Consider the following 56332-nt stretch of genomic DNA (forward strand, 5'->3'; position numbering starts at 1 on the left):
CGCGGCGGCTCGAACCGGTGCCCGAGATGTTCGCGGCGACGGAGCTTTGCCCGTCGCGCAAGCGCCTGCTGGTCGGCGAAGTCGACGACGAGAACGCATACGCGATGGGCGGCGTGGCCGGCCACGCGGGGCTTTTTGCTCCCGTGCATGATGTCGATCAAATGGCCAAGGCGCTCATCGATTGTTACGCGGGCCGTTCCGATTACGTGCCGCAGAAAATCGTGCGCGAGTTCTGGACCCGCGACACGACCGTCGAAGGATCGACGTGGGCGCTCGGATGGGACACGCCGTCGCCGCGCGGCTCCAGCTCGGGCAACCATTTTTCACCCAACGCGATCGGGCACCTCGGCTTCACCGGCACGTCGCTCTGGATCGAGCCCGAGCGCGAGATCGCCGTGACGATCCTGACCAACCGCGTGCATCCGCGGCGCGAGAACCAGGCGATTCGCGAGTTTCGTCCGAAGATTCACGACCTCATCATGGAAACGGTGAATGCCAGCCAGTAGTTCATCGGCCGAACGACTCGCGCGCGTGCCCGCGACCGTCAAGCACGTCCATCTCATAGGCGTCGGCGGCACCGCAATGGCCGCGCTCGCCGGCATGCTCACAGAAAGTGGATTTCGCGTAACCGGTTCGGATAATCAGCTCTACGAGCCGACCGCGTCGCTGCTGAAATCGTCGCGGGTCGAAGTGATCACGGGCTTTCGTCCCGCGAACCTCGATACCAACCCCGACCTCGTAGTCGTCGGCAACGTCATCCCGCGCAGCAATGAGGAAGCTGTCGCACTGCTCGCGACGGCGATCCCGTACCTCTCGATGCCCGAGGCGCTGTGGCATTTCTTCCTGCGCCACAAGCGCGTGCTGATGGTCGCGGGAACGCACGGCAAGACGACGACCACGTCGATGATCGCGCGCATCCTCGAAATTGCGGGCCGCGATCCGTCGATGATGGTCGGCGGGCTCGCGAAGGATTTCGGCTCGAACTATCGCATGGGCGCGGGCGGCGACTTCGTTATCGAAGGCGACGAGTACGACACCGCGTTTTTCGACAAAGGCCCGAAGTTCCTGCACTACCATCCGTTCGGCGCCATCGTCACGGCGGTCGAATTCGATCACGCCGACATCTATCGCGATCTCGATCACGTGAAATCGAGCTTCCGCGCGCTCGCCGATCAAATGGATTCCTCGCGTGTGCTCGTCGTATGCGCCGATTCGCCGCACGCGCTCGACTCGACCAAGGACACGCGCGCAAAGCGAATCACCTACGGACTCAGTTCCGGTGAGTATCGCGCAACGAACATCCGCAGCGGCGAAGGCGGTGCGCACTTCGATATCGAACGCGAAAGCCAGCGTATTGCGCGGAACGTCCCCCTACCGATCGGCGGCAAGATGAACGTTGCCAACGCGCTCGGCGCGTTCGCGCTTCTGATGGCCAGCGGACTCGAGCCGGTTGAAATCGCCAAAGGCCTCGCGGCGTTCGGCGGCGTTGTGCGCAGGCAGGAAGTGATCGGCGAGGCGGCGGGCATCACGGTGATCGACGACTTTGCGCATCATCCGACGGCGATCGGTGCAACTCTCGACGCGATCGCCGACCGCTTCGGCACCCGCAGAATCATCGCCGCATTCGAACCGCGCTCCAATTCCGCCCGCCGCAACGTTTTTCAAAGCGGCTTCGCAGGCGCATTCGATCGCGCCGCGAGAGTCTACCTGGGCCCCGTCTATTTCAAGGAAAACGATCCGATCCCGTTGAGCGACCGCCTCGACACAAAGGTGCTCGCCTCCGAAATCACAAAACGCGGCCCCATAACTGAGGCGTGCACTTCAAACGAAGAAATCCTCGAACACCTGCTCCGCGACGCCAAAAAAGGCGACATCGCAATCTTCATGTCCAACGGCCCCTTCGACCGGCTGAAAGATCGCTTCCTCGAAGTGCTGAAGCTCCGCATCAACTGATTCGCAGTCTGGAAATAGCCTCTCCCGGGACTGACGCCTTTGGCGGCACTCCCGGTTTGCGGCTTCCGCCTGCGGCGTCAGCCGCGGGACAGGCTACCGAGAGTCTTTCGCGGCTAGCGCGGAATGACGGGCAGCACGAGGTGCGATGGATGCTGTCCGTTGTGCAGGATCGTCTGCTTTGCCGTTTTCAGCTCGCGATCGGTGCCGGGGTCGTTGCCCGTGTTCGCGTTGCGATCGAAGCGCGGGAAGTTGCTCGACGACACCTCGATACGCAGGCGATGCCCGGCTTTGAAGACGTGACTCGTTGCCCACATGTCGATTGAGTACTCATACGCGCGGCCCGGCGTGATCGGCGTCGGCGCCGTACTCGATTCGCGAAAGCGCGCACGCACGATGCCCTCCGCGATATTGTGCGCGTAGCCGTCAGGCCGCACATCGACGAGCTTGCTCGTGAAGTCGGTGTCCGGCGCCGACGACGCCGCATGCAGCTTCATCGCGATCGGTCCCGTTACCTCGAGATCGCGCGGCAGCGGCTCGCTCGTGTAAACGAGCACGTCGCGTCGCTTTTCAAGTTCCGCTTGATCATAAACGCCCGGTGCGAGGCCGAGCGCGGTGCCGCCGCGCGTCGGCACAGGATCGTTCGGATCGTAAACGAACTCGTCAGCCGGCTCTTCGCCCGCCGCCGCGAATGACAGCGCGCCGTCGCCGCCGAGCGTGTTCGCCTGGCCGCGGCTGTGCAGGAAGACCTTGGTATAAACGGTGCGCGCCAGCGGCCATTCGCGCTCGTCGCGCCATCGATTCTCGCCCATCACGAAGAGCCTGACCGGAGGCTCGTCGAGCAACTCGCGCTCGGTGCCATCGAGCCAATGCCGCAGCCATCGCTCCTGCATCGCGAGCAGCTCGACCTTCGCGTCGTCCCCGAAATCGATATCGCCGGTGCCGCGCGAGGTCGGCACCGAGTAGGGCAGCAGATGCGCCCACGGGCCCATCACGAGGCGCTGGCCGCGGCGCGCATTTTCATTCTGCGCGTGGTCGCGCATGCGCGTGTACATCGTGAGCGTGTCGTACTGGAACGCATCGTACCACGATCCGGTGTGCATCATCGGCACGGTGATATTGCGCGCGAGCGGGCGCATGTCGGTCTCGGCCCAGTAGCTGCCTTCCTTGGAGTTTGCGATGAAGTCGGCGAGATACGGCGCGCCCGCCTTGAACCGCTCGCCCCAATCACTCAGCGGCAGATGCTTGTAGGCTTCGATGCTGAACTGGGAGAGCGGCATCGCGGGATTCTTGAGATAACTGTCGAGGCGTGCGCGCTCGGCGTCGAGAATTCCTTTGCGCTCGAGAACGTTGCGCGCCATGAAGTTCGTGTACGCGAGAATCCATCCGAGCTCGAACACGCCGTGCCGATAGATACAGTTTTCGAAGTAGGTAACCGGCCCCGACACGGGACACATCGCAACGAGATGAGGCGGCGCGAGCGTCGCGGCGAAATACTGCACAAGCCCGAGATACGATTGGCCGACGGTTGCGACGCGGCCATTTGAGAACGGCAGCGCGGCGGCCCATTCGATCGCATTGTAGCCATCGCGGGCTTCATCGACGAACGGCCGGAACTCGCCCTCCGACGCGAAGCGTCCGCGCGTATCCTGCACAACCATCGCGTAGCCGCGCGGCGGAAAGAAATCCTTCTCGTTGAGCGCCATCGCTTGGCTCTTGTCGTAGGGCGTGCGCACCACGAGCACCGGAAATTTCCCGGGCGCATCGGGCCGGTAGATATCGGTGCTGAGCGCGACGCCATCGCGCGCCCGCATCGAAATGTTTTTCTCGACGATGACTTTGTATCTGGGCTGACTTTCCGCGTTGGACATAAAGAATGCTCCCAAATGCCGCGTCAGTTGAGTTCTACTTCAGAATAACCTCTCCCGCCTTGCGGTTATTCATCGATCAGCGCTCCTTCGTTCTTCCCTATTAGCGCGATCGCGGCGAAATACCAGCCTCGCCGGCGCGTTTGTAGATAACCCTCGCTCTCGGATAGCTTGAGCGATCGGGTACAAACGTTTAGCCGCACAGGTGACTTTTCCCCAACGGAGAGAAGTCGTTTGGCGGGATCTCAAGCGGGGAGAGACCGCGATGGATAAAAATCTCGCGCTCGATATCTACAAGAAAGTCATCCTGAGCCGCAGGCTCGAGGAGCGGATCGCCGAGCTTATCAAGGCCGGCCAGGTCGGCGGCTTCATGCATCCCGGCGTCGGCCAGGAGGCGCTCCAGTGCGCTGCGATCGCGGCGCTGCGCAAGGACGACTACATGCTCTATGCGCATCGCGGCGTTGCCTACTGGGTAGCGCGCGGTATCCCGCTGGAGAAAGTTCTCTGCGACCTCGCGTGCAAGGAGGGCGGCACCAATCGCGGCAAGGGCGGCGTGATGCGCGTCGTTTATCCGCAGCTCGGCGTGCTCGGCGAAAGCGGCACGCTCGGCGGATGCTTTCCGATCGCGACCGGTGCGGGGCTATCGATCAAGGTCAAAGGCGAGGACAAAGTTGTTCTGTGCTTCTTTGGCGACGGCACCAGCAATCGCGGCACCTTCCACGAGAGCGCCAACTTCTGCGCCGTGCGTAAACTGCCGGTCATCTTCCTGTGCGAGAATAACGGCTGGGCGGTCTCGATGCCGACCGAGCGCTCGACCGCGGTGAAAGATATCGCCGAGCGCGCCAAGGGCTATGCGATGCCGGGCAAGGTGATCGACGGCAACGATGTTGACCAGGTTTACGACGCCGTGAGCGAGGCGATCGCGCGCGCCCGCAAGGGCGAAGGGCCGTCGCTCATCGAGGCGAAGACCTATCGGCTGTGGGGACATTGGATCGGTGATCCCGAATCGTATCGCTCGCGCGAGGAAGTCGAAAAACATTGGCGCCGCGATCCGATTTCCATGCTCGAGCATAAGCTGATGGAGCAAAAGATCCTGACCGAGGCGCTAAAGCAGCAGGCCGAGGCCGACGCGAAGACGCAGATCGATCGCGCCGTCGAGTTCATGCAGAAGCAGCCCTTCCCCAAGCCCGAGACCGCCCTCGAAGACCTTTACGCCTAGGCACGGAGCGCGACGATGCGAACAATCACATACGCACAGGGAATCAAGGAAGCGATCGAAGAGGAGATGCGCCGCGACCAGACGGTGATCCTCTACGGCGAGGACGTTGCGAACTTCGGCGGTATCTTCCGCATCACGGCGGGCCTCAAGGAGCAGTTCGGCGACGAGCGCGTGTTCGACACTCCTATCTCGGAGAACGCGTTCGTCGGCGCCGGGGTGGGCGCTGCGCTCACGGGCCTCAGGCCAATCGTCGAGCTGCAGTTCGCTGACTTCCTGTTTACCGCCGGCGACGAGATCGTGCTCAAAGCCGGGATGTGGCGCTATGGGCACGGCGGCGCGTACAAGGTGCCGCTGGTAGTGCGATGCCCGTCGGGCGCGGCAGGAGTCGGTCCCGAGCACGGCCAGTGCCCCGAGGCATTCTTCATGCACGCGCCTGGTCTCAGGATCGTCACGCCCTCGACACCGGCCGACGCGAAGGGTCTGCTGAAGGCCGCGATTCGCGATGACAATCCCGTGCTTTACTTCGAACACAAGCTGCTCTACGCGACCAAGGGCGAGATTCCCGACGATCCCGATTACATCGTGCCGCTCGGCAAGGCTGCGATTCGGCGCGAAGGCGATGCGCTCACGCTCGTTGCGTACTCTGCGATGGTGCCGAAAGCGCTTGCGGCGGCGGAGCGCCTGGCCAGGGAAGGGCACGAGGTCGAAGTGATCGATCCGCGCTCGCTTAATCCGTTCGATCGTCCCGCGATAATCGAGTCGGTGAAAAAGACCGGCAAGATCGTTGTCGCCGAGGAGACTTACAAGACGCTTGGCGTCGGCGCGGAGATCGGTGCGATGCTGCTCGAGGAGGCGCTTGAATATCTCGATCGGCCGCTGAAGCGGGTGGCGATGCCCGATGTTCCGGTGCCGACCTCGACCGTGCTCGAGAAGTTCGTGATTCCCAGCGAGGAGAAAATTTATGCCGCCTGCCGCGAACTCCTGAGCTGAGCCGCGCGGGCGAAATCAGTTATGCCGTTTGTTATCCAGATGCCGAAGCTCGGTCACACGATGACCGAAGGGACCGTTCTCAAGTGGCACAAGCGGGAGGGCGAGACGATAAGTCTCGGGGAATCGATCCTCCAGGTCGAAACCGACAAGGCAGAAGTCGAAGTAGAATCGCCGACTGCGGGCGTACTCGCGCGGCGAATCGCCGACGAGGGCGAGGTCGTCCAGGTTGGGGAGCCGCTCGGCGAGATCGCGCAGGAAGGCGAGCATCTGATGGCGTCCGCGCCGCGCGCCGCCAAGGCGGCGCCGCCGACGCAGCCGCCGGCTGCAGCCGCGGCGCCGATGGCGCCGCGTCCGGGCGCGCCCGCGTTGGGCCGGCGCGTGCTCGCGTCGCCGCGCGCCAAGCGGCTCGCCGCTGAGCGCGGCGTCGACCTTGCCTCCGTCGGGGGCTCAGGCCCCGACGGCATGATCACAGAGGACGACGTGCGCGCCGCCGCCGCAGGCGGCGCCGCGCACCAGGGCGGCGCCGCGGCGCCCTCGCCGCCGCAGGCTGCCGCCGCGCAGGCACATGCGGCCCCGGCGGGTCCGCTTGCGCCCGCGCGGCGCGAGAAGCTCACGCGAGTGCAGTTCGTCGGCGCGCGCAATCTCACCCGCAGTTGGAGCGAAGTCCCGCACTTCGTGCAGATGGTCCGCGTCGATATGAGCCGCGCGCTCGATGCACGCCGCTCCCTCGCCGCGGGGGGCACGAAGGTCAGCGTCACGGACATTATCCTGATGGCGACCGTGCTCGCGCTCAAAGAGAATCCCCGCGTCAACGCGAGTTACAGCGAGGGCGAGATGCTGATCTACGATCGCATCAACCTGGGAGTCGCCGTCGATGCGCCCGACGGTCTGCTAGTGCCCGTCATCCACGATGCACAGACGCTCGACCTTGGCGGGCTGAGCTCGCGCAGCGCCGCGATCGCCGAGCGCGCGCGCAAGCGCCAGCTAGCCCCCGCCGATCTCGAGATGGCGACCTTCACCGTCTCGAACCTCGGCGCCTACGGCGTCGAGAACGGCACGCCCGTGATCTTCGCGCCGCAGGCGGCGCTGATGTTCGTCGGCGCGATTCGCGACGAGGTGTTGGCGATCGACGGCCGCGCCGAGGTACGACCTGCGATGCAGATCGCGATCGCCTACGACCATCGCGGAATCGACGGCGCGACCGCCTCGCGCTTCACGACCAAAGTTAAAGCGCTGCTTGAAGCTCCCGATTTTCTCGGCGTGTCGACTGCTTTGAATCAAGCAGCGGCGGGACGCCATCGTGATGTCCTCGTCGAGGCGATTGGCGATTCGATGCGCACGTCGATCAGCTACCTCGGGCATCGATGGTCGCTGGACGGCGAGGATGCGACCGGCCCCGATCCGGTGTCATCATTTCTCGGCGCGCTGGGATCGTGCCTGCTGATGTCGTTGCGAGTCGCGGCGCGCGTGCGCAAAATCCAGCTCGGCCGCGCGTCGGTTCATGCCACGGCCAACGAAAAGGGCCACGTCAAGGAAATTCAAGTTGAACTTAAAGTTGAAACCGGCGCCGATGACGAGCGGCTGCACAAGCTGGTCGAAGTCGCCGAGCGCGGATGCCATATCCGCCAGCTTATTCGCGACGAGGTTTCCGTCGCGATGACCGTTGCGCGAATCTAATCGAGAGACTTGCCGAAGGAGCGTATGGGCCAGATCAATTTGTATCAGTATCCAATCTCGCCGTTCACCGAGAAGGTGCGGCGCGTGCTCACTTTCAAGAAGCTCAAGTGGAATCCGATCGACTGCCACTTCGAAGACAAGACCAACCTGCTCGCAGTGACCAAGGGTGCATGGACACGCGTGCCGGTGCTCGAATGGGACGGCGAGGTGGTTTACAACTCGGTCGATATCATCAAGTGGCTCGAGCGCAAGGTGCCGGCGCCGGCGGTGATCCCGCCCGGGATGCTCGGCCTCTGCGAGATCATCGACAACTGGGCCGATAACACTTTGTTCACGCCGATTCTCTTCCTGACGATTCCCGATCTGCTTGACGGCGTGCCCGATGAGAAGCTCAAGGCCAATCGCGAGAAGCTGATCGGGATGACGACGGCGAAGATGCGTGAGAGCGCGGGGACGCATCGCGAGACGCTCGCGGGCTATTGCCGCATGATCGACGCGCAGATGACGGGCAAGGATTTCGTACTCGGCGGCGGCTTCACGCTGGCCGATGCCTCGCTGTTTCATCCGTTCTATTTCCTGTCGCTGATTCCCAACAACTTCGCGCTCACCGACGGCTACAAGAATCTGCGCCGGTGGTACGAGCGCGTTCGCGATCTCGCCTGAGCAGGGAGCATCTTCAATGGCGCGCAAACTTTCCGTGAGCGTTAACTGGCAGGGCAAGTTCGACTTCAAGGCGCTGATCGAGCGCGCGAAGATCGCCGACGAAGCCGGAATCCATTCGATCTGGATCGCTGAGGCGTGGGGCCGCGATGCCTTCACGCTGCTGACGCTGCTCGCCGAACATACGCGGCAGGTGCAGCTCGCGACTTCGATCGTGAATATCTATTCGCGCACGCCCGCTGCGCTGGCGCAGCATTTCGGCACGCTCGACGAGCTGAGCGACGGCCGCATGATCATCGGCCTCGGCACCAGCGGGCCACAGGTCGTCGAGCATTTCCATGGCGTGCAATTCAATCCGCCGCTCACCCGCCTCAAGGAATACGTCGAGATCATCAACATGCTGATGGCGGGGACGCCGCTCAATTACCAGGGCAAGCTGTTCAAGCTGGCGCGCGGCTTCACGCTGCGCTTCGAGCCGGTGCGCAAGCATATTCCCATCTGGATCGCATCGCTCAACAAGCTGAGCGTTGAGTTCACCGCGCGCCAGGCCGACGGATGGCTGCCGGTGATGATCCCGCTTTCGGGTCTCAAGGGCGCGATCGATGCGTTTCGCGCCGTTGCCGTCGCCGCGGGACGCGAGCCGCGCTCTGTTGCCGTCAAATCGCCGAGCACTGTTACTGTCACCGAGAATGTCGATCGCGCTCGCGCCGGGCATGCGGGTACCGTCGCGTTCTATGCGGCGCGGATGGGCACCTTTTACGCCGAGCAGCTCACGCGTTTCGGCTTCGGCGACGATGTCGCGAAAATCAAGGAGGCTTGGAGCGCGGGTGGCGCAAAGGCCGGTACCGATGCGGTCGCGCCGAAGCTGATGAACGAGCTCGGCTATATCGGCGGCGTCCAAGGCGCGGTCGAACGCCTCAAGGCGCAGGATGAGGCGGGCGTCGATCTGCATCCGGTGGAAATCGATGCCTCGAGCGCGAGCGCATTCGCAAAGACCGTCGAGAAACTACTCTGAGCGCGGCGCTTTGACGCCGAGACGAAAACCCACTATGCGAAAGGAATCGGACGCGCGCCGTATGTGGGCGGCGACGCTCCACATACCAACCCCGTAAAAGGGGAGCGACCCTCAAGGAGGACCGAAACAATGAAGGCAGCAGTATTCGAGGCGACCAAGAAGCCGCTCGTGGTGAAGAATGTGCCTGATCCGCAGTGCGCGCCCGACGGCGCGATCATCTCGACCAAAGCGAATGGCGTGTGCCGGTCGGACTGGCATGCATGGTCGGGCGACTGGACCTGGATGGGCCTCGCGGCGCAGCCCGGCTCGATCCTGGGGCACGAGTTCACTGGCGTCGTCGAGGAAGTCGGCAAGGACATCAAGAATTTCAAGAAAGGTGATCGCGTCGTCGTACCGTTCAGCCAGGGCGACGGCACTTGCGAATACTGCCGCAACGGCCAGTCCAACGTATGCCTCACGCCGCTGCTGCCGGGCTTCTCGTATCACGGCGGCTTCGGCAGCCAGGTGGCGGTGCCGTTTGCCGATCTGAATCTCGTGGCGCTTCCGAACAGCATCGACTTCGTCGAGGCGGCCTCGATGGGATGCCGCTTCATGACCTCGTGGCACGGCATCGTCGATCGCGCGCAGGTGAAACCGGGTGAGTGGGTTGCGGTTTACGGATGCGGCGGAATCGGGCTGGCCGCGATCAATATCGCCTCGGCGATGGGCGCCAACGTAATCGGAATCGATCTCGATTCGGCCAAGCTCGAGCTCGCCAAGGGCATGGGCGCGCATCATGTGATCAACGCCAAGAGCACGGAACCGACGGCCGCAGTGCTGGATATCACCAAGGGCGGCGCGCACGTGGCGGTTGATGCGCTCGGAATCGCGACCACCTGCCGCAACGCGATCATGAGCCTGCGCAAGCAGGGACGTCATTTGCAGATCGGTCTCACCACCTCGGCCGAGAAGGGCGAGATTTCGTTCCCCGTCGATCGGATGGTGACGATGGAGTTGCAGGTGATCGCGACGCTTGGCATGCAGGCGTCGCATTATCCGCAGATGCTGGCGATGGTGGAGTCGAAGCGATGCTCGCCGAAGTCGATGGTGACCGGCACGATCGGCCTCGACGGCATCTCGAAGATCTTCGAGGAAATGAACACCTACCAGAATGTCGGCACCACGGTAATCAATAACTACAATTGATCGAATTCGCAGGCGCAAAAGAATGGGGTCCCAATCGCGGGACCCCATTTTTGTTTTTGAGATTTGATGCGGTTATTTTCTGGAAACAGAGCGAGCGTGCTTTACGGTCGGCTGATCGGTATTGGTCGATCGTAAGAGCTGATCCGCCAATTCCTTCCGATTGATTTGCACCATCGGAGTATTCCGCTAACGCAAGTTCGATCGCGCGCGCCAGCCATCCATGGAGGGTATTGAGTGACCGGTTGTCAGCGAGAAAACTCGCCAACCGTTGGTAGATTTCTGCCGCAGTCGTCAAGCCGCTCGACCCTTCAATTCCGGTCGTTTACGTTCAGTTGTTACTCTTGCACGCCGTGGAAAACAGCTACAGTTGATCGAGCTGAACGGTTTGAGAAACTGGCTCGGGACATTCTTCCTCTGGAGACTGCTGATGAAACGGATCTTACTTGCTCTTCTGGCGATCGCTGCCTGCATTGCCATTCCTGTTCTTGCCCAGGATGCGCCGTCGGGCGGGGCGCCGATTATCGTGAAGGTTGTAGGATTTCCGGATCGGCGCGGGCGATGTGCGTGCGCGCTGTATAACAAGGTCCAGGGCTTTCCCCGCGATCGCGAGTCGGTCTATCGCAACGCGCAGGCACAGATCGGCAGCGATAACACGGCGACTTGCGAGTTCAAAAACATTCCGACCGGCACGTATGCGATCGCGCTTTTCCATGACGCGAAGATGACCGGCAAGATGGCGAAGAACCTCATCGGTATCCCGCAAGAAGGGTACGGATTCTCCAACGACTGCAAGCCGCACGCGCTGAGCGCACCGACCTTCCAGGAATGCGCGTTTCAGCACGACGCATCGCGGCCAACCAACCTGACTCTTACGCTGCAGCACTATTAGATCGCTATCTGGCGGCGGTATTTCGCCGTCAGGTAGTCTACGAGACTGTGAAGAAATTCTCTCGCGGAAATCTGATCTCCGGAATAACCTCGCCCGCAAAGCCGGAGAGGTCGCGACTTCTCCCGCTTTGCGGGCGAGGTTATATTGCGCTGCTGTTTTGCATCCTTGTGGTTTCGATTCCGCGGCGCGCTGTTGCCCAGTCGCCGGCGGCTAACCCTTCAGCATCAGCGAATGCGCTCGAGATCGAAGTTGTCGGGCTGCGTAATGACAATGGGCAGGTCGGATGCTCTTTGTTCAACGATGCGGAGGCGTTTCCGCGCAATGGCGACAAGGTGCTGCAGCATATCTGGGCTCCGATTCATGGCGGTAAGGCGCTGTGCAGCTTCACCGGTCTTGCGCCCGGCAAATACGCCGCGGTCGTCTATCACGATGAAAACAAGAACGGGAAGTTCGATCAGAACATGCTCGGCATGCCGAAAGAAGGTTACGGTTTCACGCGCGATGCGGCCGCGCTTTTCAGCCCGCCCTCATTTGACGCGGCCAGCGTCGAATATACCGGCGTTCCGCTCTATACCGTCGTAAACATCCGCTACTAGCGCGCTGGTGAAGTGCGGTGGGCATGCTTCCAACGACAATGTGAGGAACTCAGGAGACGCTTGGCGCGCAACTTCCCTTCCCGTGCGGGAAGGGGAACCATAAGGCGCGGTGCCTCGGTCGGGTGATACCTCGCGATTTCATTAGGCTTCGCGGGGGCGTACGAGGCTCAGGAAGAAGAGGGCGCCGGCGGCGCTGATGATAACGGGGCCGGTTTGTCTGTTCATCACTGACGCGATGTAAGTCCCGGCTAGCGTCGATAGCACCGCGACCGCGGCTGAGATCGAGAACATCGCGCGCAGATTGCTCGCCAGCCGGCGCGCGGTTGCGGCCGGGATGATCATCAGCGAGCCCATCAGCAGCACGCCGAGATAGCGCAGGCCGAGCGCGACAGTCAGCGCGAACGTCAGCAGGTACATCAGGTTCAGGCGCGACACGTCGATTCCGCACGTGAGCGCAATCTCGGGGGACACGAGTGTGACAACCAGTTCGTGACGCTTCATCGCGATGAAAACGACGATCGCGATCGCGGCTGCCAGTCCTGCCACAACTTCGATACTGCTGATTTTTCCCGCGCCGCCAAACAGCGCGTCGATCAGGGCTTCACCGGGCGTGATCATCGTGCCGACCGCGAGTGCGACGGAAAACACCACGCCGACGATCGTTTCGGTCGAGATGCCGGTGTGACGTTCCACTGCCCAAATCAGAATCGTGCCGGCCGCGAGCGTTGCGATCGCGCCGACCAGGGGATTCGCGCGCAGCAGGATCGCGAGCCCGATTCCCGGCAACGCGACGTGCGAGAGCGCGTCAGCCGCCAGCGTCATCTTGCGCATCACCGCGAAGCATCCGACCAGGCCCGCCGCCGCGGCCATCGCCAGCGACAGTGCGAGCGAGCCGACGTCAAGCGAGGTGGTCATGGACATGAAATCCCACCTCGGTGCCATAGATCTGGTTGAGCGTGGCGGGAGTCAGCACTTCGCGCGGCGCGCCGATACATCTAAGGCCATGCGCGAGGCAGATAACGTTGGTGGCGTGGCGAAACACGACGCTCAGGTCGTGCGAGATGACCATCAGTGTAACGCCTTTGGACTCGCGCAAACCATGCAGCATCTCGGCCAGCTGCTCCTGCCCGGGCGCGTCGACGCCAGCCGCCGGCTCATCGAGCATCAGCACATCGGGATCGCCGACCAGCGCGAACGCGACCAGCAGGCGCTGGAACTGCCCGCCTGACATCGCGCCGATCGGGCGAGTGATCACGTCGCGCGCGATACCAACTCGCTCGAGCGCGCGATCGATCGCGTCCTTGCCGACCTTGGCGACCGCCGCTTTGGCGCGCAGGAAGTCGCGTCCGGTGAGCGGCAGGTCGCGCTCGATATCAAGCTTTTGCGGGACGTAGCCGATCCGCACGCCGGGCGCCCATCGCACGACGCCGTCATATTTCTGCGCGCCGATCAGCGCGCGGAACAGCACGCTCTTGCCCGCGCCGTTGGGACCGATGACGGCGAGCGAGGTGCCGCTCTCGACAGAAAATGTGAGCGCGCTAAAAACCTCGAGCGTACCGAAGCTGACGCCCAGGTTTTCGACTTCGAGTACCTTATCGACGCGCTTTGATCTGTTGATGGTTTCGCTTGCGGGCATCTGGATTGGAGTTACTGGGCAAGCGATTCGGAGAGCGCCTTCTGCTTCTCGCGCATGATGCTGACGAGGCGATCGTAACCGCCCTGGTTGAGCACGCGATTGAACTGGTTGCGATAGTTGGCGATCACGCTGATCGAGTCTACTGTGATGTCGTAGATTTTCCACTGCCCGTCGTCGAGCGAGAGCAGATAGTTGACCTGTACCGGGTCGTTGCGGCTCTGCAGGGTCACCAGGCTGAAGACCTCGGCATCGTCAGGGCCGTCCATCCGTTGCCGGGTGAACTGCACCAGCGAGGTCTTGATATTCTGCTGAATTTTTTCGACCGAGTACTGTTCCATCCGATCGAGGTAAACGTCCTCGATAAACGAGGTGAAGAGCGGAACGAATTCCTGGCGCTGGTCGGGCGTGAACTCGCGCCAATGGTAGCCGATTGCCGAGCGCGCCATGCCTACGAAATCGAAACGGTTCTCGGCGATCGATCGCAGGCGCTGCTCGCGAGCGCCGGGTGCGATGCCCTGGTCCTCAAAAACGGCGATTGCCTGATCGATCACCGCTTTAACTGTCGCGGTCGGATCCTGGACCGGCGGGTCCGCGAATGCGCGAATCGAAACGACCATCGAGAGCATTAGAATCGTGAGGGCCGCCGCGAAGCTCGTTACTCGTCGTTGCATCATCACCAGGTGAGGCATTCGCCCACTCGATCTTATCGATCATCCATTAGAAGCGCGGAGCGGGCAACTTAGCGGGTCGTGCCGCGCGATCTGGCGACGCTTGACCGCGGGCCGTTGGCAGTTCACCTTTTAGGCCTGAAAAACTTGGGCGCTGAAGGTTGAGCTGATGCGGATAGAGAGAAGCATCCTGGCGGTTTCGATGTTGGTCCTGTTTGTAGGCTTCACAGGGTGCGGCTCGCACCAACCACCACCCCCGCCAGACACCGGAATTGCGGCGGCGCTGCCGTTCGCTCCTCCGCCCCAGGGGGGCTTCGGCGGTATCGCATGTGGCGCGCCGCCCCAGGCGAATATGAAGCTCGTGCGCACTGCGGGAGATTTGACCTTTTACACGCGTCCGAGCGATCCAATGCGGATCGCAGCCGGGCAGCTCACGGGCGAGACGTACCGCTTCTACAAGAATCAGTTCGAAGGCGCGCTGCTGCAAACCAGCGACTCCAACAGCAGCGCCGCACTGCTGGTGCATATGCGCAACTTGATCGGGCCGGGTACCCTCGTGAGCCCGATCGGTCCCAAGTATACGTGGGCCGATGCCAACCTGGCGGTCGAGTACGATCGCGATCCAGGAGCCGCGGGCTCCGACGTACTCGTTGCATGCCGCAAGGTTCAGGCCCAGCAGCAGGCGGCGATGGCAGGGGCGCCTCAACACTAGCTGAACTCGGTAAATTTTCCCTACAAGGGGGCCGTAATGGCCATTATTTCACGGCTATTTTCGGCGGCACGTCGTTTGCGCTTTGCCATGGGCATCGCGAAGAGGCGCAAACGATATGAAATATCAATCGACATTGAAAAGTTCCGCGAAGATTGGTCGTCCGAGCCGTCTTATCGGTATCGCCCGGAAATCACTTGCAGGACTCACGATCGCGGCGCTGCCGATGGCGTTGATGATCAGCGGATGCTCGCAGGGCACGTCAGCATCGGCTCAGCCGGCTCAGCCTGTGGCGGCGGCGCAATCGATTCCATCGCCGGAGAAAGTTGATCTGCGCGGGGTTGAGTTCCAGCCCGACGGCAGGCTCAGCGCGAAGTCAAAGCCGGTGCTGGATGCGGCGGCGCAACTTCTGAAGACGCAGCCGGATGCGACGAGGGTCTATATCGACGCGTATTGCGATCCGAGCGGAGGGGCCAAGCTGAACAAGATGTTGGCTGACGAGCGCGCGAACGCCGTCAAGGCCTACCTCGTGAAGCACGGAGTTTCGAGCGATCGTCTGGTCGCGCGCGGTCGCGGCGCAACCGACTTCGTCGCCAGCAACTCGACGCGCGAAGGCCGCAAAGAGAACCGCCGCATCGAGCTCGTGATCGTTCGCAGCTAGGTCGAGTCCTTTCCAAATTTCAGACTGCGAACGGCGCCGGCCGATCCGGCGCCGTTTGCGATCTGAAGTCCCCAATGTAGCGAGAATGTTTCCAGCTTGATCTGCGAGGTCGTAAACTGCAACTTTGCTGGCGGTCCAACTCGGGCCCGCTTGAGAGGAGAGTATGCGTACACGATCGCTTTTGCAGATAGCTGCGCTGTTTCTGGTGAGCGCGATGCTGGTGACCTCGTTCGCGCGTGTGAGCTTCGCGCAGAATCCGCAGATGAAGGACGACATCGAGCAGCTCGTGATCGATCTGAAGGTCGGCATGGATCGCTCGTCGATGACGCCGCAGCAAAAAGCGCAGATGCGCGACGACGTGCGAGAGCTGCGCGAGGCGCATCAGAATCACGAGATGTTCAAGGAGATGCGCGCCGCGCGCAGTATCCGCGCGATGCTCGACACGTTTCAGCCGGGCGATCGCGACCGTATCAAAGCGGATATGCAGCAGATCAAAGAGGTGCGCGAAGATCGTCCCGGCGGCGGCATGATGTAGGCCGCGCCGGTCGTTCAGCCGCGGCGCGCGGCGAGGTATGCGTCGGCAATTGCAATCAAGCGTTCGCGGCCGAAGCTCGGTTCGTGGCCGCCGTGCACGATCGTAACTGGCAACGCGCGCAAACGCTTCATCGTGCTGACGTAGTCGATGACGCTGCTGTCGGGCAGGTTGTCGAGCAGCGCGCCATCGTAGATTGCGTCGCCTGAAAAGAGAATCCCCGGCGCCTTCTCCCATAGCCCGATACTGCCCGGCGAATGACCGGGCAGATGCATCACTTCGAAGGCGCGATCGCCGAGATCGATCGTATCGCCCTCGTCGAGCAGCCTCGTCGGCGTCGTCGAAGCGATCTTGTAATCGTCGGGATTCCAGCCCGCCTTGGGAATCGCATCGATCAGAAGATCGCCGCGTTCTGAATCGCGCGCGGAGAAGTAATCGCGAAACGAGGCGGGGAAGCTGCTCATGCGCAGCGGATGAAACTCGCGATACGGATTCATTCGCGGCGCTTCGATGCGATGCATCAGGCGCGTATCGAACTCATGCAGGCCGCCGACGTGGTCATAGTGAATGTGAGTCGCCGCCGCGATCGCGGGTTTGTCGAGCAGATCGGCGAGCGCATCGCGCAGTGACGAAATCCCCGCACCTGTATCGACAATCAGATCGCGATCGCGGCCGCGCACGTGCCAGATATTGCAGCGCAAAAACGAGTCGACGTGCGGCTCCCACAGCCAGGTAACGCAGTGGGACATCGCACGCCGCTCGAACCATCGTCCGGCGATCTTAAGATTCGCCGCCGTTGCTAGATGCGCTCCAGGATCGTCGAGATACCCATGCCGCCGCCGATGCACATCGTGACGAGCGCCGTGGTCTTGTTGCGCCGCTCCAGCTCGTCGAGGACGGTGCCGACCAGCATCGCGCCGGTCGCGCCGAGCGGGTGACCGAGCGCGATCGCGCCGCCGTTGACGTTCACCTTGTCGTGCGGAATCTCGAGGTCTTTCATCACCTTGAGCGGCACGGCGGCGAACGCCTCGTTGATTTCGAACAGGTCGATGTCGTTGACGGTCATGCCCGCCTTCTTGAGGCATCGGCGGGTTGCGGGCACCGGCGCGGTGAGCATGATCACGGGCTCGTCGCCGAAAGTCGCAGTCGAGATGATCCTCGCGCGCGGCTTCCATCCGCGGCTCTTGGCGTACTCGGGCGAGGCGATCAGAACTGATGCGGCGCCATCGACGATCCCGCTGGAATTGCCCGCGGTGTGCACGTGATTGATCGATTCGACCTGCGGATAGCGCTGCCTGGCCTTTTCGTCAAAAGTCAGCGGGCCGTCCTTCATGCGGTACGCGCCCATGCCGAGGAATGAGGGCTCGAGCTTGCCGAGTCCTTCGAGCGTGGTTTCGGCGCGCGGGTATTCCTCGTGATCGAGCACGAGCTTGCCGTCGAGATCCTTCACCGGCACGAGGCTCTTCTTGAAGTAGCCGTTCTTGACCGCGTTGGCGCAGCGCTTTTGCGATTCCAGCGCGAAGCGATCGCAGTCCTCGCGCGAGAAGCCCTCGAGGGTCGCGATCAAATCGGCCGACACGCCCTGGGGCACGAGAGGATGCAGGTCGCGCAGATGACGATTGTGGCCGTCGAGGCCGGATTTGTCCGAGCCGAGCGGCACGCGCGACATGCTCTCGACGCCGCCGCCGATCACGAGTTCCTGCTGACCCGACAGCACGCCCATCGCGGCGAAGTTCACGGACTGGAGACCCGAGCCGCAGAAGCGGTTGAGCGAAACGCCGGTGGCCTCGGTTGGCCATCCCGCCGCCAGCACCGACATGCGCGCGATACATCCGCCCTGATCTTCGATCTCGCTTACCGTACCGACGACGACGTCTTCGACATCGCGCGGCTCGAGTCCGTGGCGATCGACGAGCGCGTTGAGGGTCTGCGCGAAGAGTTCCTGGGGATGAATATTGTAAAGCGCGCCAGCATCCTTCTTACCGCGGCCGCGCGGCGTGCGAACGCAATCGATAATCCATGCTTCACTCATGAGCGTCTCCTGTGGTCGATCAGGCGTTCCAAAATCGCCGCCCGAGGATCGTATTGCACTGATTCGTAGCAGATGCGCTGCCACGATGCACAGTTGCGCCGAAGTCGAGATCGCCCTGCACCAGCGAGATGTTGAGACACGACTACCGCTGTGTCTAGGCTGACGTAAATTGCAAGGGGGTGAGGTGAGCATGGCCGGCGAGGCAATCAGCAAACCCGAGATTGCGGATCAGCTCGCATCCGTTCCCCTGTTCAAGTCATTGAGCGATGCCGATCGATTAGCCGTGGCGAACGCGGCCGCGGTAGTCGATTGCGCGCCGGGTGACGTGATTACGCGCGAGGGCAGCATCGCCGCTGAGTTCTTCGTGATGCTGTCAGGCGAAGCGACGGTTGCCGTGGCAGCCGACGACGTCGATGTGCCCACTGAAGTCGGCGTGGTGCGCCCGGGAGAGACGCTAGGCGAGCTTGGCGCGCTACTGGATACGCCTCGCACCGCAACCGTGATCGCGGCGCGGCCCAGCACGCTATTGCGATTCGATCGCGCATCGCTCGAGTCGCTGTTTGCCAGCACTCCGAGTTTCTCGATGGCGCTGAGCCGCGAGCTCGCTCAGCGTCTCAAGCAGGCGCTCACGATCAAGAACGAACTCCAGCTCGATCATCTTCCAGACAAGGTGTTGCTCGACGCGCCCGACGTGACCCGGCTGCGCGAGTACATGGTCACGTATTACACGACGGCCTTGAAGCATGTTCTCAAGCAGCATCGCTTGCTCATCGATAGGCGCTTTCCGGTGTACGAAACTGCCTTCACCCTGTCGCCCGACGAGCAGGCCCGATGGTTCAAGCTGTTCGACACCGACGACGCGCGGACGCCGTTCACCTATCACACGACCGTAGGCACGATGGCGCTGATGCGCGTGGTCGCCGACGTCGGCGTCAACTTCAAGAACCTGATGCATCTCAAATCGGAGATGGGAATTGCGCCCGAGCATCCGATGCGCGCAGGCCGCCAGTACCGGCTCGCCTCGCAGATCGAGGACATCATTGCGCTACGCGACGATCGCGTCGCGCTCGTGTGCGCCTCGCGGGTTTACGACGAATCGGGCCATCGCGTGCGCAACTATCGCGACTACTTCGTGATCCTCAACCTCGAGCCTGAATATGTCGAAGCGCTGCGTCAGGCGAAGAACTTCGGCCGTCTTGAGGCGGGCGAATTCCACGGCATCGCGGCGCGCGAACCGGAGCTCACGACCGGCGGCGGTTTTGAATTCGTCTTGATCGATGTTCCCGAAGGGATGGGCTTCAGCTACGGCAAAGTCTCGGGCGATCTCAATCTCGTACACACGACGAATCTCGCGGCGAAGATCTTCGGGCATCCACGCCCGTTCATCCAGGGCCTATGCACCGCGAACTATGCGCTGCGGCATCTGACGAGCGCCTACGGAGCGCTGAGCGCGATGCAGATCACATTCGCGAAGCGCGTCTTCGTCGGCCAGCAGATCGAGCTTCGCTATGTGCCGGGAAAGTTCGAATTCTGCGATGCAAAGGGCGAGCTGCTCGCGTTCGGCAACTTCGAGTCATAGCCGAGCGTCGCGAATTAACTCTCTGATGCGCGCTAGTACTATCAATTGTGATGACATCGTTTGATATTTCTAATTGCTCCTTAAGCTTCCCTCGTGCTACATAACTGACTTAAGCGCGGCAAAAATGCAGACCGCAGCCGCCCGCAAGGAGTTAAGTTGGCCTTGCCCAAGGGGGATTGCACGCTCCCATGGCGCAGTCGGGAACAGTCACTCTTCTCTTTACTGACCTCGTCAACTCGACTGTCCATTTGCAGGAGGTTGGCGACGAGGCCGGCCAGCGCCTTTTCAACGCGCATCACAAGCTGATCACTGACGCGATCACCGAGAACGGCGGCGAAGAGCTCGAATGGCTCGGCGACGGCGCGCTCGCCGCGTTTTCGTCATCGGCCGACGCGGTACGCTGCGCGATCAAGATCCAGCAAACCGCGCGGCGGCCGATCGAGGGAGTCCGCCTCGATATCCGCATCGGCATCCACGTCGGCGAGGTCTTACGCCGCGGCGAAGGATATTTCGGAACGCCGATCGTCGTCGCGCGCCGCCTCTGCGATCGTGCTTCGGAGGGGCAGATCCTCTGTAGCTGGTTCGTCGTTCAGCTCCTGTCCGGGCGCCAGGCGTTTAACTTCAATGACCTTGGCAACTTCAATCTCAAAGGCATCACCACTCCGACGCATGTCGCCGAGGTCGTTTATGAACGCGACGATCCGTCGGCGCTGATTACGCGCACACCGTTTGTCGGCCGCACCGAACATCTGCGCCGTCTTTCCAGGAAGCTCGACGCGGCCTGCGAGGGACAGGGATCGGTCGCGCTGCTCACCGGCGAAGCTGGAATCGGCAAGACGCGCATCTTGGACGAGCTCGCCGAACTCGCGCGCCATCGCGGCGCGAAAATCCTGCGCGGCACGTGCCTCGATGGCGACTGGCAGCGCCCCTGCGCTCCCTTCGCCGAGGCGATCATGGAATATGCGCGCGAGGCCTCCGCCGACGAGGTGCAGGCGACGCTGAAGATGCATGCACCGATCCTCGCGCGCATCGTGCCGTCGCTGCGCGATGTGATACCGAACCTCTCCGAGCCGCCGCAGCTCGATCGTGAAGAGGAACGCTTCCGCCTGCTCGACGCGGTCGCGCAGTCGTTGATCGCGATCGCGTCGCGAGCGCCGCTGCTCCTGATTCTTGACGATCTGCACTGGGCGGATCGCGGCACCGTTGCGATGCTGGCGCACGTTTCTCATTTCGTGCCCGAGAATCCAATTCTCATGGTGGGCGCGTATCGCGAGTCCGACGTTGACGCCAAGCACGCGCTGACCGGTGCGGTTGCATCGATCAGGCGGCTGCGCAATTTCGAGAGTATCGCACTCAAAGGCCTCGACGCATCGAGCGTCGATGAGTTGCTGACGATGATCGGCAGCCAGGCCGCGCCGCCGGCGCTGGTCGAGAGCATCAGCAAGGAAACGGGCGGCAATCCGTTTTTCATTCGCGAGGTGCTGCTGCATCTGCTCGAGGCCGGCAAGATTCTGCACGAAGGCCAAGGCTGGGCGTCGCAAGTGAGTATCGAAGAGCTTGGCGTTCCCGAGGGCGTGCGCGAGCTCGTCGGTCAGCGGTTGCTCAGAATCTCCGACGATGCGCGCCACATGCTGTCGGTGGGCTCGGCCTTCCATCGCGAATTCTCTTTCGAAGTTGCCGCTGCTGTCGCGGGTCTCGACGAAGGGGCGGCGCTGGCGGCCTCCGACGAGGCGATCGACGCGCGCCTGGTGCGGCCCGGCGGCGACGGCGATTCGCTCGAATTCAGCCACGCGATCATCCGGCATACTCTGTATGCCGAGCTGAATCCCGCGCGCCGCGTCCGCGTCCATCGTCAGATTGCCGAGCAGATGGAACGCAAGTGGGGCGAGCGCGCGAGCGAGCATGCGGCCGAGCTCGCTTACCAGTTCTGGCGCGGCGCCACAGCGACCGGTGGTGAGCGCGGCGCCGACTATGCGATCGCGGCAGCATCGAATGCCGAAGCCGCCTACGACTACGATGAAGCGGCCGCTCTGTTGCGCATCGCGCTCGAGATGCTCGCGGCCGATGATCAGCGTCGCCCACGCCTGGTCGGCCGGCGCGCGCTCGCCGTGACCTGGACCATCAATCATGAGGAGGCGATGAGTCTGGCCCTCGCGGCGCGCGAGCAGATCGCCCGCACGGAAACTCCATGCGCTGCGATTGAGTACTGCGAGCAGGTGGCGCGCACGATGCTCGACGCTGGAAACACACACGGCGCGTGGGCGCTCGCCCGCGAAGGGCTGCGTTCAATCGGCAATCGCCGCGATATCATTTGGGCAAGCCTCACCGAAATTGATATCAGGCGGCAGGAAGCTGAAGATCCTCAGAACCCTGGAATCCGCATCGATTCGGCCGAAAATCGCGAACTGTACGAGGTGCTCAAGACGCTGCCGCGCGAGCATCTCGCCAGCCGCAACTTCGATCCGCCGTACGATTCGCGCGCGGAGATCGCGCGTGATCCCGCCCCGTCCGCGTCGGTCATGCTGATGCTCGCCGGGGACTATCGTGGCAGCGTCACTTTGCAGCAACGCGACGCCGTCGAGTGCGAGCAGCGCGGTGCAATCGCCAAAGCGGTGCGCGCGTGGGCTGATACCGCGCGCTGTCATATTGCGCTCGGCGATCTCACCGAAGGGCGCGCTGCGCTCGATCGCGCATACAAGCTATCGGCCAGGATGAGCACGGCGCTCGGGCTCTTGAGCCTCGTCGCGGCGCAAGGCGAGATGCATTACGCGACTGACGAGGGCTGGATGCAGCTCATGACGAATAATGCAGCGGCGGCGTTCATGAGTGGACCCAGCGCCGAGAGCAAGTGGGCCTCGGCGATGATCAATTCGTACGTGTCATATCTGCTCGCGCAAATTAATCAGCCCGATCTCTCGATGCAGCGCGTCAATGCCGTGCTGCCGGCGCTCGAGCACGGCGCGCCGTGGGCCAGGACATATTGCTCGACCGCATGTATTACGGCGGCGACGCTGTGGATGCTGGGCCGGGCCGATCACGCGGAGCTGGTCGAGCGCAATATTCGATCGAAGGTTCTCGCCCAGGATTTCCGCTCGCCGATGAGCGATGCGCGGCTGTCGCTGGCGCGCCTCTGCGTGCTGCAGGGCCGCTTCCATGAGGCGGTCGAGTGGTTCGATAAGGCGCGTATTGTGCTGGATGAGCAGGGGGCGCGCCCACTGCGTGCAATCGCGGATTTCGATCAGGCGCTGATGTACTATCGCCGCGGCGATTCGGGCGACGACGACAAAGCCGCCATCTTCCTGCAAAAGGCAGCCCACCAATTCAAGCAAATCGGTATGGCAGGTTGGCTCCGAAAGGCAGAGCAGCTTCAATCCGCTTGAGTCCCGGCCAGCGCCTGAAATCAGTTTAAGGTCATTCGGCCCTCCCTGACCTGCAAGGCTGAGAAGTCTGGATTGATAGTGTGCCTCTCACTGCAGCGATACATGATCGCGTCGGACAACGGCAATGGGGGGGCCTGAACCTGATTTTAACGGAATTTATACTAAGTCAGCGAATAGACAGTATACTTATTGTCCAGTCCTATCGATTCTGGGCGGAGCCCACCACAAGCCGGCGACTATCGCTAAAGTCACGGTTCCGTAAAGTATGGTGAATGCCCACGGCGGAACATCATAGAACGTCAGACGGTGCGCCCAATAGCCGATAAAGGCGCCGGGATAGTGAACTTGCCCTGCCTTCTCGCGCAGGTTGCCCTCGAGCACAGTAAGAGGACAATCGATTCCCGCCAGGGATTCAATGAAGACAAAACCAATCGCGACCAGATGCACAATGCGGAAGGTTAGGCCGCGCACCCAGGCCCAGCCGCGCACGACTCCCAACAGTATTGCGACGCATCCACCGCCGACGAACGCCACGTAGGCGAAATGGAAAACTGCAACCGCGTCCGCGAGGACCGCCCAACGGACCATGATTGACTATATCACTCGATTCGGGAAAAAACGCCGGCAAGAGGACCCGCCTTCGTTAATATTGTTGTTGCTCGCGTGGCGTGTTGTTAACTCAGTTCAATGCGGAGGGAGCAAACGCCTCGATGTCGATCATATCAATGGCAAAGTCTTATGGTTTGCGGGGTGCCCGAGTTGAGCGTTGAGAGCGACAAGCCGACTCGCGTGATCGGCAACCTCTACATTGAGGCACGAAAGGCCGCAGCGCCGAACCAGGATTCACAGCTTCAAGCTATGTTCAGCGAGAGTGGTTGACGGAGAGTTGACAGCATCCGATCTGCCAACTGAATAATCGCTCAGGTCCCAATACGATTAGTCACACGAGGTACTCCTCGCCAGCCCTCATTGCTCGATCTTGTCCGAAGGGCCCCTTTTTCAGTCGATTCTCAGTCGGGGAAACGGGAACGAAATTACGCAAGAGCGCTCACACTCCCCGGCCACTCATTAAAACTGGCACATGATAAAAATCAGAACGCCCGAGCGATCGGGCGTTCCGCGTCTCAGAAACTAACTTGATTTCCCTGGTGACCCCAGCGGGAGTCGAACCCGCGTTACCGACGTGAGAGGCCGGTGTCCTAACCACTAGACGATGGGGCCATCGTCGATGCGCCGCGTATCGCGCGGACGCGTGTGCGTTGCCTGCGTGGGCTTGCCCGGACCGTGAATCGTAACCCGTACTACATCGCCGCTCAAGCCTGTCTCGAGGGCTCCGGATAGAGGATGAGCTGCGTGCATCGGAAGAGCGCGATCGTCTTGCCGCTCTCTTTGGCGATCACGCGCGCATCCCAGACCTGCGTTGTGCGGCCGCCGTGCGCGAGCGTCGCCTCGCATTCGATATGTCCTTCGCGCGCCGTGCCGATGAGGTTCGCCTTGAGCTCGATCGTGGTGTAGCCGCGTGCGCCCTCGGGTAGATTGTCCATCGTGCCCGAGCCGCACAGGCTGTCGGCGAGCGTCACCACCGTCGCTGCATGCAGGAAGCCATTGGGCGAGAGCAACTCGCGCCGCACCTTCACCTGCGCGATCAATCGACCCGGCTCGACGCTGGTGATCTCGATACCGAGGTCACCAACCCAGGTCCCTTTGCGAGCCTCGTTGTACTCACGCGCGTTCATCGGATTTCTAGAATATCAGATTATTCGAGGACGGAGCGTACCCTGTGGCCCGCGCCGAACGGCCGACAGACCTGCGGCGCGTTATGAATTGGTCCATGTGGCCTGCGTATATGGTTTGCCTTCCTCATAGAGTGCGAGCCGCTCTTTGTAACTAGAAGCCGATCCGCGTCCGGCGAGAATCCTGAGCGCTTCCTTCTCCCATTTGATCGCCTCGTCGTACTTGCCTTGGCGCGCGTAGGCGGCGGCGAGAGTGTCGATGATCGGAGCACTCGCCCATGATGTGATCTCGCATGCCTGGGTCGCATATTTGACCGCTGCGACGCCATTCAAGAGTTGCGGGTCGGGCGAAGTGGCCATAATCCATGCCGAGCCGTTCAGGACGCCCACGTCGTTACCATCGGCCGCAAGCGCCTTCGACAGATTGCTCGAAGCCGATTCGGTTTCGCCCGCAAAGCTGTAGATCGTGGCAAGTTGCAGATAAGCCGGCGCATAGTTCGGATCGATTGCGACGGCGCGATCGAAGTCTTCGATCGCAAGATCGTCATGGCCCTGGAGCAAATGAATCCTTGCGCGCACCTCATAGTTGTAAGCGACGGGATTCACGGCAATCGCCTCGTTCATGTCCTTGAGCGCGAGGTCGTACTGCTTGCGGCACATTTCGACCGAGACCTGATCATACAATGCCATGGTGGCGTTCGGGCTCGCTTCCAGTTTCCGACTGATCGCGTCCTCCAGTGGTGCGCATGCGGATGCTCGCAGCGGCCCGTACTTTGGATCATCGAGCGAGCAGCCCGCGGGCAGAATCGCGAGCAGAAGCAGAATTGCCGCGCCCCCCTTTGTAAGTGAGTGGTGCACACCGTCCCCCTGCTCGGGAACATACAAAATGATTACAAGAAATGTCAAATAGTTTGCGGGGAGCTTTGCGGCCGCAAGACGGCGCTTGTGTGTACAAAGCTAGTCAGGGAGTTGAGGAGAGGAAGAAAGATGATTGGCTGAGGAGGAAGGACTCGAACCTTCAATCGCCTGATCCAGAGTCAGGTGGCTTGCCAATTAGCCGACTCCTCAGCGCCGCTGCCAATATAGCCAAGTCCGGCCAGCCACGCCAATAAGCCTCGGATATCGATGTCTACCCGGCTGCGGGCGAGAATCTGTTAGGATTGCGTGCGGCGCGGCTTCGCCCAACTTAGATTGCAGAGGAACTGCCTGGATGATTCGAGCCATGTATCGATGGAACATCACGCCCGGAAAGGAAACTCGCTTCGTCGAGCTTTGGGAGGACGGCACTCGACAGATCAAAGCAACCTGCCCCGGCGATATGGGCGCAATCCTCATCCGCAGCACGACTAATCGCCAGCACTACGTTGCAATCGCGATCTGGGAGAGCCGCGAGGCGATGGACGAAGCTCACCGCACGATCGAGGCGCTCAAGCTGCGCGGTCCGATCCCCGAGCTGGTCGACGTCTTCGAAGAAGTGAGCGAGATCGGGCTCACCCGCCCGAGTTAATTTGGCAGGCGGTTTGCGATCTGGCTCGCGAGCTCAGCCGCGGAGCGCGCGAGGTTCCGATCGTTGCGATTCGTCAGCGTTATCATGAAGTACTGACTGCCCTTCAGCACATAAACCTGCACGAAGCCCGCGACCGAGACGAATTCGAAAGCCGCGTCGCCGACGCCGCTCAGCGGTTTCGTATAGCTGATACGCTGATGATCGAAATCGAACTTGGAGCGGCCGCCTTCGATTAGCTGCAGGGCGACGCCATCACCCCCGACCGACCGCGAGTTGTAGTAGCAGGTTTTCGTCCAATGATCGTCGCGCGGAGCCATCACGGGCGATCCCATCACCGCGGCCGCGTCGCTTGCCGTGAGGAACGCACATGGACCCGGGCTCGCGCTCGGCGCGGGCGCGGGAGTCGATTCGCCCAGCGGGCCGATCTCCATGCTGATGCGGCGCAGGTTCTTCAGCGCGAACACCAGCACGTTGCCGGCGTTCACCGGCGGCCTCGTGCCGCCATACTCATTCGGAGTCGTGGGCTGCGCGCCGCGCAGGATCGCACTGACGAAAACCTCGCCGCGCGTGATTCCGCAAAGCTGCATCTGTCCGTTCTTGTTGCAGGTGGCATCAGGCAGAAACTGAAATGACAGCGTCTGCTGACCTGATGAATTGACCCGCTGCGTGAACGCAGTGCCGTATGCCGTCGCTTGATCCTCGGACGGAAAAACCGCGTATCGAATCTCGGCACTCGCGGGCAGACCCACGCCGTACACGAGGCTCGCGATCCCGATCGCCCCGGCGCGGCTGTCGTTCGCGTCAGGCTGAAGCTGACTGAGTTGCGGCGGGCCGTAGCCTCGTAGCTTCATCGCGGGCGGATACGTCGCGAGCGCTTTCAGCAAATTCTGCGGCTGATTGTCGGCGCGCGCGACGGGCACACAGATCAGCAAGAGCGAAACGACAGCCGCGATCGCGAGTGCAATACGCTGCTTCACGTTGCCGTGCCGAAACGCGACGGGGGCACATCAACTCCCGCCTGCTCGCAGGTGTTGGCGATGTCCGACACGGTCGCGCGATGCATGTCGCGGGTCCACTTGAGATCGTCGAACTCGGTCCCGCGATGCATCGTGCAGCGGTCATCCCACATCACGAGATCGTGCAGACGCCATCGATGCGTGTACACGAACTCCCGCTGCGTCGCGTGCGCTATCAGTTTGTCAACAAATGTCATCGCCTCGGCGTCGTCCATGCCAAAGATGCGCCCGATGTGCGAGGCGATATAGAGCGACTTGCGGCCGTTCTCCGGGATCGTCCGCACCATCATCTGCGGCACCGGCGGCAGCTCTTTCATTTCAGTTTCGCCGAGTGAGTATCCCGTGCGGCGTCGCGAGTAGGCGAGCGCGTGCTCCGCGACGAGGCCTTCCAGACGCGCCTTCATCTCGGCGGGGAGCGCATCGTAGGCGGCGCGCAGGTCGGCAAACTCGGTATGCCCGCCGATCGGCGCGATCGAGCGTCCATAGAGAATCGATGCGCGCGCCGGCAGATATTTGAACGAGCTGTCGGTGTGCCACAGCCGGTTGCCGAGGTTCAGCAGACGGACGCGGCTCGTCTCGCCCCAGATTTCGTTGCGCGAGTTGAGGTTGGAGACATCGACCATATCGGGACGCAGCCGCAGCTTCGCATCAGGCCGGTAGGCTCCAATAGTCGGTTCAATCGGCCCGATGTGCCTGGCGAATTCGAGGTGCTGCTCTTCGGTGAGCTCCTGGCCCGGAAAAATCAGCACCGCGTAATCCCACAACGCCTGTTTGATCGCGCTGACCGTCTCCGCGTCGAGCGGCTGTGCGAGATCGACGCCAATTTCGGCGGCGAAGCTCGGCGTGATCGGATAGATCGAGATCGCCACGGCTCAGGCCTCGGTCATCTTCATCAGCTCGGCGGCTGACGTCAGCCGTTCCGCGTCGAGCGCGGCGCTTGCGAGCTTCTGCGCGCCGGAATCGCCGAGCACCGGAGCGGCCAGCGCGATGAACTTGCGCGCGAGGTTCTCGCGTTGCGCGGCGAGGTTCTCAGCGGGCACGCCCGAGTCGGACTCGGCCTCGAAGACTCGTCCCTCGGATTTCACGATCACTGTCGCGCGCGTCTGCGAGCGATTCTGAACAGGAGTGACCCTGACTTTCGTTCGCAGCGCGACGACCGCGGGCGATGTGAGATTGGCGTCGCTGAAGGTCGCGAGGTCGGCGGTATTCTCGCCGAGCAGCGCCATCGCGGTCGTGGCACGCACGCTGAACTTGCCCTCGAGCCCGGTCTTGGGCTCTGTGATGGTGCATACGCCAAACAGGCCGGGCGCCACGCGCACTTCGACATCGTCAATCTTATTTGGTTTCACATGATGCTCGTCGCGAATCTGACGCGCCGCATTGATCGGCGCGTGCGTCAGGTAGCACGAGGCGTGGTACTTGAAGAGATTGTCGCGAATCAGGAACTGCCCGGCGTAGCGATCGAAGATTTCCTTCTTGGGCTCGGCACCGGAGTGGGTCGCCGCGAAGCCCTGCTCGGTTTCCAGGATGGCACGATTGGATGAATAACCGCCGCGCGCCGCAATCGCGCTGAAGAGCCCATTCGATGCGGCGCGGCCCGCGTGCAGCGGCTTCGCCATCGTGCCGAATCCCGACTTGAGCCCGGCAGCCTGGGTGCCGGCGAGACCGAACGCCCGCAGCCATTCGTCTTCATCGAGTCCGAGCAGATGCGCGCAGGCCGCGGCGGCGCCAAACGTGCCGATCGTGCCGGTCGAATGAAAACCGATCGAATAATGCTTGCCGCCGAGCAACACGCCGAGCCGGCATTCGGCTTCGATTCCCGCGACGATCGCCTCGAGAATCGCGCGGCCGTCGGCGCCCGTCGTTTCCGCGAGCGCGAGCACGGCCGGAATCACCGGCACTGAAGGATGCCCGCTCATCGCCATGTGGGTGTCGTCGAAATCGAGCGCATGCCCAGCCGCGCCGTTGAGCAGAGCAGCGGTCATCCGCGAGGCGCGCTGCTTGTGTCCGATGAGCGAGGCTTCGCTCGATCCCTCGCTCGCCGCGACTTCGCTCAGGAGAATGTTGCTGAGCGGCTCGCGCGATCCGGCGATCGCGCATCCGAGAAAATCAAGCAGGCATTGCCGCGCAACCTCGCGCGCATCCTCGGGCACGTCGGACCACTTGATACCGCGCACCGCGCGCACCAGCGCGAGCGTTGCCGAGAACGTTTGCGATCCTTGTGTCGGGCTCATTGTCGATACTCCAGGATCCATACATATCGCAGCCCGCGGTATTCCGTCATCCCGAGAGTTTGTGAAGAAATGTCTGGGGCTGCTCACTTCGCTCACCATGACGCAGGAAGATTTCGCTTGAGCGAAGGTTGCCGAAGTCGCGGGAACCTCGGAGGCCCCAAAGGGGCGGGTGTCAGACATCGCGCGAAGCGCCTCCTTATTTGCGCCGCAATCTCCAGCGGTGCCGGGGAAGACAACTCACCACGAAGGGCACAAAGGCAGCAAGATTTCTTTTCTCTCAACAGTTTTGCTAGTTGCTTGCGATATGGCAGCACCCGACTTTGCCGAATTCAAGCTCGTCACCAAAGGCCATCAGTTCGAGGATTTCACTGAGGGCCAGGTTTTCGAGCATCACTGGGGACGCACTCTCAACGCGGGCGACAACTCGCTCTTCGCCACCGCGACGCTTGCGCACTGCCCGCTTTACTTCAACGCCGAGTATGCGAAAGCGCACGGCCATCCAGATGTCGTCGTGAACCCGCTTCTGATCGCGTGCACCGCGGTCGGTCTTTCTGTTGAGGATTTGAGCGAAGGCGGCGGCCCGTTCCTTGGCATCAACGGTCTCAAGTTTCATCAGCCGATGTATCCCGGCGACACGCTCAGCGCGCGCAGCACCGTCGTGTCCAAGCGCGAGTCGCAAAGCCGCGGCAACTTCGGCATCGTGACCTGGCGCACCGAGGGCCGCAATCAACGCGGCGAACTCGTCATCAGCTACGAGCGCACCAATCTCGTCGCCAAGCGCAGAGGAGCAGACAAGTGAGCTACATGAATGATGAGCGCCGGATGATTCAGCAATCCGCGCGCGACTTTGCGATGAACGAGGTGCTGCCGCTCGCCAACAAGCTCGACCCCGAGCAGGGCGACATCCCGATGGACCTGCGCGACAAACTCGCCGCGCTCGGCTACTTCGGCGTCGTCATCCCGGAGCAATACGGCGGCCTCGGCCTCGGCGCGTTCGAGTATGCGCTGATCACAGAGGAGCTGGCGCGCGCGTGGATGAGCGTCGCGAGCATCATCGCGCGCGGCAACGGCCTCGGCGGTGGATTCTCAGAAGCGCAGCGTCGCGAGTACCTGCCAAAGATGGCGCGCGGCGAGTTCCTTGGCGCGGCGGCGCTCTCCGAGCCCGACGCGGGATCCGATCTCGCCAACGTCACGTGCAAGGCAACGCGCGATGGCGACGGATGGATGCTCAACGGCACCAAGACCTGGTGCACCTTCGCCGACGGCGCCGATTTCATCTCGGTGCTGGCGCGTACCAAACAGCCATCGGATCCGAAGCGGCGTCATGAAGGTATCAGCCAGTTCCTTGTTCTCAAGGAGCGCGGCAAGTTTCCGCCGGGCCTCAGCGGCGCGCCGATTCGCAAGATCGGCTACTTCGGATGGAAGACGTGGGAGCTGCATTTCGACAACCTGAAGCTGCCCGCGGATGCACTCCTTGGCCGCGAGCGCGAAGGCGGCGGCGAAGGGAAGGCATTTGGCGCGACGCTCAGCGGACTTGAGGTCGCGCGCGTGCATACCGCGGCGCGCGCGATTGGGCTTGCGCGCGGCGGCCTCGAAGATTCGATCGGATACGCGCAGAAGCGCGTCGCTTTCGGTCATCCGATCGGCGACTTCCAGGCGATCCGCTTCAAGATCGCCGAGATGGCGACCGAGATCGAGGCCGCGCGCCAGCTCATGTACTTCGTTGCCGATGAAGTCGATAGCCGCCGCCGATGCGACAAGGAAGCCTCGATGTGCAAGCTGTTCGCATCCGAGATGGCCGAGCGCGTCACGAGCCAGGCGCTCCAGATCCATGGCGGCTACGGCTATACGAAGGACTTCCCGCTCGAGCGTTACTGGCGCGACGCGCGGCTCACGAAAATTTTCGAAGGCACGTCGGAAATCCAGATGCGGATTATCTCGGACAAGCTCCTGCCGAGGGCGAGATCATGAGTGAACCGGTTTCGAAACTGACTGGCCGCGGCAACTACTTCGAGGATTTCACGGTTGGCGCGAAGATGCGCCATGCGCGCGGCACTACCATCGGCGAAATCGAAAACCAGATGCTGACGAAGCTCGTGCTCAACACCGCCGACGGCCATTACAACGAGCATCGGATGGAATCGACCAACTTCCGCCATCGCCTCGTATTCGGACTGATCACGGGATCGGTATGTATCGGGCTGGCGACGCAGGACACGGGCGAGAACGCGCTCGCTGAGCTCGGCCTCGACGGAATCAAGTTCACCTCGCCGGTTTTCCACGGCGACACGCTCTACGCCTACAGCGAGGTGCTCGAGAAGCGCGACGCCGATCGCGAGGACGCCGGGATCGTGCGCTTCAAGCATTGGGGCACCAAGCAGGACGGCACCGTCGTGTTCGAGGGCGAGCGCACCGTGCTCATCAAACGGCGTAGCCATTGGGCGAATCGATGATGCCTGCGCGCACCGGTCCGCTCTCCGACGTTCGCGTCATCGACCTGACGCAGGCGCTCGCGGGGCCGTTCTGCACGATGCTGCTCGCGGACCTCGGCGCGGACGTAATCAAAATCGAGCCGCCGGGGGGAGATCTCAGCCGCGGCATGGGGCCGTATCCGCAGGATCGCGACGGATGCGACTACGGCGGCTACTTCGCGAGCGTCAATCGCAACAAGCGCGGCATCGTGCTCGATATCAAGACCGACGCGGGACGCGAGGCGATCTTCAAGCTGGTTGAGACTGCGGATGCGGTGGTCGAGAATGCGCGCGCGGGCGTGATGGATCGCGCGGGTATCGGCTACGAGCGCCTGCGCGAGAAAAATCCGCGCCTCGTGTACGCCGCAATTCGCGGCTTCGGCGATCCGCGCACCGGCCGCAGTCCTTATGCGGAATGGCCGGCGTTCGACATCGTCGCGCAGAGCATGGGCGGCCTCGTGAGTATCACGGGGCCGGCGGACAGCGCGGGATTTCGCGCCGGGCCGGGCGTCGGCGATATCTATCCGGGGACGCTGATGGCGCTCGGTGTCGTCTCCGCGGTTCATGCGGCGCGGCGAACGGGGCAGGGGCAGTTCCTCGATGTGGCGATGTACGACGCGATCCTCACGATGTGCGAGGCGATCGTTTATACCTACTCGCGCGCGGGCGTCGTGCGCGGTCCGCAGGGCAACGGCACTCCGGTGCTGTGCCCGTTTGATATTTTCACGACCAGCGACGGTGCAGTCGCGATCGCGGCGCCAGGTGAGAATCACTGGGCGATCCTGTGCGAGGCGATGGGGCATCCCGAGCTTATCGCCGACGACCGCACGCGGACCAACGCGCGCCGCGTCGCCAACGCCGATCTCGTGCGCGGCACCGTCTCGGCCTGGACCAACGCGCACACGACGCGCGAGGTCGTGGCCGCGATTGGTGGCAAAGTCCCGGTCGGACCGGTGAACACCGCCAAGGACATCTTCGACGATCCGCATGTGAAGGCCCGCGGGATGCTCGTCGAGATGGATCAGCCGGGCGCAAATCCGCCGCTGATCGTGGCGGGCACTCCGATCAAATTCACGACAACTCACGCCGGTATCTACGCGCGGCCGCCGCTGCTCGGTGAGCATACGCAGCAAGTCCTCGCCGAGGTCGGCCTCGGCCTCAAGGAGAAATCATGACCCTTCGACTCAGACGCTCAGAACTTTCGACGCCCGCCTCGAGCCCCAAGATGATGGAAAAGGCGATGGCGAGTGCGGCCGATATGGTGTTCCTCGATCTCGAAGACGCAGTGGCGCCCGCGCAGAAAGAAGCCGCGCGCAAGAATGCGATCGCGGCGCTGCGCGAAATGGATTGGGGCAAGAAGCTGCGCGCGGTGCGCGTCAACGGCGCCGATACGCATTGGGCGTACGACGACGTGATCCAGGTCGTCGAGGGCGCGGGCGAGTTTCTCGATATCATTATTATTCCCAAGCCCAAGGCGCCTCGCGACGTATGGTTCTTTGACACCTTGTTAACTGAGATCGAGACCAAGATGGGCCTGAAAAAGAAAATCGGGCTCGAGGCGCTGATCGAAGAGAGCGCCGCGCTCGCACGCGTCGAGGAGATCGCGGCATGCTGCCCGCGACTCGAAGCGCTGATCCTCGGCTTCGGCGATCTGTCGGCGAGCCAGGGGATGCGGTTCGGCGTCGCGACCGATCCCGCGAATCGCTACCCCGGCGACATGTGGCATTATGCCCGCGGCCGCATGATCACGGCATGCCGCGCCAACGGCCTCGACGCGATCGACGGTCCATTCGGCAATTTCCGCGATCCCGACGGCTACCGCCGCGATGCGACGTGGGCGGCGACGCTCGGCGCGGTCGGCAAATGGGCCATTCATCCGAGCCAGATCGATATCGCCAATGACGTCTTCGCGCCGACGCAAAATGAGATCGACAACGCCCGCAAAATGTCCGAGGCCTACGAGACCGCGACACGCGAAGGCGCAGGCGCAGCAGGTGCCGGCGGCATGCTGGTCGACGCCGTCGCGGTCCGCATCTTCCAGAACGTCCTCGAACGCGCCCGGCTGACCGGCCGCGCGTAACAGGCAGTCGAGGTACGTTTGACCTAACCTCATTTTGCCATTATTAACGTGGATACGATCGATTAGGCGAAACGGGGAGCGTCACTATCGATGATTCGACGTATCTGTTTGCTTAGTGTGGCTATCGCGCTGTTGGGCGTGGCTATGATCGGCACTGCGCACGCGGCTGGCGCGCCTGAGCTCGATCCGGGTAGCGCGGCGAGCGGCCTGGTGCTGCTGGTCGGTGGCGCGTTGCTCCTTATCGAACGGCATCGCGGCAAGTAGTTTTTCGCGCGGGCGCCTTTGAACTTTGCGGCGCGCGGCCACTTTCACTCGCGATTCCGCCTCCGCTGAAGCTCGAGCTTCGGGCCTCACCGCCTGGACCATCTTCTGGTCCGGCCTGCTGATTTTACTCTTCATCGAACGCGCTTTCCTCATGCCCGAGGGAGTATGGGGCGAGGCGCACTGGCACGTGTATCCGTGGCTGTGGCTGATCCTGGGAATCGGGCGGGCGGTGCCACAGGTGATCGCCGCGACGCTTATTATCTCGGCGCTTTTGAGCTGGCGAAACTTCACCCAAACTCTGCGGGGCTTTGCGGCACGGTCGCCGGCGTTATCGAGCGATTCGATAACGCGGCTCGTGATTCATCTGGGATGCGTCGTCGCCTTGCTCGGCTGGACGGCGATCGGACTCGGCCTCAGACCAACACCGCTCTTCCTCGTCTGGATCTGGACGCGGCTTGCACTAGAGATCGCTGTAACTGCGACATGGGTTGTGGCGGCGCTGCCGCCCTCATTTCTTCTCGATTGGTATCGCGGCGCGCAGGCATCATTCGCGATCGGCGCTGGCGCCGGGATCGGCGCCAAGGTCGTCAACCACTTCCGCGCGACGCCGATCGAGGCGTGCCGCGCCGCGACTTTCAAAATGGTCGCGACGATCCTGCATCTTCTCGGCCAATCCGTCGTTCTCGATTTTCCGCATGCTGAGATCGGTACGCGCAGCTTCAGCGTCGAGCTCGCGCCGGTGTGCTCGGGTCTCGATGGTATCGCGATCACGTCGCTGCTGGTCGGGATCTACTTGTGGCGCTATCGCAGCGAGCTGCGCTTTCCGCTGTCGTTGATTTTACTGCCCGCCGCGATGCTCCTCGCATGGATTCTCAACTCGGTGCGGATCGTTCTGTTGATCCTTATCGGCGGATGGAGCCCGACGATCGCGCTCAACGGTTTTCATTCCGTGGCGGGATGGCTTTCGCTGAGCCTCGTGGGCTGTGCGACTATCGTCGCGAGTTTCCGCATCCCGGCCTTCAGACCTGTGGCTTCCGCAGCCAACGTCAGCGCGCGAAGCGCCGCATCCTTTTACCTCGTCCCGCTGATCGCCGTTATCGCGACTGCGATGCTGACGAAGGCGATCCATCCTGGATTCGATCTGCTCTATCCCGCGCGCGTCGGCGTCGCAGCGGCGGCGCTGTGGTACTATCGCCGCGATCTCACGGCAATCTGGTATTGGCCATCGATGATGGCGATCGCGGTTGGCGTCGTCGTGTTCTGCGCCTGGATCGTGATCGTTCCGTCACGCGATGCCGCGTTCGATTCGGCCTTCGCCGCGGGACTTGGTTCGCTGTCGATAACCGGGCGCGTCATCTGGATGGCCTTCCGCGTCATCGGCGCGACGATCACGGTGCCGATCGCGGAGGAACTCGCATTTCGCGGCTACCTGATGCGCAAGCTGGTCGCCGACGATTTCGACTCCGTGCCGATCGGTAACTTCACGTGGCTTTCATTTCTCGCGTCGTCGATTCTTTTCGGCGCGATGCACAGTCAGTGGATCGCGGGTACGCTCGCAGGGATGGCGTTTGCGGGCGCCGCGTACTGCCGCGGAAAATTGTCCGATGCGATCGCCGCCCACGCCGTCACCAACGCAATGCTGAGCGCATACGCGATCGCCACGCATTGCTGGTCATTCTGGACTTGATCGATGCGGGTGTTTCATCACCCCGAAACCCTTAATATTGTGGACGGCTGATTTACGCTCGACGGAGAGCTGCGATGTTCGAAGACGAAACTATCGATGTCGATTGCCCGAAGTGCGGGCACAAAAATACGGTCGCGGTCCGCGACTTCGAGCGGGGCGCGGAGTCGCATTTTGTATGCGAGGGCTGCAAAGCTCCCGTCAAAGTCGAGGGCGAGCATTTTCACGAGCGCCTCGACGCGCTGCGCAAAGAGATCGAGGAACTCGAGCGCGAGGCCGAGCGTGGCGGTCGCCCTGCGCGCCGCCCGCGCAAGGACGACTTCCAAATCTGAATCCGACCTTACCGGAGCATCCCAATGCGCTTTGCCAACCGAATCACCGAAATGCTCGGCGTCGAGTACCCGATTATCCAGGCGCCGATGGGATGGATCGCGCGGGCGCAACTCGCGTCGGCCGTGTCGAACGCGGGCGGAATGGGAATTATCGAAACGTCGTCGGGCGAGCTCGATGAAATTCGCGGCGAGATCCGCAAGATGCGCGAGCTCACCGACAAGCCATTCGGTGTGAATATCGCGCAGGCTTTCGTGCGCGATCCCGCAATCGTCAAGTTCGTCATCGATCAGAACGTCAAATTCGTCACGACTTCGGCGGGTGATCCAGCGCGCTATTGCCGCGATCTGAAAGCCGCGGGACTCACCGTCTTCCACGTCGTGCCGACGCTCAAGGCGGCTCTCAAAGCAGTCGAGGCTGGAGTCGACGGCCTCGTGGTCGAAGGCGGGGAGGGCGGCGGCTTCAAGAATCCGCAACCGGTCGCGACGATGATCCTGCTCCCGCTGGTGCGCGAAAAGGTCGAGGTGCCGATTATCGCGGCGGGCGGAATCACTGACGGGCGTTCGATGGCGGCCGCATTCGCGCTCGGCGCCGAGGGCGTGCAGATGGGCACGCGCATGGTCTCGTCGGCGGAATCTCCGGTGCACGAGAACTGGAAGCGCGCGATCGTCGATGCGGCCGAGACCGACACCGTTTTTCTCAACCAGTTCTCCAAGCCCGCGCTTCGCGCTCTGCGCACCGAGCGCACGACGCGCCTCGAGCGCGATCCCGGCCCGAATATCATGGGCCAGTTCGGTAACGCCAAGGCGCTCTACTTCGGCGGCGACATGGAAGCCGCGGTCGCGTTGTCCGGCCAGGTCTGCGGCCGTATCGATTCAGTCAAGCCCGTCGCACAGATCATCCGCGAAACGATCGACGAATTCTGCACGACGGTAAGAAGCCTGTCACACTCGTACCAACACTAGCCCATCTGCTCATGCGGGGTGCGCCGCACTTCCGATCGCAGGTCGTTTGTCACAGAACGCGAACCCCCACTAAGCCTCTGCATAACAATCCGTGCCCGTTCATCCACAGCTTGTGCTATCGTTGATTCATGCAATTTCTCACGACGAAACAGGCTCAAGACTGGTGCATCGCGTGCAATATCGAGCTCGACGCTTTCATGGTTCCCAAACGCGAAGCGGCCAAAGGTCACAGTGTTCGAGTCACTTTGCCTCACGACTATACTCGGCTTTTGTGGGTGGCCCGCCTTATCGAAGGTTCACTGAAGCCACGCGACCGCTGTCTCTTTTGGGTGACCAAGACTGAGGTTTGGCCGAGCTCCGAAAACTGGCACTTGTACTATCGTATTCGTCAATCGTATGGCGACTATCGGTCAATGGAAGACGCTCCCGGTCACATGTTCTTGAACTACGAAGATTTCGACTTGATTACTTTCGTTGAAATCGGAATTGTAGCCGGCTGGGACATCCATCTACTCCCACTTAATGGCTATGGTCGGATATTTGTTTGTCATGACGGATGGGTGCAGTTCACCCTGGAGTCGCCGCAAGCTTTAGCGGAGATCACAAGCGAGTTTCTGAAAATCGGAAGCTCAATTGTGACGTGACTCGCAGATTCCCGATGCCGTTAATTCTGATTATCGTAAAAACGGCGCTTGGCCAGACGATCGCTTGTTGCCTGAGGGCACCATGATCGAACTGTCCAACGATCATATACAGACAGTTCGAGCGCCGACGCTCTAAAGGACACCTCTCTTTGGATAAGAGGTATGCGGAACGTTGGTGATTCAGCGAAGAATCGCGGCGCGCATGGTAGCGCCCGAATGATGACAGGGTGTTGCGTTGGTGCTCTCGACGCTGCTTGGCGGATGCGGGCGGACGGTGGCGTGCGCCGATGGGTGTGTGAGCCGCGAGTCTGTTGCTCGGGCTATCAGCGAAGAACGCCGATGCGATTCCGGCACACTCACGGGAATTCTCTGGATCGCTCACTGCACGGGAAGCCGGCACCTTCGCGCGACGTGCAAGCCGCCCGGCACGGAGGATCGTCCTGAATGCCAGGTGTGGGCGAGCATTCAAGCCCGTAATTGGCAGGAGCCTGGAACTTTCTAGCGCTCCTGCAAAGCCCGCACATTCCATTGCGACAGGGCGGCGCTGCGTCACGATGAGAGGCCTCTCGACCTCCTATCAGTATTGACAGGTAGTTAACGCCGCCAGATTTTGTCGCGATACTCTCGGATGGCGCGATCGGATGAGAACTTGCCAGAGCGCGCGATGTTGAGGATCGACATCTGGAGCCATTTGCGCTCGTCTCTGAATGCTTCCGACACTGCGGCCTGGCATTTCGCGTAGTCGTCGAAGTCGGCCAGCACCAGGAATGGATCCGAGTTGAGCAGCGAGTCGAGCAGCGGCTTGAAGATCTGCCGGTCGCCCTTCGAGAACACGCCCGACTCGATCATGCCGAGAATCTCGTGCAGCTCGGGGCTCTTCTCGTAATAGTCGCGCGGATGGTAACCGGCGGCGACGATCGCTTTGACCTGCTGCGCGGTGAGGCCGAAGAGGAAAAAGTTGTCCTCGCCGACTTCATTGCGGATCTCGATATTGGCGCCGTCGAGCGTGCCGATCGTGAGCGCGCCGTTGAGCGCGAACTTCATGTTGCCGGTGCCCGACGCTTCCTTGCCCGCGGTCGAGATCTGCTCCGACAGGTCGGCGGCGGGATAGATATGCTCGCCAATCTTGACGTTGAAATCCGGGATGAACGCGACCTTGAGCCGCCCGCGCACCTCGGGATCGTGATTAACGACCTCGGCCACCGAATTGATCAACTTGATGATCAATTTCGCCATCGCGTAGCCCGGCGCGGCCTTGCCGCCGAACACGAAGGTGCGCGGCGTCATCTCGATACCGGGGTTCTGCTTGATCCGCTTGTAGAGCGCGATGATGTGCAGGACGTTCAGATGCTGGCGCTTGTATTCGTGGATGCGCTTGACCTGCACGTCGAACATTGACTCGGGGTTTACATTGACGCCGCTCGTGCGCTCGATCATTTCCGCAAGCCGGCGCTTGTTCGCATACTTGATGAGCCGCGCCGCGTCCTGGACTTCGGGATCGTCGGCGAACGCCTCGAAGCGCCTGAGCTGGTGCTCGAGGTTCGACAACCATCCGTCGCCGATCTTGTCCGTGATCAGATCGGCCAGCGCGTCGTTGCTCACCGCGATCCATCGCCGCGGCGTCACGCCGTTGGTGACGTTGGTGAATTTCTCGGGCCACAGGTCGGCGAAGTCGCGCAGCACGTCCTGCTTCAGCAGCTCCGAATGCAGCTCCGCGACGCCGTTGATCTTGTGGCTGCCGACGGCGGCCAGATGCGCCATCCGCACGAACTTGTCGCCGCTCTCGTCGATGATCGAAAGCCGCGTCAGCCGCGAGGCGTCGTCGGGAAAGCGCTCGCGCACCTGGTCGAGGAAGCGGCGGTTTATCTCGTAGATGATCTGAAGATGGCGCGGGAGCAGCTTGGCGAAAATCGGCAGCGGCCACTTCTCGAGCGCCTCGGGCAGGAGCGTGTGATTGGTGTACGCGAAGGTGTGGCGGGTGATTTCCCACGCCTCGTTCCATCCGAACTGATGCTCGTCGAGCAAAAGCCGCATCAGTTCGGCGACGCCGATCGACGGATGCGTATCGTTGAGCTGCACGGCCCAGTACTTGTGAAACTCCGAGATCGCGCGGTGACGCAGGCGATGCAGCCGCAGCATGTCCTGCAGTGAGCACGAGACGAAGAAGTACTGCTGCTCGAGGCGCAGGATCTTGCCGCCGACCTGCTCGTCATTGGGATAGAGGACCTTGGTGATGTTCTCGGACTGCACCATGTCCTCGACGGCGCCGTAATAGTTGCCCACATTGAAAGCCTGGAAATTGAACTCCTCGTGCGCTTCCGCCTTCCACAGCCGCAGCAGATTCACCCACGGCACGTGGAAGCCCAGGGTCGGTGTGTCGTAGGCGACGCCGCGCACGATTCGCTCTGGAATCCATTTCGTGCGCTCGCGCCCCGACTCGTCGGTGTAAGTCTCGACGCGGCCGCCGAACTGCACCTGGTGCACGTTCTCCGGCCGCGCGATCTCCCACGGATTGCCGAGTCTGAGCCACTCGTCGCTCATCTCGACCTGCCATCCGTCGCGGATAAGCTGGCGGAAGATCCCGAATTCATAGCGGATGCCGTAGCCGATCGCCGGCATCTGCAGCGTCGCCATCGATTCCATGTAACACGCGGCGAGGCGCCCGAGGCCGCCGTTGCCGAGGCCTGGCTCCTGCTCCTGCCAGACGAGGTCGTTGAGATCCTGCCCAAGCTCGGTTACGGCCTGCTCGACGACGCGATGGATGCCGAGCTCGACGAGGTTGTTCTGCAAATGCGGTCCGACGAGGAACTCGGCTGAGAGATAGGCTACAACGCGATCGTGATCGTCGGAGCGGATGTTGGTGCCGCGATACCAATGCGCCACAATCAGCCCGCGCACGGTTAGTGCAACCGCGGTGTACCAATCGCGCCGCGTCGCATAGCGCGGCTGACGCGCGAGCGCGAGCTGGAGGTTGTCGAGTATACGCTGTTTGATCGATTCGACTGTGATGTTGTCTTCGGGCATGTGTTTTCTTCACGCGAGCTCGGCTGCGAAACCCAATCGTCGAACATTAGAGCCGCCCGATGTTCCCGACAAATTAGATTTCCGTTACCGGAGCACGAACGCTGCGCCAATCGCGCGCGAGGCTCGGGCGGCCACGACCCCGTGTTGCTCCTCAGACGGTAGGATGGGCTAAAATGCCAGCGGATTTCCAACGTGGAGGATGCGGCCTGAAGCTCAGCGGCAAACGCGTGCTGGTCACCGGCGCGGGCGGGTTCATCGGATCGCACCTGGTCGAGATGCTGGTGGCCGAGGGCGCCCGGGTGCGCGCGCTCGTCAACTACAACTCGTTCAACTTCCGCGGCTGGCTCGAACGCAGTCCGGCCGCCGCGCAGGCCGAGATCGTAAGCGGCGACATTCGCGATTCGCGGCTATGCGCGCAATTCACCGTGGACCAGGAAATAATCTTTCATCTCGCGGCGCTGATCGCGATTCCATATTCGTACCAGGCGCCCGAGAGCTACGTGGATACCAATATCAAGGGCACCCTCAACATCTGCGAAGCTGCGCGCGCCGCGCGAGTTCGACGCCTCGTTCATCTATCCAGCAGCGAGGTGTATGGAACCGCGAGTTATGTGCCGATCGATGAGCAACATCCGATCCAGCCGCAGTCGCCTTACGCCGCTTCCAAGGTCGGCGCCGACGCGATCGTGCGCAGCTTCCACGCCTCGTATGGATTGCCGGCCGTGATCGCGCGTCCGTTCAACACCTATGGCCCAAGGCAGAGCGCACGTGCGATCGTGCCGACGATCATTTCGCAGCTCGCATCGAAGAATCACGAAGTAAGGCTCGGCGAGATTCATTCGTCGCGCGATTTCACATTCGTATCGGATACGTGCCGCGCATTGATCGATCTTGCGAGCCTGGACGTCGAAGGCCAAGTATTTAACATCGGCTCCAATAGCGAAATAACTATTGAGGCGTTGTTCACGACGATCGCCGAGATCATGGGCGTTGAGGCCCGGATCGTAACCGATCGCGAGCGGATCCGGCCGGCGGCGAGCGAAGTGATGCGCCTTAAATGCGACAGTCGCAAGATCGCGTCGGCATGCGCGTTCGAGCCGCAAGTGCTTCTGGCCGAAGGCCTTCGCGCGACTATCGAATGGTTCCGGCAGGCCGACAATTTAAGCTTCTACAAGAGCGCCAGTTATAATGTCTAGGCGCGCGGTTGTACTCGCGGGCGGGCAGGGCACGCGCCTGAGGCCATATACCATAACGCTGCCGAAACCGTTGATGCCGCTCGGCGATCACCCGATTTTGGAAATAATAATTCGCCAGCTCGCGCGTTTTGGTTTCGAGCGCGTGACTCTCGCCGTGAATCATCAGGCTGACATTATCAAGGCATTTTTCGGTGACGGCTCGAAATGGAATATCGCGATTGACTATTCGCTCGAACCGGAGCCGCTCAGCACGATTGCGCCGCTCACGCTGATCGACGATTTGCCGGCGAATTTCCTGCTGATGAATGGCGATGTTCTCACCGATCTGAATATCGGCCAGCTTTTTGACGATCACGTGAGAGACGGGCGGCTATTCACTATTGCCGCGACGCATCGCAGGCATGTCACGGATTTCGGCGTACTGACTACTAACTCGAACGGCATTCTCAGCGGATTCGCCGAGAAGCCAGCAACGGACTACCTCGTTAGCATGGGCGTCTATGCTGCCAGCCGCGATATTCTCGACAGAGTACCCAGGGGCAGGAAGTTCGGTTTCGACGATCTGATGCTCGAATTGTTGCGCCGCGGAGAGCAGGTGCGGGTCTATAAATACGACGGCTGCTGGCTCGATATCGGGCGGCCCGATGATTATTCGCAGGCGATCGAGGAATTCGAGCGCGGCAAGGATCGGTTCCTTGGGTAAGCCCCGGTCCATATTAGTCACTGGCGCTTCCGGGTTCATCGGCAGACACCTGGTGCGAGAGTTGGATAGCCGCGGCCATGATGTTCGTGCGCATAGCAGCGCCGACGGTGACATCGCTGGCTGCGCGCTCGACTACGAAGGGGTCGATCACGTTTTTCACCTCGCGGGTCTGTCATTCGTTCCGGATAGCTGGAATCGAGCCCGCGACTATTATCGCGTCAACCTGCTGGGAACGATTAACGTTCTCGAGTTCTGCCGCCGCAGCGGCGCGTCGTTGACTATGATCAGTACTTACGTTTACGGCCAGCCTGAGCACCTGCCGATCGATGAAGAACATCCGGTGCGCGCCTTCAATCCGTATAGCCACACGAAAATATTGGCCGAGGAGGCGACGCGCTATTACGCGCAGCAGTTCGGTATCCGTGCGGCGATCATCCGTTCGTTCAATAGCTATGGCTTCGGTCAGTCGCCACAGTTCCTGATTCCCAAACTTCTCGCGCAGGCCCTGGATCGATCGCGCCATGAAATCATAGTCGCCGATACCCGGCCCCGGCGCGACTATTTGTACATTTCGGACCTGGTCGAGATGCTGATCCTGAGCATGGAACGGCGGGCGTCAGGAACCTACAACGCCGGTTCGGGCCGCTCCGCGAGTATCGCCGAGATTTTGAGCGTGCTTTGGTCGTTGGGTCTCGAGCCGAAGCCGCTTCGGTCCGAGAACAAGCCGCGCACGGAGGAAGTGCTCGACGTTATTGCCGATATTGGCAAAGCGAAACGCGAGCTCGGATGGATGCCCTGCGTCGGCCTTCGCGACGGATTGGCCGCGATGCTCGAATGCATGCGGGGGAAAAGCTGATGCCTCAAGCGCGTTTGCGCGGGTGGCGTTGCAAGTCCGTGCACTGAGTATGCGCAGGCAGGTCTTCAATAATCTGTTTTTCAGCTACGCGAACTATGCCACCACCATAGTCGCGCCGCTGGTGCTGGTGCCGCTGTTCGTTCGCCTGCTCGGACACACTCTGTATGGAGAGTGGCTGGTTATTCTCAGTCTCACTTCATACTTCTCAATGGCTAATCTGGGTTTGTCGCGGACGCTGGCTAATGAGTATGCGATGGCCAACGCGCGAGCCGATCTGAATGAAATCGATACACTGACATCGACCAGCTTCTTCGGCTATGGCGCGGTGACGGCGCTGTTGCTCGGGATTTTCCTGATCAAACTGCCGGCAATTTCAACTCATTTCCTTGCTTATGCGGACCGCGCGACGATCGTTGCGCTGGTGATCGTTGCCGTCTGCAGCGCGGTTGCACTGCCTTTCGACGTATACGCGATGCTGCTGCGCGGCGTGAAAAGGGTTGACCAGGAGCAGGCGATCGGCGCGTTTTCGACCGTGGGGCGCGTGGCGGCGATGACGGCCGCACTGGCGGCCGGCTTGCGGATTCTGGCCGTCGCCGTAATCCAGGGCGGTATCCGCGTGATTGGTGCGATTGCCTCGTGCGTTTACGCCATTCGAATCAGTCCTGAAGCACGGCCGCGGATTAGGAAATTTTCCTTAAGCATGATGCGGCGGCTGATCGTTCCGAGCGCGGGGTTCTTTGCGATTCAGATCGCACAGACTATTAATGTCGGGCTCGACAACCTGGTTATCGCCGCATTCCGTCCCGCGGCCGAAGTCACGCAGTACGCGGTCGCGATGAAGCTCGTATTCATCAATTCGGGAATTTTTTCGGTAATTCTCGACACGTTGGCGCCCTATGTGACGGCGGACTTCACGTTACAACGTAGCGACAGGTTGCAAACCGGATACATACTTTTTCTCAAGTTCGCATTTTTGTTTGGCGTTACCACCACGATGGGCTTATGGTTCCTCGGCCCGGGCCTGATGCAGTTCTGGGCCGGGCCGGGTATTTTCCCCGGCAAGGCGACTTTCGCACTACAGACCTCGTTGCTCTTGATGGGGATTATCGCGAATCCCGCCTATATCGTTCTAACCTCGACGATGCGGCACTATGGATTGACGGTTGTCGCAGCGGTGGAATGCACCTTGAATCTCACACTATCGATCTGGCTGGTCCAGCGATGGGGAATCGCCGGCGTGATCGCAGGTAGCGTGTTTGCTCACGTGCTTACAAATGCGTGGTATATGCAGTATGGAGCGCTGCAGGTCCTGCGGATCGAATTTTCGCGAGTGGTATATGAAATCGGACCGATCGCGCTGTTGTCCCTGATTGTACTCGGCATCGCGTTTGCCTTTGCAGAGCTTGGTACAACGCCGCTCTCCGGGATCCGCGCACTCATCTCGACGATTATAGCCGTTCCAGCTTTTGCTATCGGCTGGGCGCTGGTCTCGTTTGATTCGGATGAGCGTAAGGAAGCCTGGTCGGTCGTTATCCGCTTTATTCACAATCGCGGCCAGGCGCGAGCTGATTTCGCCGGTTGATTCTGAAATTCACAATGGCCAGCGACGCGATCACGGAGGGAATTCGCTCAGCGCAAGGGCGCGGAAAGACGCCGGCCAAGTATGTGTACGTGGTCGTGATCTCTCTGTGGTTAGCCGCAATCGCGGCCGCGTTCACGATGGATTATCCGATCGCCTCGTGGGTTTACAAAACCGGATTGTATAGTGCGGTTCGATGGTCGCGTGCAGCGCAAATGGTCAAAGCGGCTGGCACATATTATTTGAGTATTGGAGCCGGACTGATTCTATTATTCTGGCGCGGATATGGACTTAGATCCGCGGTGCTTGTTTGGCTGTCGGGAGCGATATCAGGCCTGTACTACGCGGTGGCGAAGTGGGTAGTCGGCAGAAGCCGGCCGATCTACGACAATGGTTTCTTCAACACCCGTCCGTTCGGGTTCGACCTCTTCCATGGCGGCTTGCGCGGGCTGGTGTTTTCGCATGCGAATCTTTCGTTCCCCTCGGGACATGCTTGCGTGGCCTTCGCGTCTGCATCTGCGCTCGCGATGCTGATTCCTCGCTGGCGCGTCGCATTATATGCGGTCGCAATCGCGGTCGGTGTTCAGCGCATCCTCGAGGGATCGCACTATCCAAGCGACACGATTGCAGGCGCGGGCTTGGGTGTACTAGCCGCACTCACGGCCGAGTCGCTCATTGCAAGATTCGAATCGTGCCCTCAGTCGCTCAAGTTGAAGCCGAAGTCGCGATAGCGGGCCGGTATCGGTTGGCCGGCAGGCTGGCGGAAGTCGACCGTAGCTCGCGTTATCGCGAGATTGACCGGAGTTGTGATCATGAAGTCCGCGGGCTTGTCACCCGGTTCGAGGACCGGTTTGTTGACCATCGACTGCGCCGACGCGATCTCATGGCCCTCACGATCGAAATAGCGCGCGCGAGCGATCACCATCTTGAGCGGTCGCGGACCGACGTTTCTGACGCGGCCGGTTAAGTGGACGAACACGACTTCTTCCATCTGGCGGCAACAGGTCACATCGAGGATCGCATTGGGCTGAGCACCCGCCGGGTTGTCGATCGCGATTCGAAAAGGCGGCCCGATGCGCCGCGCGACCCATCGGTGGGCGAGCACGTACACGATCGCTGCCACCAGGATCCCTAGAGCAGCCACCCATCCGCGCCACGCGGGACGAGCGATCGATCGGGAATCTACTGCGAAGTTTTGAGGCCTGTCGCGGAGGTTCAACTGATTGGCGGCCGCAATTCACGCCGCATCGCGAAGATAGCACGAAGACGACCCGCGTCTGCATCCTTGTCACATCGAGTACGACAGGCGGTCAGAACAATCGAACCGGCGATATGCAAGCCATTTTCTGAAATCCGCGATGCCTTGCGCTGTTGCAAATCGTCTGTTTGCGGAGTTTCCTTGAACGAATTCTGATGGCGAGAAGGGGCAGCGAGAAGAGTGGCAGCGGGCGCGAGGGATTCACGCGGTACTTCTGAAAATCACTCGTTTTTGAATGGAATCGGGATCGAACGAATTTGCGCTTCCGTCAGGCGTGCCTTTAAGCTCACTTGAGCGAATGTACGCACTGCTGTCGCCGTTGCTCTTTAAGTGCGCACATCTTATTGAACGTATTCGTGGAGCTTCATCCGAAGAATTACATTCACGCCTCGGCTATGTGCCCTCGGCCGGTGCACCAGTGATCTGGTTCCACGGCGCATCGGCCGGAGAGATGGCGGCCGCTGTCGCTTTGTCAAACCTACTGCGTGAGCGTGGTCATCACTTCGAGCCGGTCTTCACGGCGACCAACCGAGCCGGCCTCGATTATATTCGCCGCGTCACTCCCGAGGCTCGGGTGGCAAGTCTTGTGCCTTGGGATGTCAGCGATTGCCTCGTGCGGGCGTTAGATCGATGGCAGCCGCGTGCCCTCGCGATCGTCGAGACGGAGCTATGGCCGCGGATGGTGTTCGAAGCGCAAGAGCGCGGTATCCCGGTATTCAGCGTCAGCGCGCGCATCTACTCGGGCGATCTGCCGCGCTACAGGGCGATCAGACCATTCATTGGGCCGACGCTCAGCCGCTTCACGAGGATCCTCGCGCAGGACAACGTCGAGCGCGATCGATTCATCGCGCTCGGCGCTCCTGCGGATCGATGCGTTAGCGCGGGCAATCTCAAGTACATGGGATCGTCACGGGTCTTCGATGACCCCGAGGCGTTGCGGCGCGATATCGGAATTGGTCCGCACGATCGAGTCGTCGTCTGCGGCAGTATCCATGGCGATGAAGTAAACAACGTGCTCGAATCTATCGCGGCGGTGATTCCCGAGGATGTGCGCCTGATTGTGGCTCCTCGGCATCTGGCCGCAGTTGGGATTATTGAGCGATGGGCGAGCCGGCGCGCATGGAAATACGTCCGGCGTTCGGCGCGCGAGATTGAAAAGGGGTGGCGCGTGATGATCGTCGATACGATGGGTGAACTCAGCCGCTTCTATGCGCTGGCGTCCTGCGCGATCGTCGGCGGCGGGTTCGAACGCCACGGTGGTCACAATCCGTTCGAGCCCGTGCGCGCCGGAGTTCCGGCTCTGTTTGGTGCAAACTTTCATCACTTCGATGCTGAAGCGCGTGCGCTCGTATCGGCGACGCCTGAAGCGCAGAGCGCGGATCTGAGCGCTCTCGCTGCTACGTTACGCCGCTGGCTCGACGACGATACGCAGCGCCGCAGCGCTCACGAGCGTCAGTTGGCAGTGCTGCCTGATCCGGCTTCGATCGCCGCGTGCTACTCCCACACGCTTGAGCCTTTTCTGACGGCGGCCGGCGTATGAGCAAAAACGGCGGACCACCGACAATCTGTCTAATTGCTGCGGACGTCTCGGCCGATCAGAATGCTGCGCGGCTCACTGCTGCGCTTCGGCGCCGATCGCCCGGCGTGAAGCTGATCGGCGCCGGTGGTCCGCTGATGCATGGCGCCGGGATGGACGCCATGTGCGACAGCAGCGACGTCTCGATGGTGGGGCCGCCGGATTCGGTGCGCACGCTCCGCTCGGTCGTGCGCGTGTGGCGCCGGCTCACCGCGATGATCCGCGAGCAATCGCCCGACGTCGCGGTACTCATCGACAACGAAACGCTCAACGTCCTTATCGCGCGATGGCTGCGCAAGAGCGGTATCCCGACAGTCTTCTTCTTTCCGCCACAAGTCTGGTTCTGGGGGCGATGGCGGCTCAGGTGGATGGCGCCTTATATCACGCGCGTGCTGTGCGCGTTTCGCGAGGAGGCCAACCTTTATCGGGCGGCGGGAGTCGATACGGTCTGGACCGGGCATCCGTTGCGCGATGTGGTCCGCGTTCGTGACGACTCGGCCGCCGCGGTGCGCGCGATCGGTCTTGATCCAGGCCGCCGTCTCGTTGTGCTGATGCCGGGCAGCAGGCCGCAGGAGCTCGACGCGCACTGCGATCTGATGTTTGCCGCGGCGAAGATCCTGCGGGCGCGTGATCCCAATCTGCAGTTCGCGGTGCCGATTGCCTCGGACGCGCTGCGCGAGCGTCTGGAGCTCGAGGCGCGGCGCAGCGGCCTCAGCGATCTCGCGATCTACGCGCCCGATTCGTTCGGCGTGATGAGCCATGCGCAGGCGATTCTGCAATGCGCCGGCACCGCGACGCTCGAAGCTGCGCTGCTCGGCATCCCCTCGGTGATCGTCTACCAGTGTGATCATCTTCGCTATGCCGCCGCGCGTCGAATCATGTACGTGAAGTACATCGGGATGGTGAACATCCTGCTCGGCGAGATGGTGCAGCCGGAGTTTTTCCATTGGCGAATCGCACCGGAACAGCTTGCGGCGGAGATGTGGTCGCTCATGACCGACGATCTGCGGCGCAATCGAATTCGTGCGCGGCTGGCCGAGCTCGCAGATATCATGGGACCGCCGGGGGCGATGGACAACGCTGCCGCGGCGGTGCTCGACCTGGTCTCGAACGGGGCAGGCGTCGCCGAGAGCGAGGGCATTGTTGAAGATGGCAAGGCCGACCGGCGGATGGCGGCAGCGGACTAGGATTTTGACTCCGAGGCCGATGCGCGCAACGATCGCGCTTCGAGATGGTTAGCAATGGCACGAAGACCACCGCCAAGATGCCGCTGGCGGGCAAGATTGCGCTGGTCACAGGGGCATCGCGCGGAATCGGGCGCGCGATCGCGCTCAAGCTCGCAGGCAGCGGATGCGACGTCGCGGCCAACTACTTCAACGCGCACGACGAGGCGGAGTCGCTGTGCGCCGAAGTTTCCGCGATGGGCCGCCGCGCCCTCGCGCTCCAGGGCAATGTCGCCGACCCCGAGAGCGTGCGCGAGGTATTCGAGGAGCTGGGCCGCACCTTCGATCGGCTCGACCTCCTCGTGAGCAACGCGGCGAGCGGCGTGCTGAGGCCGCTTGAGTCCGCGTCGCTCAAACATTGGCGCTACTGCATGGAAACCAACGCCTTCGCGCTGGTGACGTTGATGCAGCGGGCGGCGCAGATGATGCCGCGGGGCGGACGCGCGATCGCTATCTCGAGCCTCGGCGCCAGCCGCGCTCTTCCCGACTACGGCCTGATCGGCGCGTCCAAGGCGGCTCTGGAAGCCGTCGTGCGCTCACTCGCCTGCGAGCTCGCCCCGCGCGGCATCAACGTTAACGCCATCAGCAGCGGTCTGGTCGATACCGACGCGCTGCAGGCCTTCCCGCATCGCAAGCAGATGCTCGCGCAGTTCAAACGCCGCTCGCCCAAGGGCCGCGCGATGCGCGCGGCGGAGGTCGCCGACGCGGTCTACCTTTTGTGCCTGCCCGAAGCCGCGATGATCAATGGACAGACCATCGTCGTCGATGGCGGATTCTCGATCGCGGGATAACGATGCTGGGTGATTCAGGCCTCGCCGGCAAATCGGTGATCGTCAGCGGCGGCAGCCGCGGTATCGGCCGCGCGATCGTCGAGGCGTTCGCTGCCGAGCGGGCCCACGTCACCTTCCTCTATCGCGAGGATCGAGCCTCCGCGCTCGCCGTCGTCGAGAGTGCGCGCACTCAGAACCTCGAAGTTACGGCGGAGCAAATCGATGTGCGCGACGCGCCGGCGTGCGCCGAGCTGGTCGATAAAGTGCTCGAGCGTTTCGGCTGGATCGATGTCCTCGTCAACAACGCGGGTATCGTGCGTGACAACCTGTTACCGATGCTCGAAGACGACGACATCAACGCAGTTCTCCAGACCAACGTCGGCGGGACTTTCAACCTGACCCGCGCCGCGCTGCCCCCGATGATCTCGCGCCGCGCCGGCAAGATCATAAACATCAGCTCGGTGGCCGCCAGAAAGGGCGGCCGCGGCCAAACCAACTATGCCGCGAGCAAGGGCGCGATTAACTCCCTCACCCGCGCGCTCGCCGTCGAGCTCGCCCCGCGCGGCATCAACGTCAACGCGGTCGCGCCCGGCGTTATCGAAACCGACATGTCGGCGCGCGTCGTATCTCAGGCCCAGGACGAAGTTATGAGCCGCATCCTGCTGCGCCGGCTCGGCACACCCGCCGACGTTGCCGCTGCGGTCGTGTTTCTCGCCTCGCGCTTTGCGGATTACATTACCGGCGAGATTCTGCACGTCGACGGCGGATTCAAGATGGAGTGACTGGATGTCATCAGCCCCCCTAATTACCCACGACGAAGTTTCAGCCGTCTATCCCAAGGTCGCCAGCGCCATCGCCGACGCGCTCGCGCGCGAAGTTGACGAATGCCAGCTGGGAAGCCGCATCATCGACGACCTCGGCGCCGAATCGATCGATCTGCTCGATATCGTCTTCCGCCTCGAGCGCGGCTTCAAGATCAAGATTCCGCGCAATCGAATCGCCAGCGACGCGCGCGGCGATTTGCCCGAATCGGAATTCGAGCACAAAGGTGTCGTCACCGCGGCCGGCCGCCAGCGCCTCCAGGAGTATCTGAGCGAAGTTCCACCCGAGAGTTTTCCCGCGACGTTGCGGGTCGATGACATCCCGCGGCTCTTCACCGTCGAAACTTTCTGCAAGGTCGTCGCACGCGCTCTGGCTGAGCAGGCCGCAACCGCCTGACGCGGGGCAAGTCTCCGCGAACCGCCGTTGAGATTTCTCTTCGTCGAATCGATAAGCGAGTTTCAATCGGGACGCGGCGCCCGTGGCAGCGTGCGGATTCCGCGCGACGCCAAGTTCCCGCCTTGCCTCATCGCCGAGGCGATCGGCCAACTCGCAGGATGGATCGCAATCGAGCATTCGCAGTGGCGGCTCAGGCCCGTTGCCGGCCTGGTCGGCGAGTGCGTGATCGCCGCTGTGCCCGCCGCCGGTGATCGCGTCGAGCTGGCCGTGGAAATGGACACCTGCGACGACGACGCGGTTGCCTACTCGGGCTCCGCATCTATCGACGGCCAGCCATTCGTGACGCTCGAACGATGCGGCGCGCCGATGCTCGCGCTTGGCGATTTCGACGATCCCGATGCGATGAAGAGCCGCTTCGCCTTGCTCCGCTCCGCAACGGCCCCGGTCGAGTTCGCCGCGCCGCTCAACGAGGCCGTCGAGTTGCACAATGTGGCTGGCGCCGACAGCGCCCGCTGCTCGATTGTCACGCCCGCCGATGCCTCTTTTTATGCCGATCACTTTCCGCGTAAGCCCGTGTTTCCTGCTACTCTCCTGCTCGATGCGGAAATCCGCCTCGCCGTGCTGGCCCTCAAAAACCGGCATGGCGGACGCATGCCCGCGACCCGCGCGATTCGAATCACCGACCTCAAGCTCAGAACCTTTATCGCCCCTGGCACGGCGGTCGCTCTGAGCGCCGGCCTGCGCGATTCCGACACCTCGTCGGTATCCTTCGCGCTGGACGCTCACGTCGATAACAAGCGGATCGCCTCGGCCGGCCTGACTTTCCAATGGCTGTGACCAGTAACCCGCGCCGCCGCGTCGCAATCACCGGGATCGGGCTCGTCACGCCCCTCGGCAACGATCTTAACTCGACCTGGTCGGCACTTATCGCCGGGCGCAGCGGGCTCTCGAGCATCACCAACTTCGATGCTTGCGGCTTTCCGGTGCGAATCGCCGCCGAGGTCAAGGATTTCGATCCCGCCGCGCGCATCAGCGATCGCAAGATGCTGAAGTTCGCCAATCGCCTCAATCAATTCGCGCTCGCCGCCGCGGAAGAAGCCATCCTCGACGCCGGGGTCGCGCCGCGTCTGGAAACCGCGGCGCGCTGGGGATGTATCGTGGGCGCGGGCATGATGGGCATCGGTTATGCCGAACTGTCGCGCCTCCAGGCGCGCTTCGCGCCCGCGGGCGAGTTCGATCCGCGGGCGATGATCGCCGCGGGAACCGAAGCCGCCGACCCTGTCGTCTTCTGCCGCAGCCAGACCAACGCCGGTATCGCGCTTTTGGCGCGGCGCTTCGGCATCGAGGGCTACTGCAACTCTGTTCACACCGCCTGCGCTTCAGGTGGACAGGCGGTGGGCGCGGCGCTCAAGCTGATCCGCCGCGGACGTGCCGACTTCGCGCTCGCCGGTGGGTTCGATTCGATGATCCATCCCGAGGGCGTCGCCTCGTTCTGCCTGCTCGGCGCGCTCTCTGCCGACAACGATTCCCCCGAGCGTGCCAGCCGCCCATTCGATCGCACGCGCAACGGCTTCGTGCTGGGCGAGGGCGCGGGTTTCCTCGTGCTCGAAGAGATGGAGTCGGCGCGCCGGCGCGGCGCGCGAATCTACGCCGAGCTCGCCGGCGAGGGCAATTCGCTCAGCTGCTATCGAATCACCGATTCGCATCCTTCGGGCGATGGCGCGATCCAGGCGATGCGCCGCGCGCTCGCCGACGCCAATCTCGAGCCGCGCGGCGTCGGCTACATCAACGCGCACGGCACTTCGACGCTGATGAACGATCGCAGCGAATGCGCCGCGATCAAGGCGGTCTTCGGCGCCGCCAAAGATCGCGTCCGCGTCAGCTCGACCAAGAGCATGATGGGCCATCTGATTGCCGGCGCCGGCGCGGTCGAAGCCGCCATCTGCGCGCTCGCGATTCGTCACGCTACGATGCCGATGAACGCCAATCTCGGCGACGACGATCCTGAGTGCGATCTCAACTTCGTTCGCGAGCGCGCGCTCGCGGCGCCGATCGAAGCCGCGCTCTCGAATTCGTTTGGCTTCGGCGGCTCGAACAGTTGCCTCGCCTTGCGCCGCGTTGCGGCTGATTCGTAATGGATCGACCAATTGTCATCACCGGGCTTGGCGCGATCTGCGCGCTCGGCAAGGATCCCGGCGCTATCCTCGATGCACTGTACGCGGGACGTTCGGCAATCGGCCCCATGATGGAATGGGCTTCAGCTGACACGCCGCCGCCGCTGGCCGCCTGCATCCCGGACCTCGCGCCGCGCGAGCTGGTCAGCGATCGCAAGCTGCACAAGTTGATCCGGCGCACCGATTTGTTGGGTCTGTATGCCGCGGAGCGCGCGATCGCCGCGGCTGGTATCGCAGCTACGCGCGAGACGCTTGAAGCTGCGGCGATCGAGGCCTTCAACGATCGCACCGGGATCTACGACGCATCCGGCGGCGGCAATTACCAGGACTCATACGAATTCTTTCCGCTGATGAGCGCGGCGCGGGGCGAGCTGCGCGTCTATGGCGAGGAACTGACTTCGCAGGTCGACCCGATGTTCCTTTTGAAGTCGCTGCCCAACAACGTGCTGTGTCATCTCGGCATCCGCCAGGGCTTCAAGGGACCGAACTGCTGTTTCGTCAATCAAAGCTCGAGCGGTCCGCTGGTGATCGGGCAGGCGCTCGACACGCTCCGCGATGGCGAGGCCGATCGCGTCGTGGTCGTTGCCCACGATGCTCCCGTCGAGCCGCAATCGATAGTCTATTACTCGTCGCTCGGTTTGCTCTCTCTCACATCGCTCAAGCCCTTCGACGAGCGTCATGACGGCACGGTGCTCGGCGAGGGCGCGGCCGCGATGATGCTCGAAACGCGGGAATCTGCCGCCGGCCGCGATGCACCGGTTCTCGGCGAAGTTCTGTCTGTCGCCTGCACCTCGGAAGCCGGCGGACTGCTGCCGCTGCGGCGCGACGGCGACGGGCTCGCGCGTGCGATCGAAGCTGCACTCGATTCGGCTCGCCTCGAGCGCTCCGAGATCGGCGCGATCGTCGCGCACGGAAACGGCACGCCGGCCTCCGACGACTCCGAGGCCGCCGCGATAAAACGCGTCTTCGGTTCGTCGGTCCCGCCGATTACTTCCTTCAAGTGGGGGATCGGTCATCTGCTCGCGGGTGCCGGCATGATCGAGGCGGTGCTCGCGCTTAAAAGTCTCGCCCACGGAACCGTCCCCGGTATCGCGACCTTCGAGAGTCCCGCCGCCGCCAGTGCCGGCCTGCCAGTTTCGCGCGATGCGCAGACTCCGCGCAGTCCGATCGGGCTTGTCCTGTGCCGTGGCTTCGGCTCTTTCAGCACCGCGCTCATCGTTCGCGCTGGTGGCTCGAGCCGCTGATGCCTCAAAACGCTTCGCGTCTCCGATGCGGGATCGATACGGTGCAGCTCGCACGTATGGAGCGCCTGCTGGCCGAAACGCCGCCCGCGGACCGCATCGACGTTTTCTGCGACGAGGAGTTGCGCGAGGCCGGCACCGGCGCATCCGCGACTGCGTCGCTGGCGGCGCGCTTCGCCGCCAAGGAAGCCTGCCTGAAGCTGCTGCCGCGCGAGACTGCGCTCGGCGCAATCGAGCCGCGCGACTTTGCTATCTGTCGCAACGGTTACGGTGAACCTGCCGTCACGCCGAGCCTGCGCGCGCAGCAGATCCTCGACCAATATCGCCTTGGACCGATCGCGGTGTCGCTCACCCATGACTCGGACAGCGCTTGTGCGGTTGCGATCGCGACGCCGCGCGAGACGCGAGTCACCGCCCTCGATCGCGCCGCGTACAACCTCTTTCCGGTTCGGCGCGGCACCGCACTAAGGAATCTGCGGCGCGCTTTTGCAGATCGAGTTGACGAGGAGGAAATTCAGCGCCTGGCGCGCGCCTCCTACGGACATCTGGCCAGATCGATCGCCGAAGTCCTGGTGGCAACGGTCGTTCCGGGCGCGCACCGCCGCGCCAGGGTCCGTATCGAGAACCCTGACTCGCCGCTGCGGGCCAAGGATATCGGCCGCGGACTGCTTTTTTTAACCGGCCACTTCGGCAACTGGGAGTACGTGTTGCCGGCCGCGATTGAGCAATTTCCCGAATGGCGCGGGCGCTTTCATTTTTTGCGCAAACGGCTGCCCGGTTTTCTCGATGGCTTCGTCACCCGGCGCTTTACGCGCGCTGGCCTCGGCGTGATCCCGACTCGCGGCGGACTCGACACCGTGCTCGACCGCCTCGCCGCGCGCGACGCCGTCGTGTTCGTCTTCGACCAGCACGCCGGCGGCCGCGACGGAATCACGGTCGATTTCATGGGCCATCCCGCATCGACCTTTCGCAGCCTCGCCACCATCGCGCTCTCAACCGGTGCCCCCGTCATCCCCGGCTCGAGCTATCGCGAGCCCGACGGCACTCATGTTCTTCACTTCGAGGATCCCCTCGAAACTATCGATACGGGGAATGCCGACGCCGATCTGCGGGCGAACACGCAGATGTATAACGCGGCGCTCGAGCGCATGATCTATCGGCATCCCGAGCAATGGTTCTGGCTGCATCGCCGATGGAAAGACGCGCGGGGCCGCGTCGTCTGATCTCATGTGCGGTCGAATGCCGCGGCTACAACAGGGCTCTGAAGATCGCGCGCCGACCGGAGCATCGCGGCTTGCAGCGCCTCGGATCCGGCGCTCGCGGGAAATTTCTCGATATGC

At 62.2% G+C, this 56332-nt stretch carries 55 protein-coding genes and 2 tRNA genes (2 of these 57 only partly in view); 40 read left to right on the plus strand and 17 right to left on the minus strand.

What is annotated here, in order from left to right; translation table 11 throughout:
* Positions 1-506, plus strand: partial view of a serine hydrolase domain-containing protein gene (locus VMA09_13365; protein ID HUA34591.1) — the final stretch only. It extends 628 nt beyond the left edge of the window; only the last 506 of its 1134 coding nucleotides appear in the window; the start codon falls outside the window, past its left edge; it ends in the stop codon at positions 504-506.
* Positions 493-1953 carry a Mur ligase family protein gene (locus VMA09_13370; GenBank protein ID HUA34592.1) on the plus strand — a complete coding sequence of 487 codons (1461 nt, stop codon included), beginning with the start codon at positions 493-495 and terminating at the stop codon, positions 1951-1953. Before VMA09_13365 ends, VMA09_13370 begins: the two co-directional genes overlap by 14 nt.
* Before the next feature lie 113 nt (positions 1954-2066).
* Here VMA09_13370 and VMA09_13375 read toward each other — a convergent pair whose 3' ends face one another.
* Positions 2067-3821, minus strand: coding sequence for a CocE/NonD family hydrolase (locus VMA09_13375; protein ID HUA34593.1), 1755 nt, complete (start codon positions 3819-3821; stop codon positions 2067-2069).
* Positions 3822-4083: 262 nt separating this feature from the next.
* Between VMA09_13375 and VMA09_13380 the strand changes: the two genes are divergently transcribed.
* The 8 genes from VMA09_13380 to VMA09_13415 all read left to right on the plus strand — a co-directional run bounded on the left by VMA09_13380 (position 4084) and on the right by VMA09_13415 (position 12049).
* Positions 4084-5037, plus strand: a complete 954-nt coding sequence (locus tag VMA09_13380; protein HUA34594.1) for a thiamine pyrophosphate-dependent dehydrogenase E1 component subunit alpha — start codon at positions 4084-4086, stop codon at positions 5035-5037.
* A 15-nt stretch (positions 5038-5052) separates the two neighbouring features.
* A complete protein-coding gene (locus VMA09_13385; GenBank protein HUA34595.1) occupies positions 5053-6027 on the plus strand; it encodes an alpha-ketoacid dehydrogenase subunit beta in 975 nt (324 codons plus the stop codon).
* Positions 6028-6048: 21 nt separating this feature from the next.
* On the plus strand, positions 6049-7704 hold the full coding sequence (locus VMA09_13390) for a 2-oxo acid dehydrogenase subunit E2 (protein ID HUA34596.1): 1656 nt from the start codon (positions 6049-6051) through the stop codon (positions 7702-7704).
* A gap of 24 nt (positions 7705-7728) precedes the next feature.
* Positions 7729-8367: a glutathione S-transferase family protein gene (locus VMA09_13395; GenBank protein HUA34597.1), complete on the plus strand. Its 639-nt coding sequence runs from the start codon at positions 7729-7731 to the stop codon at positions 8365-8367.
* A 16-nt stretch (positions 8368-8383) separates the two neighbouring features.
* Positions 8384-9379 (plus strand): LLM class flavin-dependent oxidoreductase, encoded by a 996-nt coding sequence (locus VMA09_13400; protein HUA34598.1) that lies wholly within the window; start codon positions 8384-8386, stop codon positions 9377-9379.
* 129 nt (positions 9380-9508) lie between these two features.
* Positions 9509-10564: a zinc-dependent alcohol dehydrogenase family protein gene (locus tag VMA09_13405; protein HUA34599.1), complete on the plus strand. Its 1056-nt coding sequence runs from the start codon at positions 9509-9511 to the stop codon at positions 10562-10564.
* 427 nt (positions 10565-10991) lie between these two features.
* Positions 10992-11453: a DUF2141 domain-containing protein gene (locus VMA09_13410; GenBank protein ID HUA34600.1), complete on the plus strand. Its 462-nt coding sequence runs from the start codon at positions 10992-10994 to the stop codon at positions 11451-11453.
* 167 nt (positions 11454-11620) lie between these two features.
* A complete protein-coding gene (locus VMA09_13415; protein HUA34601.1) occupies positions 11621-12049 on the plus strand; it encodes a DUF2141 domain-containing protein in 429 nt (142 codons plus the stop codon).
* A gap of 141 nt (positions 12050-12190) precedes the next feature.
* Here the strand turns inward: VMA09_13415 and VMA09_13420 are convergent, their stop codons facing one another.
* Genes VMA09_13420 through VMA09_13430 form a run of 3 tightly spaced genes read right to left on the minus strand, consistent with a single transcriptional unit; the run spans position 12191 to position 14374 of the window.
* Positions 12191-12964 (minus strand): metal ABC transporter permease, encoded by a 774-nt coding sequence (locus VMA09_13420; protein HUA34602.1) that lies wholly within the window; start codon positions 12962-12964, stop codon positions 12191-12193.
* Complete coding sequence (locus VMA09_13425) at positions 12948-13685, minus strand: metal ABC transporter ATP-binding protein (GenBank protein ID HUA34603.1); 738 nt, start codon at positions 13683-13685, stop codon at positions 12948-12950. The genes VMA09_13420 and VMA09_13425 overlap by 17 nt, the downstream gene beginning before the upstream one ends.
* 11 nt (positions 13686-13696) lie before the next feature.
* A complete protein-coding gene (locus tag VMA09_13430) occupies positions 13697-14374 on the minus strand; it encodes an ABC transporter substrate-binding protein (protein HUA34604.1) in 678 nt (225 codons plus the stop codon).
* A gap of 148 nt (positions 14375-14522) precedes the next feature.
* Between VMA09_13430 and VMA09_13435 the strand changes: the two genes are divergently transcribed.
* From VMA09_13435 to VMA09_13445, 3 genes are all read left to right on the plus strand, one after another.
* Positions 14523-15065, plus strand: a complete 543-nt coding sequence (locus VMA09_13435; GenBank protein HUA34605.1) for a hypothetical protein — start codon at positions 14523-14525, stop codon at positions 15063-15065.
* Positions 15066-15180: 115 nt separating this feature from the next.
* Complete coding sequence (locus VMA09_13440; protein HUA34606.1) at positions 15181-15723, plus strand: OmpA family protein; 543 nt, start codon at positions 15181-15183, stop codon at positions 15721-15723.
* 163 nt (positions 15724-15886) lie between these two features.
* A complete protein-coding gene (locus VMA09_13445) occupies positions 15887-16258 on the plus strand; it encodes a hypothetical protein (GenBank protein HUA34607.1) in 372 nt (123 codons plus the stop codon).
* Positions 16259-16272: 14 nt separating this feature from the next.
* On the opposite strand, the gene VMA09_13450 is transcribed toward VMA09_13445, so the two are convergent.
* Positions 16273-17004, minus strand: a complete 732-nt coding sequence (locus tag VMA09_13450) for an MBL fold metallo-hydrolase (GenBank protein ID HUA34608.1) — start codon at positions 17002-17004, stop codon at positions 16273-16275.
* A gap of 50 nt (positions 17005-17054) precedes the next feature.
* On the minus strand, positions 17055-18287 hold the full coding sequence (locus tag VMA09_13455; GenBank protein HUA34609.1) for an acetyl-CoA C-acetyltransferase: 1233 nt from the start codon (positions 18285-18287) through the stop codon (positions 17055-17057).
* A 190-nt stretch (positions 18288-18477) separates the two neighbouring features.
* Between VMA09_13455 and VMA09_13460 the strand changes: the two genes are divergently transcribed.
* Complete coding sequence (locus tag VMA09_13460; GenBank protein HUA34610.1) at positions 18478-19866, plus strand: cyclic nucleotide-binding domain-containing protein; 1389 nt, start codon at positions 18478-18480, stop codon at positions 19864-19866.
* Positions 19867-20054: 188 nt separating this feature from the next.
* Positions 20055-23246 carry an AAA family ATPase gene (locus VMA09_13465; GenBank protein ID HUA34611.1) on the plus strand — a complete coding sequence of 1064 codons (3192 nt, stop codon included), beginning with the start codon at positions 20055-20057 and terminating at the stop codon, positions 23244-23246.
* A gap of 186 nt (positions 23247-23432) precedes the next feature.
* On the opposite strand, the gene VMA09_13470 is transcribed toward VMA09_13465, so the two are convergent.
* The 5 genes from VMA09_13470 to VMA09_13490 all read right to left on the minus strand — a co-directional run bounded on the left by VMA09_13470 (position 23433) and on the right by VMA09_13490 (position 26047).
* Entirely contained in the window at positions 23433-23834 is a 402-nt protein-coding gene (locus tag VMA09_13470; GenBank protein HUA34612.1) for a DUF2784 domain-containing protein, read from the minus strand.
* Positions 23835-24392: 558 nt separating this feature from the next.
* A tRNA-Glu gene (locus VMA09_13475) sits at positions 24393-24467 on the minus strand.
* A 92-nt stretch (positions 24468-24559) separates the two neighbouring features.
* Positions 24560-24982 carry a PaaI family thioesterase gene (locus VMA09_13480; GenBank protein ID HUA34613.1) on the minus strand — a complete coding sequence of 141 codons (423 nt, stop codon included), beginning with the start codon at positions 24980-24982 and terminating at the stop codon, positions 24560-24562.
* 81 nt (positions 24983-25063) lie between these two features.
* Complete coding sequence (locus tag VMA09_13485) at positions 25064-25669, minus strand: tetratricopeptide repeat protein (protein HUA34614.1); 606 nt, start codon at positions 25667-25669, stop codon at positions 25064-25066.
* 302 nt (positions 25670-25971) lie between these two features.
* A tRNA-Gln gene (locus VMA09_13490) sits at positions 25972-26047 on the minus strand.
* Between the two features lie 142 nt (positions 26048-26189).
* On the opposite strand from VMA09_13490, the gene VMA09_13495 reads away from it, so the two are divergent.
* Entirely contained in the window at positions 26190-26486 is a 297-nt protein-coding gene (locus VMA09_13495; GenBank protein ID HUA34615.1) for an antibiotic biosynthesis monooxygenase family protein, read from the plus strand.
* Here VMA09_13495 and VMA09_13500 read toward each other — a convergent pair.
* The 3 genes from VMA09_13500 to VMA09_13510 are packed head-to-tail and all read right to left on the minus strand — an operon-like array spanning position 26483 to position 29736.
* The gene (locus VMA09_13500; protein ID HUA34616.1) at positions 26483-27463 is read right to left on the minus strand and encodes a hypothetical protein; all 981 of its coding nucleotides are present in this window, start codon (positions 27461-27463) and stop codon (positions 26483-26485) included. The two genes, VMA09_13495 and VMA09_13500, sit on opposite strands and share 4 nt — an antisense overlap.
* Complete coding sequence (locus VMA09_13505) at positions 27460-28371, minus strand: TauD/TfdA family dioxygenase (GenBank protein ID HUA34617.1); 912 nt, start codon at positions 28369-28371, stop codon at positions 27460-27462. Before VMA09_13505 ends, VMA09_13500 begins: the two co-directional genes overlap by 4 nt.
* A gap of 3 nt (positions 28372-28374) precedes the next feature.
* On the minus strand, positions 28375-29736 hold the full coding sequence (locus tag VMA09_13510; protein ID HUA34618.1) for an MmgE/PrpD family protein: 1362 nt from the start codon (positions 29734-29736) through the stop codon (positions 28375-28377).
* 304 nt (positions 29737-30040) lie between these two features.
* Between VMA09_13510 and VMA09_13515 the strand changes: the two genes are divergently transcribed.
* The 10 genes from VMA09_13515 (at position 30041) to VMA09_13560 (ending at position 38174) form a co-directional block, all read left to right on the plus strand.
* A complete protein-coding gene (locus VMA09_13515) occupies positions 30041-30535 on the plus strand; it encodes a MaoC family dehydratase (GenBank protein HUA34619.1) in 495 nt (164 codons plus the stop codon).
* Between the two features lie 5 nt (positions 30536-30540).
* Positions 30541-31707, plus strand: a complete 1167-nt coding sequence (locus VMA09_13520) for an acyl-CoA dehydrogenase family protein (GenBank protein HUA34620.1) — start codon at positions 30541-30543, stop codon at positions 31705-31707.
* Positions 31704-32189 carry a MaoC family dehydratase gene (locus VMA09_13525; protein HUA34621.1) on the plus strand — a complete coding sequence of 162 codons (486 nt, stop codon included), beginning with the start codon at positions 31704-31706 and terminating at the stop codon, positions 32187-32189. Before VMA09_13520 ends, VMA09_13525 begins: the two co-directional genes overlap by 4 nt.
* Positions 32189-33382, plus strand: a complete 1194-nt coding sequence (locus VMA09_13530; protein HUA34622.1) for a CoA transferase — start codon at positions 32189-32191, stop codon at positions 33380-33382. Before VMA09_13525 ends, VMA09_13530 begins: the two co-directional genes overlap by 1 nt.
* Positions 33379-34287 (plus strand): CoA ester lyase, encoded by a 909-nt coding sequence (locus tag VMA09_13535; protein HUA34623.1) that lies wholly within the window; start codon positions 33379-33381, stop codon positions 34285-34287. The genes VMA09_13530 and VMA09_13535 overlap by 4 nt, the downstream gene beginning before the upstream one ends.
* Positions 34288-34377: 90 nt before the next feature.
* Positions 34378-34551: a hypothetical protein gene (locus VMA09_13540; protein HUA34624.1), complete on the plus strand. Its 174-nt coding sequence runs from the start codon at positions 34378-34380 to the stop codon at positions 34549-34551.
* 151 nt (positions 34552-34702) lie between these two features.
* Positions 34703-36238, plus strand: a complete 1536-nt coding sequence (xrtE, locus tag VMA09_13545; protein ID HUA34625.1) for an exosortase E/protease, VPEID-CTERM system — start codon at positions 34703-34705, stop codon at positions 36236-36238.
* A 74-nt stretch (positions 36239-36312) separates the two neighbouring features.
* The gene (locus VMA09_13550; protein HUA34626.1) at positions 36313-36567 is read left to right on the plus strand and encodes a hypothetical protein; all 255 of its coding nucleotides are present in this window, start codon (positions 36313-36315) and stop codon (positions 36565-36567) included.
* A gap of 24 nt (positions 36568-36591) precedes the next feature.
* Entirely contained in the window at positions 36592-37530 is a 939-nt protein-coding gene (locus VMA09_13555) for a nitronate monooxygenase (GenBank protein ID HUA34627.1), read from the plus strand.
* A 128-nt stretch (positions 37531-37658) separates the two neighbouring features.
* Positions 37659-38174 (plus strand): hypothetical protein, encoded by a 516-nt coding sequence (locus tag VMA09_13560; GenBank protein ID HUA34628.1) that lies wholly within the window; start codon positions 37659-37661, stop codon positions 38172-38174.
* A gap of 594 nt (positions 38175-38768) precedes the next feature.
* On the opposite strand, the gene VMA09_13565 is transcribed toward VMA09_13560, so the two are convergent.
* Complete coding sequence (locus VMA09_13565; GenBank protein ID HUA34629.1) at positions 38769-41198, minus strand: glycogen/starch/alpha-glucan phosphorylase; 2430 nt, start codon at positions 41196-41198, stop codon at positions 38769-38771.
* A gap of 173 nt (positions 41199-41371) precedes the next feature.
* On the opposite strand from VMA09_13565, the gene VMA09_13570 reads away from it, so the two are divergent.
* From VMA09_13570 to VMA09_13590, 5 genes are read left to right on the plus strand one after another with little or no spacing between them, the layout of a single operon-like run.
* Positions 41372-42394 carry an SDR family NAD(P)-dependent oxidoreductase gene (locus tag VMA09_13570; protein HUA34630.1) on the plus strand — a complete coding sequence of 341 codons (1023 nt, stop codon included), beginning with the start codon at positions 41372-41374 and terminating at the stop codon, positions 42392-42394.
* The gene (locus VMA09_13575) at positions 42387-43097 is read left to right on the plus strand and encodes a sugar phosphate nucleotidyltransferase (protein HUA34631.1); all 711 of its coding nucleotides are present in this window, start codon (positions 42387-42389) and stop codon (positions 43095-43097) included. Before VMA09_13570 ends, VMA09_13575 begins: the two co-directional genes overlap by 8 nt.
* On the plus strand, positions 43039-43953 hold the full coding sequence (locus VMA09_13580; GenBank protein HUA34632.1) for an NAD-dependent epimerase/dehydratase family protein: 915 nt from the start codon (positions 43039-43041) through the stop codon (positions 43951-43953). The genes VMA09_13575 and VMA09_13580 overlap by 59 nt, the downstream gene beginning before the upstream one ends.
* A 49-nt stretch (positions 43954-44002) precedes the next feature.
* Positions 44003-45535, plus strand: a complete 1533-nt coding sequence (locus VMA09_13585) for an oligosaccharide flippase family protein (protein ID HUA34633.1) — start codon at positions 44003-44005, stop codon at positions 45533-45535.
* Positions 45536-45549: 14 nt separating this feature from the next.
* Entirely contained in the window at positions 45550-46263 is a 714-nt protein-coding gene (locus tag VMA09_13590; GenBank protein HUA34634.1) for a phosphatase PAP2 family protein, read from the plus strand.
* Here VMA09_13590 and VMA09_13595 read toward each other — a convergent pair.
* Positions 46230-46676, minus strand: coding sequence for an FxLYD domain-containing protein (locus VMA09_13595; GenBank protein ID HUA34635.1), 447 nt, complete (start codon positions 46674-46676; stop codon positions 46230-46232). The genes VMA09_13590 and VMA09_13595 overlap by 34 nt on opposite strands.
* 412 nt (positions 46677-47088) lie before the next feature.
* Between VMA09_13595 and VMA09_13600 the strand changes: the two genes are divergently transcribed.
* Genes VMA09_13600 through VMA09_13640 form a run of 9 tightly spaced genes read left to right on the plus strand, consistent with a single transcriptional unit; the run spans position 47089 to position 56215 of the window.
* The gene (locus VMA09_13600; GenBank protein HUA34636.1) at positions 47089-48330 is read left to right on the plus strand and encodes a glycosyltransferase N-terminal domain-containing protein; all 1242 of its coding nucleotides are present in this window, start codon (positions 47089-47091) and stop codon (positions 48328-48330) included.
* Positions 48327-49553, plus strand: a complete 1227-nt coding sequence (gene lpxB / locus VMA09_13605; protein ID HUA34637.1) for a lipid-A-disaccharide synthase — start codon at positions 48327-48329, stop codon at positions 49551-49553. The genes VMA09_13600 and lpxB overlap by 4 nt, the downstream gene beginning before the upstream one ends.
* A gap of 44 nt (positions 49554-49597) precedes the next feature.
* Entirely contained in the window at positions 49598-50380 is a 783-nt protein-coding gene (gene fabL / locus VMA09_13610; GenBank protein ID HUA34638.1) for an enoyl-[acyl-carrier-protein] reductase FabL, read from the plus strand.
* A 2-nt stretch (positions 50381-50382) separates the two neighbouring features.
* Complete coding sequence (locus VMA09_13615; GenBank protein HUA34639.1) at positions 50383-51141, plus strand: 3-oxoacyl-ACP reductase family protein; 759 nt, start codon at positions 50383-50385, stop codon at positions 51139-51141.
* 4 nt (positions 51142-51145) lie between these two features.
* On the plus strand, positions 51146-51577 hold the full coding sequence (locus VMA09_13620) for a phosphopantetheine-binding protein (protein HUA34640.1): 432 nt from the start codon (positions 51146-51148) through the stop codon (positions 51575-51577).
* Between the two features lie 27 nt (positions 51578-51604).
* The gene (locus VMA09_13625) at positions 51605-52414 is read left to right on the plus strand and encodes a hypothetical protein (protein HUA34641.1); all 810 of its coding nucleotides are present in this window, start codon (positions 51605-51607) and stop codon (positions 52412-52414) included.
* Positions 52405-53712, plus strand: a complete 1308-nt coding sequence (locus VMA09_13630; GenBank protein HUA34642.1) for a beta-ketoacyl-[acyl-carrier-protein] synthase family protein — start codon at positions 52405-52407, stop codon at positions 53710-53712. The genes VMA09_13625 and VMA09_13630 overlap by 10 nt, the downstream gene beginning before the upstream one ends.
* Positions 53712-54995: a beta-ketoacyl synthase N-terminal-like domain-containing protein gene (locus tag VMA09_13635; protein ID HUA34643.1), complete on the plus strand. Its 1284-nt coding sequence runs from the start codon at positions 53712-53714 to the stop codon at positions 54993-54995. Before VMA09_13630 ends, VMA09_13635 begins: the two co-directional genes overlap by 1 nt.
* Positions 54995-56215, plus strand: coding sequence for a 4'-phosphopantetheinyl transferase superfamily protein (locus tag VMA09_13640; protein ID HUA34644.1), 1221 nt, complete (start codon positions 54995-54997; stop codon positions 56213-56215). Before VMA09_13635 ends, VMA09_13640 begins: the two co-directional genes overlap by 1 nt.
* A 2-nt stretch (positions 56216-56217) precedes the next feature.
* On the opposite strand, the gene VMA09_13645 is transcribed toward VMA09_13640, so the two are convergent.
* Positions 56218-56332 carry the final stretch of a DUF374 domain-containing protein gene (locus VMA09_13645; protein ID HUA34645.1) on the minus strand. 524 nt of this gene lie beyond the right edge of the window, so only the last 115 of its 639 coding nucleotides appear in the window; the start codon falls outside the window, past its right edge — the gene reads right to left on this strand; the stop codon is at positions 56218-56220.

The organism is Candidatus Binataceae bacterium, assembly GCA_035508495.1.
Classification (GTDB): domain Bacteria; phylum Desulfobacterota; class Binatia; order Binatales; family Binataceae; genus JASHPB01.

Excerpts from the sequence above, each read along its gene's own strand:
- VMA09_13370 (HUA34592.1), top strand. The coding sequence starts at position 493 with ATGCCAGCCAGTAGTTCATCGGCCGAACGACTCGCGCGCGTGCCCGCG.
- VMA09_13375 (HUA34593.1), bottom strand. The coding sequence starts at position 3,821 with ATGTCCAACGCGGAAAGTCAGCCCAGATACAAAGTCATCGTCGAGAAA.
- VMA09_13380 (HUA34594.1), top strand. The coding sequence starts at position 4,084 with ATGGATAAAAATCTCGCGCTCGATATCTACAAGAAAGTCATCCTGAGC.
- VMA09_13385 (HUA34595.1), top strand. The coding sequence starts at position 5,053 with ATGCGAACAATCACATACGCACAGGGAATCAAGGAAGCGATCGAAGAG.
- VMA09_13390 (HUA34596.1), top strand. The coding sequence starts at position 6,049 with ATGCCGTTTGTTATCCAGATGCCGAAGCTCGGTCACACGATGACCGAA.
- VMA09_13395 (HUA34597.1), top strand. The coding sequence starts at position 7,729 with ATGGGCCAGATCAATTTGTATCAGTATCCAATCTCGCCGTTCACCGAG.
- VMA09_13400 (HUA34598.1), top strand. The coding sequence starts at position 8,384 with ATGGCGCGCAAACTTTCCGTGAGCGTTAACTGGCAGGGCAAGTTCGAC.
- VMA09_13405 (HUA34599.1), top strand. The coding sequence starts at position 9,509 with ATGAAGGCAGCAGTATTCGAGGCGACCAAGAAGCCGCTCGTGGTGAAG.
- VMA09_13410 (HUA34600.1), top strand. The coding sequence starts at position 10,992 with ATGAAACGGATCTTACTTGCTCTTCTGGCGATCGCTGCCTGCATTGCC.
- VMA09_13420 (HUA34602.1), bottom strand. The coding sequence starts at position 12,964 with ATGACCACCTCGCTTGACGTCGGCTCGCTCGCACTGTCGCTGGCGATG.
- VMA09_13425 (HUA34603.1), bottom strand. The coding sequence starts at position 13,685 with ATGCCCGCAAGCGAAACCATCAACAGATCAAAGCGCGTCGATAAGGTA.
- VMA09_13430 (HUA34604.1), bottom strand. The coding sequence starts at position 14,374 with ATGCCTCACCTGGTGATGATGCAACGACGAGTAACGAGCTTCGCGGCG.
- VMA09_13435 (HUA34605.1), top strand. The coding sequence starts at position 14,523 with ATGCGGATAGAGAGAAGCATCCTGGCGGTTTCGATGTTGGTCCTGTTT.
- VMA09_13440 (HUA34606.1), top strand. The coding sequence starts at position 15,181 with ATGAAATATCAATCGACATTGAAAAGTTCCGCGAAGATTGGTCGTCCG.
- VMA09_13445 (HUA34607.1), top strand. The coding sequence starts at position 15,887 with ATGCGTACACGATCGCTTTTGCAGATAGCTGCGCTGTTTCTGGTGAGC.
- VMA09_13450 (HUA34608.1), bottom strand. The coding sequence starts at position 17,004 with ATGTCCCACTGCGTTACCTGGCTGTGGGAGCCGCACGTCGACTCGTTT.
- VMA09_13455 (HUA34609.1), bottom strand. The coding sequence starts at position 18,287 with ATGAGTGAAGCATGGATTATCGATTGCGTTCGCACGCCGCGCGGCCGC.
- VMA09_13460 (HUA34610.1), top strand. The coding sequence starts at position 18,478 with ATGGCCGGCGAGGCAATCAGCAAACCCGAGATTGCGGATCAGCTCGCA.
- VMA09_13465 (HUA34611.1), top strand. The coding sequence starts at position 20,055 with ATGGCGCAGTCGGGAACAGTCACTCTTCTCTTTACTGACCTCGTCAAC.
- VMA09_13470 (HUA34612.1), bottom strand. The coding sequence starts at position 23,834 with ATGGTCCGTTGGGCGGTCCTCGCGGACGCGGTTGCAGTTTTCCATTTC.
- VMA09_13480 (HUA34613.1), bottom strand. The coding sequence starts at position 24,982 with ATGAACGCGCGTGAGTACAACGAGGCTCGCAAAGGGACCTGGGTTGGT.
- VMA09_13485 (HUA34614.1), bottom strand. The coding sequence starts at position 25,669 with ATGGCATTGTATGATCAGGTCTCGGTCGAAATGTGCCGCAAGCAGTAC.
- VMA09_13495 (HUA34615.1), top strand. The coding sequence starts at position 26,190 with ATGATTCGAGCCATGTATCGATGGAACATCACGCCCGGAAAGGAAACT.
- VMA09_13510 (HUA34618.1), bottom strand. The coding sequence starts at position 29,736 with ATGAGCCCGACACAAGGATCGCAAACGTTCTCGGCAACGCTCGCGCTG.
- VMA09_13515 (HUA34619.1), top strand. The coding sequence starts at position 30,041 with ATGGCAGCACCCGACTTTGCCGAATTCAAGCTCGTCACCAAAGGCCAT.
- VMA09_13520 (HUA34620.1), top strand. The coding sequence starts at position 30,541 with ATGAATGATGAGCGCCGGATGATTCAGCAATCCGCGCGCGACTTTGCG.
- VMA09_13525 (HUA34621.1), top strand. The coding sequence starts at position 31,704 with ATGAGTGAACCGGTTTCGAAACTGACTGGCCGCGGCAACTACTTCGAG.
- VMA09_13530 (HUA34622.1), top strand. The coding sequence starts at position 32,189 with ATGCCTGCGCGCACCGGTCCGCTCTCCGACGTTCGCGTCATCGACCTG.
- VMA09_13535 (HUA34623.1), top strand. The coding sequence starts at position 33,379 with ATGACCCTTCGACTCAGACGCTCAGAACTTTCGACGCCCGCCTCGAGC.
- VMA09_13540 (HUA34624.1), top strand. The coding sequence starts at position 34,378 with ATGATTCGACGTATCTGTTTGCTTAGTGTGGCTATCGCGCTGTTGGGC.
- xrtE (HUA34625.1), top strand. The coding sequence starts at position 34,703 with ATGCCCGAGGGAGTATGGGGCGAGGCGCACTGGCACGTGTATCCGTGG.
- VMA09_13550 (HUA34626.1), top strand. The coding sequence starts at position 36,313 with ATGTTCGAAGACGAAACTATCGATGTCGATTGCCCGAAGTGCGGGCAC.
- VMA09_13555 (HUA34627.1), top strand. The coding sequence starts at position 36,592 with ATGCGCTTTGCCAACCGAATCACCGAAATGCTCGGCGTCGAGTACCCG.
- VMA09_13560 (HUA34628.1), top strand. The coding sequence starts at position 37,659 with ATGCAATTTCTCACGACGAAACAGGCTCAAGACTGGTGCATCGCGTGC.
- VMA09_13565 (HUA34629.1), bottom strand. The coding sequence starts at position 41,198 with ATGCCCGAAGACAACATCACAGTCGAATCGATCAAACAGCGTATACTC.
- VMA09_13570 (HUA34630.1), top strand. The coding sequence starts at position 41,372 with ATGCCAGCGGATTTCCAACGTGGAGGATGCGGCCTGAAGCTCAGCGGC.
- VMA09_13575 (HUA34631.1), top strand. The coding sequence starts at position 42,387 with ATGTCTAGGCGCGCGGTTGTACTCGCGGGCGGGCAGGGCACGCGCCTG.
- VMA09_13580 (HUA34632.1), top strand. The coding sequence starts at position 43,039 with ATGATTATTCGCAGGCGATCGAGGAATTCGAGCGCGGCAAGGATCGGT.
- VMA09_13585 (HUA34633.1), top strand. The coding sequence starts at position 44,003 with ATGCGCAGGCAGGTCTTCAATAATCTGTTTTTCAGCTACGCGAACTAT.
- VMA09_13590 (HUA34634.1), top strand. The coding sequence starts at position 45,550 with ATGGCCAGCGACGCGATCACGGAGGGAATTCGCTCAGCGCAAGGGCGC.
- VMA09_13600 (HUA34636.1), top strand. The coding sequence starts at position 47,089 with ATGTACGCACTGCTGTCGCCGTTGCTCTTTAAGTGCGCACATCTTATT.
- lpxB (HUA34637.1), top strand. The coding sequence starts at position 48,327 with ATGAGCAAAAACGGCGGACCACCGACAATCTGTCTAATTGCTGCGGAC.
- fabL (HUA34638.1), top strand. The coding sequence starts at position 49,598 with ATGGTTAGCAATGGCACGAAGACCACCGCCAAGATGCCGCTGGCGGGC.
- VMA09_13615 (HUA34639.1), top strand. The coding sequence starts at position 50,383 with ATGCTGGGTGATTCAGGCCTCGCCGGCAAATCGGTGATCGTCAGCGGC.
- VMA09_13620 (HUA34640.1), top strand. The coding sequence starts at position 51,146 with ATGTCATCAGCCCCCCTAATTACCCACGACGAAGTTTCAGCCGTCTAT.
- VMA09_13630 (HUA34642.1), top strand. The coding sequence starts at position 52,405 with ATGGCTGTGACCAGTAACCCGCGCCGCCGCGTCGCAATCACCGGGATC.
- VMA09_13635 (HUA34643.1), top strand. The coding sequence starts at position 53,712 with ATGGATCGACCAATTGTCATCACCGGGCTTGGCGCGATCTGCGCGCTC.
- VMA09_13640 (HUA34644.1), top strand. The coding sequence starts at position 54,995 with ATGCCTCAAAACGCTTCGCGTCTCCGATGCGGGATCGATACGGTGCAG.